Annotated in this window: 50 protein-coding genes, 3 tRNA genes and 6 pseudogenes (2 of these 59 only partly in view); 31 read left to right on the forward strand and 28 right to left on the reverse strand. The window is 52.2% G+C overall.

Annotated features, from left to right (window positions below; translation table 11 throughout):
• Positions 1-781: the 5' portion of a UDP-N-acetylmuramate dehydrogenase gene (gene murB / locus HT085_RS02385; protein ID WP_003690849.1), read on the reverse strand. The gene continues 260 nt to the left of window position 1, outside the view; 781 of the gene's 1,041 nt are visible here — the first part of the coding sequence; its start codon is at positions 779-781; its stop codon lies off the left edge, out of view.
• 43 nt (positions 782-824) lie between these two features.
• A complete protein-coding gene (locus HT085_RS02390) occupies positions 825-2,204 on the reverse strand; it encodes a sodium-coupled multidrug efflux MATE transporter NorM (protein ID WP_003687823.1) in 1,380 nt (459 codons plus the stop codon).
• A gap of 334 nt (positions 2,205-2,538) precedes the next feature.
• On the opposite strand from HT085_RS02390, the gene HT085_RS02395 reads away from it, so the two are divergent.
• Together HT085_RS02395 and HT085_RS02400 are read left to right on the forward strand one after the other, a co-directional pair.
• Complete coding sequence (locus tag HT085_RS02395; protein WP_003690853.1) at positions 2,539-3,690, forward strand: ATP phosphoribosyltransferase regulatory subunit; 1,152 nt, start codon at positions 2,539-2,541, stop codon at positions 3,688-3,690.
• Positions 3,691-3,794: 104 nt separating this feature from the next.
• Entirely contained in the window at positions 3,795-5,093 is a 1,299-nt protein-coding gene (locus HT085_RS02400; RefSeq protein ID WP_010359891.1) for an adenylosuccinate synthase, read from the forward strand.
• Between the two features lie 235 nt (positions 5,094-5,328).
• On the opposite strand, the gene htpX is transcribed toward HT085_RS02400, so the two are convergent.
• Complete coding sequence (gene htpX, locus HT085_RS02405; protein WP_010357358.1) at positions 5,329-6,168, reverse strand: protease HtpX; 840 nt, start codon at positions 6,166-6,168, stop codon at positions 5,329-5,331.
• 214 nt (positions 6,169-6,382) lie between these two features.
• Between htpX and adk the strand changes: the two genes are divergently transcribed.
• The 8 genes and pseudogenes from adk to HT085_RS02450 all read left to right on the forward strand — a co-directional run bounded on the left by adk (position 6,383) and on the right by HT085_RS02450 (position 17,529).
• Positions 6,383-7,030 (forward strand): adenylate kinase, encoded by a 648-nt coding sequence (gene adk / locus HT085_RS02410; RefSeq protein ID WP_003687832.1) that lies wholly within the window; start codon positions 6,383-6,385, stop codon positions 7,028-7,030.
• Between the two features lie 368 nt (positions 7,031-7,398).
• Positions 7,399-8,139, forward strand: coding sequence for an orotidine-5'-phosphate decarboxylase (gene pyrF / locus HT085_RS02415; RefSeq protein WP_003687835.1), 741 nt, complete (start codon positions 7,399-7,401; stop codon positions 8,137-8,139).
• 55 nt (positions 8,140-8,194) lie between these two features.
• Positions 8,195-9,157 carry an ADP-heptose synthase gene (gene hldA / locus HT085_RS02420; protein ID WP_003687836.1) on the forward strand — a complete coding sequence of 321 codons (963 nt, stop codon included), beginning with the start codon at positions 8,195-8,197 and terminating at the stop codon, positions 9,155-9,157.
• A gap of 63 nt (positions 9,158-9,220) precedes the next feature.
• Positions 9,221-10,225 (forward strand): ADP-glyceromanno-heptose 6-epimerase, encoded by a 1,005-nt coding sequence (gene rfaD, locus HT085_RS02425; RefSeq protein ID WP_003687838.1) that lies wholly within the window; start codon positions 9,221-9,223, stop codon positions 10,223-10,225.
• A gap of 74 nt (positions 10,226-10,299) precedes the next feature.
• On the forward strand, positions 10,300-11,844 hold the full coding sequence (locus HT085_RS02430) for a type I restriction-modification system subunit M (RefSeq protein WP_003687840.1): 1,545 nt from the start codon (positions 10,300-10,302) through the stop codon (positions 11,842-11,844).
• Positions 11,845-11,959: 115 nt separating this feature from the next.
• Positions 11,960-12,811, forward strand: a complete 852-nt coding sequence (gene dinD, locus HT085_RS02435; RefSeq protein WP_003687842.1) for a DNA damage-inducible protein D — start codon at positions 11,960-11,962, stop codon at positions 12,809-12,811.
• Positions 12,812-12,977: 166 nt separating this feature from the next.
• Positions 12,978-14,200, forward strand: a pseudogene (locus HT085_RS12245) (restriction endonuclease subunit S).
• Positions 14,201-14,430: 230 nt separating this feature from the next.
• Entirely contained in the window at positions 14,431-17,529 is a 3,099-nt protein-coding gene (locus HT085_RS02450) for a type I restriction endonuclease subunit R (RefSeq protein ID WP_003690860.1), read from the forward strand.
• A gap of 39 nt (positions 17,530-17,568) precedes the next feature.
• On the opposite strand, the gene clpA is transcribed toward HT085_RS02450, so the two are convergent.
• Positions 17,569-19,860: an ATP-dependent Clp protease ATP-binding subunit ClpA gene (clpA, locus tag HT085_RS02455; RefSeq protein WP_003694941.1), complete on the reverse strand. Its 2,292-nt coding sequence runs from the start codon at positions 19,858-19,860 to the stop codon at positions 17,569-17,571.
• A gap of 1 nt (position 19,861) precedes the next feature.
• On the reverse strand, positions 19,862-20,164 hold the full coding sequence (gene clpS, locus HT085_RS02460) for an ATP-dependent Clp protease adapter ClpS (protein WP_010951037.1): 303 nt from the start codon (positions 20,162-20,164) through the stop codon (positions 19,862-19,864).
• A 244-nt stretch (positions 20,165-20,408) separates the two neighbouring features.
• Between clpS and HT085_RS02465 the strand changes: the two genes are divergently transcribed.
• Positions 20,409-20,612 (forward strand): cold-shock protein, encoded by a 204-nt coding sequence (locus HT085_RS02465; RefSeq protein ID WP_002217533.1) that lies wholly within the window; start codon positions 20,409-20,411, stop codon positions 20,610-20,612.
• A gap of 298 nt (positions 20,613-20,910) precedes the next feature.
• Here HT085_RS02465 and pmbA read toward each other — a convergent pair whose 3' ends face one another.
• Positions 20,911-22,242: a metalloprotease PmbA gene (pmbA, locus tag HT085_RS02470; RefSeq protein WP_003690863.1), complete on the reverse strand. Its 1,332-nt coding sequence runs from the start codon at positions 22,240-22,242 to the stop codon at positions 20,911-20,913.
• A gap of 153 nt (positions 22,243-22,395) precedes the next feature.
• On the opposite strand from pmbA, the gene yjgA reads away from it, so the two are divergent.
• The 5 genes from yjgA (at position 22,396) to HT085_RS02495 (ending at position 27,643) form a co-directional block, all read left to right on the forward strand.
• Entirely contained in the window at positions 22,396-22,902 is a 507-nt protein-coding gene (gene yjgA / locus HT085_RS02475; protein WP_025455780.1) for a ribosome biogenesis factor YjgA, read from the forward strand.
• Positions 22,903-22,948: 46 nt separating this feature from the next.
• Complete coding sequence (locus HT085_RS02480; protein ID WP_003706625.1) at positions 22,949-23,662, forward strand: hypothetical protein; 714 nt, start codon at positions 22,949-22,951, stop codon at positions 23,660-23,662.
• Positions 23,663-23,730: 68 nt separating this feature from the next.
• Positions 23,731-25,431 carry a single-stranded-DNA-specific exonuclease RecJ gene (recJ, locus tag HT085_RS02485; RefSeq protein WP_003687851.1) on the forward strand — a complete coding sequence of 567 codons (1,701 nt, stop codon included), beginning with the start codon at positions 23,731-23,733 and terminating at the stop codon, positions 25,429-25,431.
• 357 nt (positions 25,432-25,788) lie between these two features.
• The gene (locus HT085_RS02490; RefSeq protein ID WP_003687853.1) at positions 25,789-27,147 is read left to right on the forward strand and encodes a polynucleotide adenylyltransferase PcnB; all 1,359 of its coding nucleotides are present in this window, start codon (positions 25,789-25,791) and stop codon (positions 27,145-27,147) included.
• Positions 27,148-27,319: 172 nt separating this feature from the next.
• A complete protein-coding gene (locus HT085_RS02495) occupies positions 27,320-27,643 on the forward strand; it encodes a hypothetical protein (protein ID WP_003687855.1) in 324 nt (107 codons plus the stop codon).
• A 104-nt stretch (positions 27,644-27,747) separates the two neighbouring features.
• Here HT085_RS02495 and HT085_RS02500 read toward each other — a convergent pair whose 3' ends face one another.
• Genes HT085_RS02500 through HT085_RS11665 form a run of 4 tightly spaced genes read right to left on the reverse strand, consistent with a single transcriptional unit; the run spans position 27,748 to position 29,933 of the window.
• Positions 27,748-28,701 carry a PhoH family protein gene (locus HT085_RS02500; RefSeq protein WP_003690870.1) on the reverse strand — a complete coding sequence of 318 codons (954 nt, stop codon included), beginning with the start codon at positions 28,699-28,701 and terminating at the stop codon, positions 27,748-27,750.
• 25 nt (positions 28,702-28,726) lie between these two features.
• Positions 28,727-29,284 (reverse strand): glycosyltransferase, encoded by a 558-nt coding sequence (locus HT085_RS02505; RefSeq protein ID WP_012503466.1) that lies wholly within the window; start codon positions 29,282-29,284, stop codon positions 28,727-28,729.
• A gap of 26 nt (positions 29,285-29,310) precedes the next feature.
• On the reverse strand, positions 29,311-29,706 hold the full coding sequence (locus HT085_RS02510; RefSeq protein ID WP_020996794.1) for a glycosyltransferase: 396 nt from the start codon (positions 29,704-29,706) through the stop codon (positions 29,311-29,313).
• Positions 29,631-29,933 carry a hypothetical protein gene (locus tag HT085_RS11665; RefSeq protein ID WP_003694948.1) on the reverse strand — a complete coding sequence of 101 codons (303 nt, stop codon included), beginning with the start codon at positions 29,931-29,933 and terminating at the stop codon, positions 29,631-29,633. The genes HT085_RS02510 and HT085_RS11665 overlap by 76 nt, the downstream gene beginning before the upstream one ends.
• A 131-nt stretch (positions 29,934-30,064) precedes the next feature.
• On the opposite strand from HT085_RS11665, the gene HT085_RS02515 reads away from it, so the two are divergent.
• A complete protein-coding gene (locus HT085_RS02515; RefSeq protein ID WP_003687861.1) occupies positions 30,065-30,769 on the forward strand; it encodes an SIMPL domain-containing protein in 705 nt (234 codons plus the stop codon).
• A gap of 65 nt (positions 30,770-30,834) precedes the next feature.
• On the opposite strand, the gene dcd is transcribed toward HT085_RS02515, so the two are convergent.
• The 12 genes and pseudogenes from dcd to HT085_RS02575 all read right to left on the reverse strand — a co-directional run.
• Positions 30,835-31,401, reverse strand: a complete 567-nt coding sequence (gene dcd, locus HT085_RS02520) for a dCTP deaminase (protein WP_003687863.1) — start codon at positions 31,399-31,401, stop codon at positions 30,835-30,837.
• Positions 31,402-31,467: 66 nt separating this feature from the next.
• Positions 31,468-31,885: pseudogene (locus HT085_RS02525) on the reverse strand (hypothetical protein).
• Positions 31,886-31,936: 51 nt separating this feature from the next.
• Positions 31,937-32,836 (reverse strand): recombination-associated protein RdgC, encoded by a 900-nt coding sequence (locus tag HT085_RS02530; RefSeq protein WP_003687870.1) that lies wholly within the window; start codon positions 32,834-32,836, stop codon positions 31,937-31,939.
• Between the two features lie 30 nt (positions 32,837-32,866).
• The gene (gene der / locus HT085_RS02535; protein ID WP_010357432.1) at positions 32,867-34,324 is read right to left on the reverse strand and encodes a ribosome biogenesis GTPase Der; all 1,458 of its coding nucleotides are present in this window, start codon (positions 34,322-34,324) and stop codon (positions 32,867-32,869) included.
• 149 nt (positions 34,325-34,473) lie between these two features.
• Entirely contained in the window at positions 34,474-35,103 is a 630-nt protein-coding gene (locus tag HT085_RS02540) for a YfgM family protein (RefSeq protein ID WP_003690875.1), read from the reverse strand.
• Positions 35,104-36,399 (reverse strand): histidine--tRNA ligase, encoded by a 1,296-nt coding sequence (gene hisS, locus HT085_RS02545; RefSeq protein ID WP_003690876.1) that lies wholly within the window; start codon positions 36,397-36,399, stop codon positions 35,104-35,106.
• 127 nt (positions 36,400-36,526) lie between these two features.
• Positions 36,527-37,183 (reverse strand): C39 family peptidase, encoded by a 657-nt coding sequence (locus HT085_RS02550; RefSeq protein WP_012503469.1) that lies wholly within the window; start codon positions 37,181-37,183, stop codon positions 36,527-36,529.
• A 55-nt stretch (positions 37,184-37,238) separates the two neighbouring features.
• The gene (locus HT085_RS02555) at positions 37,239-37,463 is read right to left on the reverse strand and encodes a hypothetical protein (RefSeq protein WP_003690877.1); all 225 of its coding nucleotides are present in this window, start codon (positions 37,461-37,463) and stop codon (positions 37,239-37,241) included.
• A gap of 424 nt (positions 37,464-37,887) precedes the next feature.
• Positions 37,888-38,174: pseudogene (locus tag HT085_RS02560) on the reverse strand (hypothetical protein).
• Between the two features lie 235 nt (positions 38,175-38,409).
• Positions 38,410-38,681 (reverse strand): annotated as a pseudogene (locus tag HT085_RS02565) (hypothetical protein).
• Positions 38,682-39,557: 876 nt separating this feature from the next.
• Positions 39,558-39,809, reverse strand: coding sequence for a hypothetical protein (locus tag HT085_RS02570; protein ID WP_003690882.1), 252 nt, complete (start codon positions 39,807-39,809; stop codon positions 39,558-39,560).
• 49 nt (positions 39,810-39,858) lie between these two features.
• Positions 39,859-40,341, reverse strand: a pseudogene (locus HT085_RS02575) (hypothetical protein); the annotation flags it as partial.
• A gap of 165 nt (positions 40,342-40,506) precedes the next feature.
• Here HT085_RS02575 and HT085_RS02580 point away from each other — a divergent pair.
• A complete protein-coding gene (locus HT085_RS02580; RefSeq protein ID WP_003690885.1) occupies positions 40,507-41,430 on the forward strand; it encodes an RluA family pseudouridine synthase in 924 nt (307 codons plus the stop codon).
• Between the two features lie 78 nt (positions 41,431-41,508).
• On the opposite strand, the gene HT085_RS02585 is transcribed toward HT085_RS02580, so the two are convergent.
• Entirely contained in the window at positions 41,509-42,150 is a 642-nt protein-coding gene (locus tag HT085_RS02585; RefSeq protein ID WP_003687891.1) for an alpha/beta hydrolase, read from the reverse strand.
• Between the two features lie 54 nt (positions 42,151-42,204).
• Positions 42,205-42,996, reverse strand: coding sequence for a polyamine aminopropyltransferase (locus HT085_RS02590; protein WP_003687893.1), 792 nt, complete (start codon positions 42,994-42,996; stop codon positions 42,205-42,207).
• 165 nt (positions 42,997-43,161) lie between these two features.
• Here HT085_RS02590 and HT085_RS02595 point away from each other — a divergent pair.
• From HT085_RS02595 to HT085_RS02640, 10 genes are all read left to right on the forward strand, one after another.
• A tRNA-Thr gene (locus tag HT085_RS02595) sits at positions 43,162-43,237 on the forward strand.
• Between the two features lie 141 nt (positions 43,238-43,378).
• Entirely contained in the window at positions 43,379-44,170 is a 792-nt protein-coding gene (panB, locus tag HT085_RS02600) for a 3-methyl-2-oxobutanoate hydroxymethyltransferase (RefSeq protein WP_003687894.1), read from the forward strand.
• Positions 44,171-44,292: 122 nt separating this feature from the next.
• Entirely contained in the window at positions 44,293-45,129 is an 837-nt protein-coding gene (panC, locus tag HT085_RS02605) for a pantoate--beta-alanine ligase (RefSeq protein WP_003690886.1), read from the forward strand.
• A gap of 326 nt (positions 45,130-45,455) precedes the next feature.
• Complete coding sequence (locus HT085_RS02610; RefSeq protein ID WP_025455781.1) at positions 45,456-47,294, forward strand: tetratricopeptide repeat protein; 1,839 nt, start codon at positions 45,456-45,458, stop codon at positions 47,292-47,294.
• A 139-nt stretch (positions 47,295-47,433) separates the two neighbouring features.
• The gene (locus tag HT085_RS02615) at positions 47,434-48,015 is read left to right on the forward strand and encodes an outer membrane lipoprotein LolB (protein ID WP_010357457.1); all 582 of its coding nucleotides are present in this window, start codon (positions 47,434-47,436) and stop codon (positions 48,013-48,015) included.
• Between the two features lie 9 nt (positions 48,016-48,024).
• Positions 48,025-48,870 (forward strand): 4-(cytidine 5'-diphospho)-2-C-methyl-D-erythritol kinase, encoded by an 846-nt coding sequence (gene ispE / locus HT085_RS02620; protein WP_003690888.1) that lies wholly within the window; start codon positions 48,025-48,027, stop codon positions 48,868-48,870.
• 7 nt (positions 48,871-48,877) lie between these two features.
• Positions 48,878-48,953, forward strand: a tRNA-Gln gene (locus HT085_RS02625).
• A 12-nt stretch (positions 48,954-48,965) separates the two neighbouring features.
• Positions 48,966-49,041 (forward strand) — tRNA-Gln (locus tag HT085_RS02630).
• A gap of 167 nt (positions 49,042-49,208) precedes the next feature.
• Positions 49,209-50,192 (forward strand): ribose-phosphate pyrophosphokinase, encoded by a 984-nt coding sequence (locus HT085_RS02635; RefSeq protein WP_003687900.1) that lies wholly within the window; start codon positions 49,209-49,211, stop codon positions 50,190-50,192.
• Between the two features lie 66 nt (positions 50,193-50,258).
• Positions 50,259-50,831, forward strand: coding sequence for a 50S ribosomal protein L25/general stress protein Ctc (locus tag HT085_RS02640; RefSeq protein WP_003687901.1), 573 nt, complete (start codon positions 50,259-50,261; stop codon positions 50,829-50,831).
• A 125-nt stretch (positions 50,832-50,956) separates the two neighbouring features.
• On the opposite strand, the gene HT085_RS02645 is transcribed toward HT085_RS02640, so the two are convergent.
• Positions 50,957-52,126: a D-alanyl-D-alanine carboxypeptidase family protein gene (locus HT085_RS02645; RefSeq protein ID WP_003690889.1), complete on the reverse strand. Its 1,170-nt coding sequence runs from the start codon at positions 52,124-52,126 to the stop codon at positions 50,957-50,959.
• A 148-nt stretch (positions 52,127-52,274) separates the two neighbouring features.
• Here HT085_RS02645 and ilvA point away from each other — a divergent pair, with 148 nt between their 5' ends.
• Positions 52,275-53,801, forward strand: coding sequence for a threonine ammonia-lyase, biosynthetic (ilvA, locus tag HT085_RS02650; protein ID WP_003690890.1), 1,527 nt, complete (start codon positions 52,275-52,277; stop codon positions 53,799-53,801).
• 55 nt (positions 53,802-53,856) lie between these two features.
• Here ilvA and HT085_RS02655 read toward each other — a convergent pair whose 3' ends face one another.
• From HT085_RS02655 to cysT, 3 genes and pseudogenes are all read right to left on the reverse strand, one after another.
• Positions 53,857-54,933, reverse strand: a complete 1,077-nt coding sequence (locus tag HT085_RS02655; protein ID WP_003687905.1) for a sulfate/molybdate ABC transporter ATP-binding protein — start codon at positions 54,931-54,933, stop codon at positions 53,857-53,859.
• Entirely contained in the window at positions 54,930-55,790 is an 861-nt protein-coding gene (gene cysW, locus HT085_RS02660; RefSeq protein WP_003690891.1) for a sulfate ABC transporter permease subunit CysW, read from the reverse strand. Before cysW ends, HT085_RS02655 begins: the two co-directional genes overlap by 4 nt.
• A gap of 188 nt (positions 55,791-55,978) precedes the next feature.
• Positions 55,979-56,808 (reverse strand): annotated as a pseudogene (gene cysT / locus HT085_RS02665) (sulfate ABC transporter permease subunit CysT).
• A gap of 185 nt (positions 56,809-56,993) precedes the next feature.
• Here cysT and HT085_RS02670 point away from each other — a divergent pair.
• Complete coding sequence (locus HT085_RS02670) at positions 56,994-57,326, forward strand: hypothetical protein (RefSeq protein WP_003687908.1); 333 nt, start codon at positions 56,994-56,996, stop codon at positions 57,324-57,326.
• A gap of 329 nt (positions 57,327-57,655) precedes the next feature.
• A protein-coding gene (locus HT085_RS02675) for an isoprenylcysteine carboxyl methyltransferase family protein (protein WP_003687909.1) crosses the window boundary here: on the forward strand, positions 57,656-57,671 show its 5' end (the start). 494 nt of this gene lie beyond the right edge of the window; the window shows 16 of its 510 coding nt (coding positions 1-16); the start codon lies at positions 57,656-57,658; its stop codon lies off the right edge, out of view.

Here is a 57,671-nt window from a genome sequence, read left to right on the forward strand (position 1 = left end):
CGGGATGCCGCTGCAACAGGGTGGCGGCTTTTTCCGCGCTGACGACGGGGTTTTTAAAGAAACTGCCGACATTGCCCAAAACTTTCGGGTCGGGTAATTTGCTGTTGCGGATGGCGGATACCGCATCGGAAACGTCTTTCGCCGTCGCCTCCCTACCTGCACTCAATTCGGCAACCTTCGCCGCCAAATCGCCGTAGCCCAAGTTCGGCACAAAATGCGTTTTTAATGCAAATACGACCGAAACAATCACATAACGCCCTTTGCCTTCCTGCTTGAACAGGCTTTCGCGGTAGGCGAAGCGGCAGTCGGCATTGGAAAGGGTTACAAAGGTTTCCGTATCCAAATCGAAGCAGCGCACGCTGTGAATCACATCTTTCGCCTCCACGCCGTATGCGCCGATGTTCTGCACGGGCGACGCGCCGACCGTACCCGGAATCAGGCTCAGGTTTTCCAAACCGCTCAAACCCAGCGCGACGGTGTGCAACACGAAATCGTGCCAAATTTCGCCCGCCTGCGCTTCAATCAGAACCATGCCGTCTGAGCGCGCAATCTCGCGTATGCCCTTGTTTTCCATATGGACGACCAAGCCGTCGTAATCCTGCATCAAAAGGATGTTGCTGCCGCCGCCCAGCCATAAAACAGTATCGCGGTCGAACTCGGGCAGTCGGACGATGTCGCGCAATTCGTCGGCGTGTTTAAGCGCGATAAAGGCTCGGGCTTGGGCGTGCAGGCCGAAAGTGTTGTAGGGGGTGAGGTCGGTTCGGTATCGGATGGGTTGCATGGTTTGAGCTTTAACTGTATTTGAATTGAAGTGTGCTGCGTTTTCAGACGGCCTTGTGTGATTTGACCAACTCCATACTGTATTTTTCCAAGCACCACACCAAGGCGACGGCTGCGATGGTGAGCGAGGCAATCAATGCCGTCCAGAAGCCGTAAATGCCCATATCGAAACGGTAGGCGAGCAGATAGCCCGGCAGCAGGCCGCAGCCCCAGAAGGCGGCGGCGTGGATGAACATCGGCACCTTGGTGACTTTGTAGCCGCGCAGGGCATAGGACGCGATACATTGGGTGAAGTCTGCCGGTTGGAACAGGCCGGCGAACAGCAGGACGGTGGAGGCGATGCTTAAAACTGCCGGATCATCGTTGTACATGCTTGCCAGCGGCGAACGGAATAATACCAAGGAAAGCACGGTAATCACGGCGAGCACCCAGCCCGACACCAGCGACACTCCTGAAATATAACGCGCCCGCGAAAATTCGCGCCGCCCAAGCGAAAAGCCGATGCGCACCGTCCCTGCCGAGCCGACGCTTTGCGGAATCATATAGAGAATCCCCGACAAACTGATGCCGACCTGCTGCGCCGCCACATAATCCTCGCCGAAAGGCGCAATCAAAAACACGATAAACGAAAACGCGCTGGCTTCCAAAAAATAAGACAGCCCGATGGGCGCGCCGATTTTCCAAATCTGTTTGAACACCGCCCAATCCGGTTTGCCGAATTTCGCTGTCAGTCCGAACGGGCGGAAGAATTTTTCCTTGGCGATATAAATCCACAATGCCAGCGCGCTGAACCAAAACACCGCCATTGTCGCCACGCCGCAACCTGCGCCACCCAAAGCGGGCATACCGAATTTGCCGTAAACGAAAATATAGTTCAGCGGCACGTTCAACACAAACGCCGCAAAGCTGACCAACATAATCAGGCGCGGGCGGTTCAGGCTGGAAGCGTAGGCGTGCAGTGCGCGGTGTACCATTGCCGCCGGCATCGCCAAGCTGGTGAACAGCATATACTGCGCCATTGTGCCTTCCACATAATCGCTCAAAGTCAGCCAGTTGCGGAACGGCGTAATCGCCGCCCACATCAAAATCATGCCGAAAATCCCCAAAATCAGCCCGAACCAAATCCCCTGCCGCCCCGTTTCGCCTGCTTCACCGGTTTTACCCGCGCCGTAAAGCTGGGCAATCATCGGGTTCAGCGCCGCCATAATGCCCATAAAGGTAATATAAACCGTGGCAAACGCGCTGCTGCCCAAAGCCACCGCCGCCAAATCTTCCTTGCCCGCACCGCCCGCCATCACGGTATCGACGAAACCGATGCCCACCTGCGCGACCTGCGCCAACAGCATGGGCAGGGCAAGGGCGGTCAGCAGGCGGATTTCTTTCAGGAAGACGGAAAAGGAAAAGCGGTCGAGGTCGAGCAGCATAAGTGTTCAGTCAATAAAAATGCCGTCTGAAACAAAAAAACGGCAGCGGGAAGTGATGAGAAATAATGGTGCACATTATATAGTAAAAAATACCGTGCCGTCAGACGGCGGATACGGGGTATAAAAGTATATTCAGATTGTGTGTATTTTATGGTAAAGTTTGGTTTTAACGACTTGACGGCATTGAGCCGTCGGACAGGGGCTGTTCGGATTCTGAATCGGAAGGAAGCATCGCCGTTTTGACAGCGGCGTGATGCGTTGCGGCAAAGATGCCGTCTGATTGCGGATCGGGCAGTCTTTTGTGTTTACAGGATAAAACAGAAGGCAGATTCTCATGCAGACATGGCAGCTTCCGGAACATATCGCCGACGTACTGCCCACGAACGCGCGGCAGCTTGAAAGCGCGCGCGAGCAGTTGTTGGCACTGTTCCGCGTACACGGTTATGAACTGGTACAGCCTCCGCTGATGGAGTACGCACATTCCCTGCTGACGCATATCGATGCGGGGCTTTCACTGAAAACCATTTTGGTAACGGACAGGCTCAGCGGCAGGCAGTTGGGCATACGCGCCGACATCACGCCGCAGGTGGCGCGTATCGATGCCCATCTTTTGTCCGCCAACCAAGGGATTAACCGGTTGTGTTATGCCGGTCCGGTGTTGCACGCGCAGCCCGACGGTCTGCCGAATATGCGCGAACCCTTGCAGGCAGGGGCGGAAATGTACGGTTTTGCCGACATCCGTGGCGACATCGAGCTGATAGACCTTATGCTGAAAAGCATGAAAATTGCCGATATGGGCAAAGTGCTGCTTTCGCTGGGGCATATCGGCATATTCCGCGCCTTGTCCGATGCGGCGCATTTGGATGCGGGGCAGTCCGCAACGCTGCTTGCCTTGATGCAGGATAAAGATACCGGGTCGGTCGAAGCGCAGGTCAAGGCTTGGAAGCTGGACGGTATGTGGGCAAAAGCATTCTCGTTGCTGCCGCGCCTGTACGGCGGGCGTGAAGTGTTGTCCGACGCGCGCGGACGGTTGCCGGATTTGTCGGCGGTCGGCGGCGCGTTGGACGAATTGCAGGCGGTGTGCGACGCATTCCCCGATAATGAAATCCATATCGACTTGTCCGAGCTGCGCGTCGACAATTACCACACGGGCTTGCTGTATGCCGCCTATGCCGCCGATTTCCACGACGCGGTCGCGCGCGGCGGGCGTTATGACGGATTGGGCGGATATTTCGGCAGGGCGCGCCCGGCAACGGGATTCAGTTTCGACTTACGCAGCTTTATCGGGCGTTTGCCCGCCGTCGAACGGCAGCCCGCCGTGTTGGTCGATGCGGAAGATGCAGAAGCGGCGCGCGAAGCGGTCGAAGCCTTGCGTGAACAAGGGCAGTGTGTCGTGATTGACTACGGTATCGGACACAATGTTTCGGAAGAGCTTGCAGGCCGTCTGAAAAAGACGGACGGCGTTTGGCAGATCGTGAAACGCTAAATACCCGTTCATAGCGGATGAAAGGCAAACCGGGGCGGGGCGCAAAGCCGCACCGGTTTGGGGATTTTCCGCAATAATTTTTAATATCGATAGGTTATATGGCTATGGCTAAAAATGTTGTAGTAATCGGCGCACAGTGGGGCGACGAGGGTAAAGGTAAAATCGTTGACTGGCTGGCGGAAGAAGCCGGCGGCGTCGTGCGCTTCCAAGGCGGCCACAATGCGGGCCATACCTTGGTCGTCGGCGGCAAAAAAACCATTTTGCGCCTGATTCCGAGCGGTATCCTGCACGAAGGATTGGATTGCTTCATCGGTTCGGGCGTTGTCGTTTCCCCCGAAGCCCTGTTGGGCGAAATTGACGAGTTGAACGCGGCAGGCGTGAAAAACGTCGAAGGCCGTCTGAAAATCGCGCCGACCTGCCCGCTGATCCTGCCTTACCACATCGCGCTCGACCAAGCCCGCGAAGCATCGCGCGGCAAAGGCAAAATCGGCACGACCGGCCGCGGCATCGGCCCTGCCTACGAAGACAAAGTGGCACGCCGCGCCATTCGCGCCGCCGATTTGCTGCATCCTGAAAAACTGCGTGAAAAACTGGATGCCGTCCTTGCCTATTACAACGTCCAACTCCAATACCTGCACAACGCCGGACCGGTTAAAGCGGAAGACGTGATGGCGGTTATCGAAAAAGTCGCGCCGCGCATTGCGCCGATGATTGCCGACGTGTCCCGCGTGTTGAACGAAAAAAACAAAAACGGCGAAAAACTGCTGTTTGAAGGCGCGCAAGGTGCGTTGTTGGACATCGACTACGGCACTTACCCCTTCGTTACCTCGTCCAACTGTCTCGCCGGCGCGGCTTCGGCAGGCGCGGGCGTAGGTCCTCAAATGCTGGATTATGTTTTGGGCATCGTCAAAGCCTATACCACGCGCGTCGGTTCGGGTCCGTTCCCGACCGAATTGTTCGACGAAGTAGGCGCAGGTTTGGCGGAGCGCGGACACGAATTCGGTTCGGTAACCGGCCGCGCGCGCCGCTGCGGCTGGTTTGATGCCGCCGCCCTGAAACGCTCCATCCAAATCAACGGCATTTCCGGTATGTGCATTACCAAACTCGATGTAATGGACGGCGTTGAAACCATCAATATCTGCGTCGGCTACGAATTGCCAGGCGGCGGCAAAACCGACATCCTGCCTTGCGGTTCGGATGCGGTGGAAACCTGCAAACCGATTTACGAAACCATGCCCGGCTGGCGCGAATCGACTGTCGGCGTGAAAAGCTACGACGCATTGCCTGCCAATGCCAAAGCATATTTGAAACGGATTGAAGAAGTCTGCGGCGCGCCGGTCGCCATCGTCTCCACCGGCCCCGACCGCGAAGAAACGATTGTGCTGCATCATCCGTTCGCATAAGGTTTTGCAGTAAAAATGCCGTCTGAAGCCCTAATTGGTTTCAGACGGCATTTTTACCGCTGTTTTATCTGATATTTTCTGTCCGGACACGGTTTGTCGGGGATATATCAATGCGGCGTATCCGGTGCGGAAATGGATACGGTTGGTGCCGGTATGGAAACCTGATGTTTTCAGTCGGCATATACGAAAAAACCGTACTGCTTGTGCGTACGGTTTTTTGTCGTTTCAAATCGGTTTAAAGCGATTTGAGGCGGGCGATTCGGTTGTCCAGCGAAGGGTGGGTGCTGAGCAGGGAGTCGCGCGTATCTCCGGCGATGCCCATTGCGTTCATTTCTTCGGGCAAATCGACCGGGTTGCCTTTAAGCCTTTGCAGGGCGGAAATCATTTTCGGTGCGCCGACCAGTTTTGCCGCGCCCGCGTCGGCGCGGTATTCGCGTTGGCGGCTGAACCACATGACAATCAGGCTGGCAAGGAAGCCGAACAGGATTTGGAATACCATGCTGACTAGGAAATAAGTTCCCTGGGACTGGCTGCCGTCGTTGTTTCGGGCAATCAGGTTGGCAATAATGCGCGACAGGAACACGACAAAGGTATTGACCACGCCTTGAATCAGCGTCAGCGTAACCATGTCGCCGTTGCCGACGTGCGCCATTTCGTGCGCCAACACGGCTTCCACTTCGTCGCGCGTCATATGGTCGAGCAAACCGGTGCTGACGGCGATCAGGGAGCTGTTTCTCGATGCGCCCGTGGCAAAGGCATTGGGTTCGGGGGAGTGGTAGATGGCGACTTCTGGCGTTTTCAGGTTCCATTGCCGCGCTTGGGCTTCGACAGTGTTCAGAAGCCAGGCTTCTTCTTCGGTGCGCGGCGTGTCGATGACTTCCGCACCGACCGATTGTTTGGCGATAAATTTGGACATCAGCAGCGAAATAATCGAACCAGTGAAGCCGACGACGGCGGAATACGCCAACAGGCTGCCCGCGCCGCCCCGGCTGTTGATGCCCAGAACCGCCAAAACAATGTTGATTACGACCAAAACAGCGATATTGGTAGCCAAAAACAGAAAAATGCGTTTCACGGATGTTCCTTTTTGGTAGGGTGTGATGTTTTGAAACTTTGGGGATTGTCCCAAAAAGTTGCCGCCTTGTGAATATCAGGCTCGGCAAAGGTATGCAAAACATTTGCTTGCAAATGGCAGTTTGTGCAGTTGGTTTTTGAACTATTGCGCCAAGCCGTGTAGAATCGTAAACCATCTGTTTGATTCCAATAAACACATTTAAAAGGATCACTTCATGAAAGCATTACTTTTAGGCGCACCGGGCGCGGGCAAAGGCACTCAGGCGCAATTCATCACCGCCGCGTTCGGCATTCCGCAAATCTCTACCGGCGACATGCTCCGTGCCGCGATTAAGGCAGGCACGCCCTTGGGTTTGGAAGCGAAAAAAATCATCGATGAAGGCGGTTTGGTGCGCGACGACATCATTATCGGCATGGTCAAAGAACGCATCGCGCAAGACGACTGCAAAAACGGTTTCCTGTTCGACGGTTTCCCGCGTACATTGGCGCAAGCCGAAGCGATGGTGGAAGCAGGCGTGGGTTTGGACGCGGTCGTTGAAATCGACGTATCCGACAGCGTGATTGTCGACCGCATGAGCGGCCGCCGCGTGCATTTGGCTTCCGGCCGTACTTACCACGTTACCTACAATCCGCCTAAAACCGAAGGCAAAGACGACGTAACCGGCGAAGATTTGATTCAGCGCGACGACGACAAAGAAGAAACCGTGAAAAAACGTCTTGCCGTTTACCACGAGCAAACCGAAGTTTTGGTTGATTTTTACAGCAAGCTGGAAGGCGAACACGCGCCGAAATACATCAAAGTCGACGGTACCCAAGCAGTAGAAGCTGTGAAAGCCGAAGTATTGGGCGCATTGGGCAAATAAATCGAAAAGGTCGTACCCACGGGCAGGCTTCGCACTCTGAAAACAGAAAATCAGGTTTCAGACGACCTGTTTTTGATAAACAGCGTGTTGCAACCGAAAAATAATCATTCGGCGTCATTCCCGCGCAGGCGGGAATCCATTTCTGAATTTGGGCAATCGCTGTTTAAATCTGATGAACTGAGTTTTATCAATGGATTCCCGCCTGCGCGGGAATGACGGCTGATGTACCGGTTCAAATTTATCCGAAACAGTTTGTCGGGGGCTTGAGTCCGCGTAGGTCGGACATCAATGCCCGGCCTACGGTTTGAATTTACGTTGTACTGCGAAAAAGACGATAAAAGTCGTCTGAAAACCGAAACGAAAACACCATGAATCCTTTAATCACCGACTTCCAAACTCCGCAACAACGTACCCCCGTCATCGTTGCCCTTGATTTTGCCAACGAAAAAGACACGCTCGGATTCGTCCGCAACCTTGATCCGGCGTTGTGCCAAATCAAAATCGGCAAAGAGCTGTTTACCGCGACGGGACGCAGTTTGGCGGAAAGCCTGATTCATCAGGGTTTCAAACTCTTTCTTGATTTGAAATACCACGATATTCCCCACACCGTCGCGCAGGCGTGTAAAGTCGCCGCCGATATGGGCGTGTGGATGGTCGATATGCACGCGTCGGGCGGCAGACGTATGATGGAAGCCGCCGCCGAAGCCGTTGCCGGATACGGCACGAAACCGCTCTTAATCGGCGTAACCGTGTTGACCAGCATGGAGCAAAGCGATTTGGCGGAAATCGGTTTGAACACCGCCCCTGAAGAACAAGTCATCCGTTTGGCAAAACTGGCACAAAGTTCGGGCTTGGACGGCGTGGTCTGTTCCGCCCAAGAAGCCGCGCCGCTGCGCCGCGAATTGGGACGGGATTTTGTCTTGGTTACACCGGGTATCCGCTTGGACGTTGCCGGCAACAACGACGACCAACGCCGCATTATGACACCCGCCGAAGCCTTGGCGGCGGGTTCGACTTATCTGGTGATGGGCCGCCCCGTTACCCGAGCCGCCGATCCGGTCGCCGTATTGCGCGAAGTGAACCGCGTGGCAAACCTTGAAGCAAACTGATTTTCAGGCGGTCTTACAGGTTAAGGTTGTCTGAACAAAACACAACGGAGGCAATATGCCCGCCAAGTTCCAACAAGAAACCCTCAAATCCCGTTTCGCACAAGCCAAAGTTCTTGTTGTCGGCGACGTGATGCTCGACCGCTATTGGTTTGGCGACGTGTCCCGAATTTCGCCCGAAGCACCCGTGCCGGTGGCAAAAATCGGACGAATCGACCAACGGGCGGGCGGCGCGGCGAACGTTGCGCGCAACATCGCTTCGTTGGGCGGCAGGGCAGGGCTGTTGTCCGTAACCGGCGACGACGAAGCCGCCGCCGCGCTCGACGCGCTGATGGTGCAGGACGGCGTCGCCTCCTATCTGATGCGCGACAAACAAATCGCCACCACCGTCAAACTGCGCGTCGTCGCCCGCAACCAGCAGCTTATCCGCCTTGATTTTGAAGAACATCCCAACCGCGAAGTGTTGGAACAAATCAAGCGGAAATACCGCGAAATCTTGCCCGAATACGACGCAATCATTTTTTCGGACTACGGCAAAGGCGGTCTGTCGCATATCTCCGATATGATCGATTGGGCGAAACATGTCGGCAAAACCGTCTTAATCGACCCCAAAGGCGACGATTACGAAAAATATGTCGGCGCAACTCTGATTACGCCCAACTGCGCCGAATTGAAAGAAGTGGTTGGCAGTTGGAAAAACGAAGGCGATCTGACCGAAAAAGCGCAAAACCTGCGCCGCCACCTCGACTTGACCGCCGTTTTGCTGACCCGGAGCGAAGAGGGCATGACCCTGTTCAGCGAAGGCGAACCCATTTACCAGCCCACCCGCGCCCAAGAAGTTTACGACGTGTCCGGCGCAGGCGACACCGTCATTGCCGGAATGGGCTTGGGGCTGGCGGCAGGCTGCACCATGCCCGAAGCCATGTACCTTGCCAATACTGCGGCCGGGGTTGTCGTGGCGAAACTCGGTACGGCGGTTTGCTCGTTTGCAGAGTTGGTTGAAGCACTGGACGGGCAATAAATCTTTTCAGACGGCATGACCATCCAATGCCGTCTGAAACCCTCAAAACAAAGGAAACCGAATATGACCATCATCGTAACAGGCGCGGCCGGCTTTATCGGCAGCAACATCGTCAAAGCCCTCAACCAACGCGGCATTACCGACATCGTCGCCGTCGATAATCTGACAAAAGGCGAAAAATTCAAAAACCTTGCCGAGTGCGAAATCGCCCACTACCTCGACAAACACGAATTTATCCGCCAAGTGAGGGAACACATTTTACCTTATCAAAACATCGAAGCCGTTTTCCATCAAGGCGCGTGTTCCGATACGATGAACCACGACGGTTTGTATATGATGGAAAACAACTACCAGTACACGCTGGATTTGTTGGACTGGTGTCAGGACGAACGCATCCCCTTCCTTTATGCCTCCAGTGCGGCGGTTTACGGCAAAGGCGAAATCTTCCGCGAAGAGCGCGAACTCGAAAAACCGCTTAATGTGTACGGCTACTCCAAATTCCTGTTTGACCAAGTATTGCGCCGCCGCATGAAAGAAGGTCTCACCGCCCAAGTCGTCGGCTTCCGCTACTTCAACGTTTACGGACAACACGAACAACACAAAGGCCGCATGGCATCCGTCGCCTTCCACCATTTCCACCAATACCGCGAACACGGTTACGTCAACCTGTTCGGCAGCAACGACGGCTACGGCAACGGCGAACAAACCCGCGACTTCGTCAGCGTCGAAGACGTCGCCAAAATCAACCTCTACTTCTTCGACCATCCCGAACTTTCCGGCATCTACAACCTCGGCACCGGCCGCAGCCAACAGTTCAACGAACTCGCCGCCGCCGCCGTCAACGCCTGCCGCGCCGCCGAAGGCAAATCTGAATTGAGCTTGAAAGAGTTGGTAGAAGAAGAACTTATCCGCTATATCCCCTTTCCCGACGCGCTCAAAGGCAAATACCAGGGCTTCACCCAAGCCGACATCACCAAATTGCGCGAAGCCGGATATAAGGAAGAATTTTTCGATGTCAAAGCAGGTGTCAACCGCTACGTCAAATGGATGCTGGAAAATTTGGCTTAATTTGAATGCCCGTAAAAAAATCGTCTGAAAATATCAGGCGATTTTGATTTGTTTAACTTTATATATGGATTTCGATGATGACCGAAATGCAACAACGCGCCCAACTGCACCGCCAAATTTGGAAAATCGCCGACGAAGTACGCGGCGCGGTGGATGGCTGGGACTTTAAACAATACGTTCTCGGCACACTTTTCTACCGCTTTATCAGCGAAAACTTCACCGACTATATGCAGGCCGGCGACAGCAGCATTGATTACGCCGCTATGCCGGACAGCATCATCACGCCCGAAATCAAAGACGATGCCGTCAAAGTCAAAGGCTATTTCATCTACCCCGGCCAGCTTTTTTGCAATATTGCCGCCGAAGCCCATCAAAACGAAGAGCTCAACACCAAGCTGAAAGAAATCTTTACCGCGATTGAAAGCTCCGCCTCCGGCTACCCGTCCGAACAAGGCATCAAAGGCTTGTTTGACGACTTCGACACCACCAGCAGCCGGCTCGGCAGCACCGTTGCCGACAAAAACAAACGCCTTGCCGCCGTCCTTAAAGGCGTGGCGGAACTCGATTTCGGCAATTTTGAAGACCACCGCATCGACCTTTTCGGTGATGCCTACGAATACCTGATTTCCAACTACGCCGCCAACGCAGGCAAATCCGGCGGCGAATTTTTCACCCCGCAAAGCGTCTCCAAGCTGATTGCGCGGCTGGCGGTGCACGGGCAGGAGAAAGTCAACAAAATCTACGACCCCGCCTGCGGCTCGGGCAGCCTGCTCTTGCAGGCGAAAAAACAGTTTGACGAACACATCATCGAAGAAGGCTTCTTCGGGCAGGAAATCAACCACACCACCTACAACCTCGCCCGCATGAATATGTTTCTGCACAACGTCAATTACAACAAATTCCACATCGAATTGGGCGACACGCTGACCAACCCCAAACTCAAAGACAGCAAACCCTTTGATGCCGTCGTCTCCAATCCGCCCTATTCCATCGACTGGATAGGCAGCGACGACCCCACCTTGATCAACGACGACCGCTTTGCCCCCGCAGGCGTACTCGCACCGAAATCCAAAGCCGATTTTGCCTTCATCCTGCACGCACTGAACTACCTTTCCGGCAGAGGCCGCGCCGCTATCGTCTCATTCCCCGGCATTTTCTATCGCGGCGGCGCAGAGCAGAAAATCCGCCAATATCTGGTGGAGGGCAACTATGTGGAAACCGTGATTGCCCTTGCGCCCAATCTCTTTTACGGCACCTGCATCGCCGTCAATATCCTGGTTTTGTCCAAACACAAAGACAATACCGACATCCAATTCATCGACGCAAGCGGCTTCTTTAAAAAAGAAACCAACAACAACGTCTTAACCGAAGAACACATTGCCGAAATCGTCAAACTCTTCGCCGACAAAGCCGATGTGCCGCATATCGCCCAAAACGCCGCCCAGCAAACCGTCAAAGACAACGGCTACAACCTCGCCGTCAGCAGCTATGTCGAAGCCGAAGACACCCGCGAGGTCATCGACATCAGACAGCTCAACGCCGAAATCAGCGAAACCGTCGCCAAAATCGAACGGCTGCGGCGTGAAATTGACGAAGTGATTGCAGAGATTGAAACCTAGGCAGTTGTTGCATATTTTGCAACAACTGAATGGGAAAGAGGCCGTCTGAAAATACGGGCGGCAACCTGTAAGCAATCCTTACAAGTTCAAATCAAGAAATTTTCGGGGAAAATACATGACAACAGAAAATAACGCTTTTGAAAACGCCAAACACATCGACGAAACAGGCAATGAATATTGGTCGGCGCGCACCTTGCAGCAAATCTTGGAATATTCCGAATGGCGCAATTTCCAACGGGCCATTGATAAAGCCATAACCGCTTGCGAAACATCAGGAAATGACAAAAATCATCATTTTGTTGAAACCAACAAAATGATAGCCCTTGGGAAAGGCGGGCAGCGCGAAGTGGCGGATTACCGCCTTTCCCGCTATGCCTGCTACCTGATTGTGCAAAACGGCGATCCGTCCAAAAGCGTCATTGCCGCAGGGCAAACCTACTTTGCCGTGCAAGCCCGCCGCCAAGAGCTGCAAGACGAGGCAGCATTCAGGAGTTTGGGCGAAGACAAACAACGCCTGCTGCTTCGCAGGCAGCTGCGCGAACACAATACCGACCTTGCCGCCGCAGCCAAGGATGCAGGCGTAGAAAAACCCGTTGAGTACGCCGTCTTCCAAAACCACGGCTATCGGGGGCTATACGGAGGACTGGACAAGCAGGGCATACACAGCCGCAAAGGCTTGAAGAAAAGCCAGAGAATCCTAGACCACATGAACGCCAGCGAACCGGCTGCCAATCTGTTTCGTGCCACGCAAACCGAAGAAAAACTACGCCGCAAAAACATCCAAGGCAAAACACAGGCAAACCGGGTGCATTTCGAAGTCGGACAAAAAGTGCGCCAAACCATTGAAGAACTGGGCGGCATCATGCCTGAAAACCAGCCCGTACCCGAGAAAAGCATCAAACAGCTTGAGAACGAAGAACAGAAAAGGCTTGCCGCAACCGAACAGCATCAAAACGGCAAAAAATAACCGCATTCAGGCTACCTGAAAAAGCAGCCTGCACACGATTTCAGGCAGCCTGAAAGCAGGACGGGCTTCAGCCCGCAGAAATAACGGCAAACGGACATAGCGGGCTGAAACCCGCCCCGCAACCGCCCCATATCCCGCCGCAGCGGGAAGGAAACGGAAAACAACCATGGATATGCAAAGCAAAGCGAAAAAATTGATTGAGATGATTCAGACGGCACCGGTGGAGTGGAAGCCATTGGGGGAGGTTTTAGTTCGTACAAAAGGAACTAAGATAACTGCTGGACAAATGAAAGAAATGCATAAAGATAATGCGCCGTTAAAGATTTTTGCAGGAGGAAAAACTTTTGCATTTAGTTGACTTTGATGATGTTCCTGATAAGGATATCCATAGAGAGCCTTCTATTATCGTTAAATCAAGAGGTATTATTGAATTCGAATATTACGATAAACCATTTTCGCATAAAAATGAAATGTGGTCTTATCATTCAGTTAATAAACATATTTATATAAAATATGTTTATTATTTCTTAAAAACACAAGAAAACTATTTTCGTAATATCGGATCAAAAATGCAAATGCCACAAATAGCAACACCAGATACAGATAACTATAAAATCCCCATCCCATCATTGGAAACCCAACAAAAAATTGTAAAAATACTTGACAAATTCACCGAGCTGGAAGCTACGCTGGAAGCTACGCTGGAAGCGGAATTAGCCCTGCGCAAACGCCAATACCGGTATTACCGCGACTTACTTTTAGATTTTGACAATCAAATCGGGGGGGATAGCTGACGGCTATCAATGCCGTCTGAAAAATGTGGTTTGGAAGACGTTGGGGGAGGTTGCCGAATATTCAAAAAACCGTATTTGTTCGGATAAACTGAACGAACATAATTACGTTGGCGTGGATAATCTCTTACAAAACAGAGAAGGTAAAAAGTTATCCGGTTATGTTCCAAGCGAAGGAAAAATGACAGAATATATTGTCAATGACATTTTGATTGGAAATATCCGTCCGTATTTGAAAAAAATCTGGCAGGCAGACTGCACGGGCGGAACAAACGGTGATGTTTTGGTTATCCGGGTAACAGATGAAAAGGTTAATCCAAAATATCTGTATCAGGTATTGGCCGATGATAAATTTTTTGCTTTTAATATGAAGCACGCCAAAGGTGCAAAAATGCCGCGTGGCAGCAAAGCAGCGATTATGCAATATAAAATCCCCATCCCCCCGCTCCCCGAACAGGAAAAAATCGTCGCCATCCTAGGCAAATTCGATACCCTGACCCACTCCGTCAGCGAAGGCCTGCCGCACGAAATCGCCCTGCGCCGCAAACAATACGAATATTACCGCGAACAGCTGCTTGCCTTCCCCAAGGCTGCTTGAAAAAGCAGCCTGCACTTTTTCAGGCAGCCCAATCCGAACATCAAACCGTTTATAGTGAATTAACAAAAATCAGGACAAGGCGGCGAGCCGCAGACAGTACAAATAGTACGGAACCGATTCACTTGGTGCTTGGGCGCCTTAGGGAATCGTTCTCTTTGAGCTAAGGCGAGCCAACGCAGTACCGGTTTTTGTTAATTCACTATAAAACCCGACACCGCAAAGGACGACCCATGAACCTCGAAACCAAACCCATCGCCGAAACGCCGAATTTCATCGTGCTCGACCAATATGAAAAAATCGAACAGTCGGGCAGCTACCAATCGGAAAACCGGTTGGAAGCGGAGTTAATCGCCGATTTGCAGAATCAGGGGTACGAATACCGCAAGGATTTGAACAGCCAAAGCAGGCTTCTGGAAAACCTGCGCGCGCAGTTGCAGCGGCTGAACGATGTGGCGTTTTCAGACGGCGAATGGGCGCGGTTTTTGACGGAATATCTGGACAGGCCGGCTGAAAACATTACCGATAAAACCCGCAAAATCCACGACGACCATATTTACGATTTCGCTTTTGATGACGGCCGTCTGAAAAACATTTATCTGCTGGACAAGAAAAACCTTGCCCGCAACCATGTGCAGCTTATCAACCAGTTTGAGCAGACGGGCACGCATGCAAACCGTTATGACGTTACCGTGTTGGTAAACGGCCTGCCGCTGGTGCAGATTGAATTGAAAAAGCGCGGCGTGGTGGTGCGCGAGGCATTCAATCAGGTGCACCGTTACAGCAAAGAGAGCTTCAACAGCGAAAATTCGCTGTTCAAATTCCTGCAAATCTTCGTGATTTCCAACGGCACGGACACGCGTTATTTCGCCAACACCACCAAGCGCGACAAAAACAGCTTCGATTTCACGATGAATTGGGCGCGGTCGGACAATCATCCGATTAAGGATTTGAAAGACTTTACCGCCACGTTCCTGCAGAAAAGCGTATTGCTGAGCGTTTTGCTGCATTACAGCGTGTTCGATGCGAATGATACGCTGCTGATTATGCGGCCGTACCAGATTGCCGCCGCCGAACGCATTTTGTGGAAAATCAACAGCTCGGCGCAGGCGAAGAATTGGAGCGGGCCGGAAAGCGGCGGCTATGTTTGGCATACCACGGGCAGCGGCAAAACGCTGACCGGCTTTAAGGCGGCGCGTCTGGCGACGGAATCGGCGTTTATCGACAAGGTTTTCTTCGTGGTGGACAGGAAGGATTTGGACTATCAGACGATGAAGGAATACCAACGTTTTTCGCCCGACAGCGTAAACGGCTCGGAAAGTACGGCGGGCTTGAAACGCAATTTGGAAAAAGACGGCAACAAAATCATCGTTACCACCATCCAAAAGCTGAACAACCTGATGAAAAGTGAAGATAATCTGCCGGTTTATCACCGGCAGGTTGTATTTATTTTCGACGAATGCCACCGCTCGCAATTCGGCGAAGCGCAAAAAAACCTGAAAAAGAAATTTAAAAAATTCTGCCAGTTCGGCTTTACCGGCACGCCGATTTTTCCCGAAAACGCTTTGGGCGCGGAAACCACGGCGGGCGTGTTCGGGCGGGAGCTGCATTCTTATGTGATTACCGATGCCATCCGCGATGAAAAAGTATTGAAATTCAAAGTGGATTACAACGATGTGCGCCCGCAGTTCAAAGCCGTGGAAGCGGAACAGGACGAGAAGGAACTGAGTGCCGCCGAAAACCGCCAAGCCCTGCTGCACCCCGAACGCATCCGCGAAATCACGCAATATATCCTGAGCCGGTTCAGGCAGAAAACGCACCGCTTGAATGCGGGCGGCAAAGGCTTCAACGCCATGTTTGCCGTCAGCAGCGTGGATGCGGCGAAGTGCTATTACGAAGCGTTCAAAACACAACAGGCAGGCAGCCTGCACCCGTTGAAAACAGCCACCATTTTTTCCTTTGCCGCCAACGAAGAGCAAAACGCCGTCGGTGAAATTGTTGACGAGACCTTTGAACCGGAAGCGATGGACAGCAGCGCGAAAGAATTTTTGCAGGCTGCCATCAACGATTACAACGCCTGTTTCAAAACCAATTTCGGCACGGACAGCAAAGCCTTTCAGAACTACTACCGCGATTTGGCAAAACGGGTGAAAAACCGGGAAGTGGACTTGCTGATTGTGGTCGGCATGTTTTTGACGGGTTTTGACGCACCGACGCTGAATACGCTGTTCGTCGATAAAAACCTGCGCTATCACGGCCTGATGCAGGCGTTTTCTCGCACCAACCGCATTTACGATGCTACCAAAACCTTCGGCAACATTGTCTGCTTCCGCGACTTGGAGCAGGCAACCATTGATGCGATCACGCTCTTCGGCGACAAAAACACCAAAAATATAGTGCTGGAAAAAAGCTACGAAGAATACATGAACGGCTATACCGACAGCCAGACCGGCGAAGCACGGCGCGGTTATCTGGATGTAGCAAAAGAATTGCACGAGCGTTTCCCCGATCCCGACAAAATCGAAACGGAAAAAGACAAAAAAGATTTTGCCAAACTCTTCGGCGAATACCTGCGGGCGGAAAACGTATTGCAGAACTACGATGAATTTGCCGCGCTGCGCGAATTGCAGAATGTGGACGCGGCGGACGAAGATGCGATGAAGGCGTTTCAGGAAAAATACTACCTGAGCGACGAAGACGTGCAGGAAATGCGGAAAGTGCCGATGCCGTCTGAAAGGGCGGTGCAGGACTACCGTTCCGCCTATAACGACATCCGAGACTGGCTGCGCCGCCAAAAAGCAGGCGAACAGAAAGAACAGTCAAAAATCGACTGGGACGATGTGGTTTTTGAGGTGGATTTGCTCAAATCGCAGGAAATCAATCTGGATTACATCCTGCAACTGGTTTTCGAGCATCACAAAAAAATCAAAGGCAAAGCGGAGCTGGTGGAAGAAATCCGCCGCATCATCCGCGCCAGCATCGGCCACCGCGCCAAAGAGGGCCTGATTGTGGATTTCATCAACGATACGGATTTGGATAAAGTGCCCGACGTTCCCGCCATACTGGAAACCTTTTACACCTACGCGCAAGAGGTGATGCGGCACGAAGCGGCAGGATTGATTGCCGCCGAAGGTCTGAACGAAACCGCCGCCAAACGCTATTTGACCGGCTCGCTCAAACGCGGCTATGCCAGCGAAAACGGCACGGAACTGACCGAAACCCTGCCGAAAATGAGTCCGCTCAACCCGCAATATCTGACGAAGAAACAAAGCGTCTTCCAAAAAATCGCGGCGTTTGTGGAGAAGTTTGCCGGAATAGGGGCCGATATTTGACAAAATGCCGTCTGAACCTTTCAGACGGCATTTTTGATTTTATGCGGAGGCGGTTTTTATTTTGACCTTGCTTTTCTTAAACTTCAATACGGCTTCTTCTTTCGCCGCATCCCAGTCTATCCGCACAAAGCCGCCGTCGGCGAGTTTGCCGAACAGGAGTTCGTCGGCGAGCGGTTTGCGGATTTTTTCCTGAATCAGGCGGTGCATCGGGCGCGCGCCCATTTGCGGGTCGAAACCTTTTTCTGCCAAGTATTTACGCAATGCCGGTGTGAATTCGGCTTCGACTTTTTTGTCGAGGAGCCGGTGTTCGAGCTGGAGCAGGAATTTGTCCACGACTTTGACGATGATGGGTTCGGACAAAGGTGCAAACGGGATGATCGCGTCCAAGCGGTTGCGGAACTCGGGCGTGAAGAGTTTGTTGATTGCCTGCATTTCGTCGCCGCGCTCGCGTTTGGCGGTAAAGCCTAGGCTGGGTCGGCTGAGGCTTTCTGCGCCTGCGTTGGTGGTCATGATCAGGATGACGTTGCGGAAATCGGCGCTCTTACCGTTGTTATCGGTCAGTTTGCCTGCGTCCATGACTTGCAGGAGGACGTTGAAAATATCTGGATGGGCTTTTTCGATTTCGTCCAAGAGCAACACGCAATGAGGCTGCTTGTTGACGGCTTCGGTCAAAAGGCCGCCTTGTTCAAAGCCGACGTAGCCCGGTGGCGCGCCGATGAGTCGCGATACGGCGTGGCGTTCCATGTATTCGGACATATCAAAGCGTTGCAGCGGTACGCCCATTGAGTAGGCAAGCTGTTTGGCGACTTCGGTTTTGCCGACGCCGGTAGGGCCGGAGAAGAGGAAGCTGCCTATCGGTTTGTCGGGCAGCCCCAAGCCCGAACGCGACATTTTGACGGCGGAAACCAGCGCGTCGATGGCGTCTTCCTGCCCGTAAACCATATTGTTCAAATCGCGGCCGAGGAATTGCAACACTTGTTTGTCGTCGTGCGACACGGTCTTTTCGGGAATCCGCGCGACTTTGGCGATGACGGTTTCGATTTGCGCTTTGCCGATGACTTTTTTCTGTTTGGATTTGGGCAGAATCCGTTGCGCCGCGCCTGCTTCGTCCATTACGTCGATGGCTTTGTCGGGCAGGAAGCGCTCGTTGATGTAGCGGGCGGAGAGTTCGGCGGCGGCTTCGAGTGCGCCTTGCGTGTAGCGGACTTGGTGGAAGGCTTCGAACATCGGTTTCAAGCCGCGCAGGATTTGAACGGTTTCGGCAACGGTGGGTTCGACCACGTCGATTTTCTGGAAGCGGCGGCTTAGGGCGTGGTCTTTGTCAAAAATAGTACGGTATTCGTCGTAAGTGGTTGCGCCGATACAGCGCAATGAACCTTTCGCCAATGCGGGTTTGAGCAGGTTGGACGCGTCCATCGTGCCGCCGCCGGTGCTGCCCGCGCCGATGATGGTGTGGATTTCGTCGATGAATAAAATGGCGTGCGGGATTTTTTCGAGCTGTTTCAAGACGGATTTGACCCGCGCTTCAAAGTCGCCGCGGTATTTTGTGCCCGCCAAAAGCGAACCCATATCCAGCGCGTACACTTCGGCCTCTTTGAGCGCGTCGGGAATGTCGTCGTTGACGATTTGATGTGCCAAACCGTCCGCCAGCGCGGTTTTGCCCACGCCTGCTTCGCCGACCAAAAGCGGATTGTTTTTGCGGCGGCGGCACAGGATTTGCACCAGCCGTTCCATTTCGTGTTTGCGACCAATCAAAGGATCGATACGGCCGGCTTTGACTTCGGCGTTGAGGTTGACGGTGTACGCCGATAAAGGGTTTTTGCCCGGTTTGGTGCGGTTCTCATTATCGTCGTCCATGCCGTCTGAAAAATAGTTGCCATCGTCTTCATCTTCATCGGGAGAGCCGTGGGCAATACAGCGCAAAACTTCAAAACGCGTAACCGATTGCAGCTTGAGGAAATAGACGGCGTGGCTGTCGGTTTCGCTCATCAGCGCGACCAAAACGTCCAAAGGCTCGGCCAAGCCTTTGCCTGCCGATTGGGTATGCACCATCGCCCGCTGGATGACGCGTTGGAAGCCGAGCGTGGGCCGGGTTTCGACCGTGTCTAAAAGGTGGTCGGGAATCAGGGGGGTGTTTTCGGCAACGCTGGCGGCGAGTTGTTCGGACACCGCTTTTAAATCCGCACCGCAGAGTTTTAAGACGTTCGGCACGGCGGCATCTTCTTCGATGAGTACCAAAAGCAGATGCTCGAGGCTGATAAATTCATAATGAGCCTTACGCGCCTCGCGGTAAAGCTGCTGCAAAATCTGTTCCAATTCAGGGGCAAGCATATTAAATCTCCTCGACAATACATTGCAGCGGATGTCCTTCGGCTTTTGCCCGCTGCATGACTTGTTGCTGTTTGGTTTGGGCGATATCGCGCGTGTAAGTGCCGCACAGGCCTTTGCCTTCGTGATGAACCGAGAGCATTACCGCTACCGCCTGTTCCTGCCCGAGCATAAAGATTTCGGTCAGGATTTCAACGACAAATTCCATCGTGGTGTAATCGTCGTTCAATAAAAATACGCCGTAACGTTTCGGCGGCAGGGTGTTCAGGCGGTGCAAAAGCGTGTCGGATTGGTGTTGCGCGGTCATAGCGTGTCCCATTTGAAAGCCGCGTTCAGACGGCATTTTTGTTGTATTTTCGGTACTTTCGCCTATTTTCCCACTTTTTTGAAAACATAGCTTGACGTTTTGTCTTAACAAATGTAAAAAGACGGTTAAGCAAAAGTCGGCACTCGACCAAGTATATAAAGCTGGGTGGAAACGCTGAACGTTTAAGTTTGCTGTATGCCTTATTTTGCTGATTTTGTTAATTTTTAAGTATAGGAAGTTTCTAATGGCAACCGGTATCGTAAAATGGTTTAACGACGCTAAAGGTTTTGGTTTCATCACTCCTGACGAAGGCGGCGAAGATTTGTTCGCACACTTCTCAGCGATCAATATGGAAGGTTTCAAAACCCTGAAAGAAGGCCAACGCGTCTCTTTCGACGTAACCACCGGCCCTAAAGGCAAACAGGCCGCCAACATTCAGGCAGCTTAATTCCTGATGTACGGTCAAATGTATATTTGAAAACGGCGGGACAGGCAATGTCCCGCCGTTTTTGTCTGCCGTTTTGCCGATGGCGGAAAAGTCCCCAATCCCCGCCCGCCTTATCCTGAACTTGTGTGTACCCTGTTGTGGGCAAGTGGCTTAGTATTTTGACGGATAAGGGAAAATCAGTGCTGATGAAAAAAATGTGCAATGTCGCCGGTAAAAGGCGGTGCGGCATAAAACGGCAAACGGGCAGGCACGGGGCAAAACGCGCCGCCTTCGTCTTCAGACGGCATCGGCAGGGCGTTCAGCTTCCGGCAACCGTCATCCCCGCAATCAGAATCGAACCGATTTTGTTGGACGAACGCCGCAAAGCGTCATCCGCCACGCCGACGATGTCGCGGTACATATCCTGCAAGCGTCCGGCAACGGTAATCTCGTGGACGGGGTAGGCAATCACGCCGTTTTCCACCCAAAAACCCGCCACGCCGCGCGAATAGTCGCCGGTGATGGTGTTCGCACCCTGTCCCATCAATTCGGTTACCAGCAATCCCGTGCCCATTTCTTTCAGCAGGTCGGATTGCGTTTCGTGCGTATGGTTCAAATACAGGTTGTGCGCGCCGCCGGCGTTGCCCGTGGTCTGCATTCCGAGTTTGCGCGCGCTGTAACTGCCGAGGAAATAGCCTTCGACAATGCCGTTTTGAATCACGAAGCGCGGCGCGGTGGCAACACCTTCCGCATCAAAATAGCTGCTGCGGAAAGAGCGGGGGATGTGCGGTTCTTCGCGCAGGTTGAGGAAATCGGGCAGGACTTTTTTGCCGATGCTGTCGATCAGGAAACTGCTTTGGCGGTAGAGCGCGCCGCCGGAGAGTGTGCCGACGAGGTGTCCGATCAGCCCGCCCGAAACGGTGGTATCGAAGAGGACGGGGTAGCTGCCTGTCGGGATGCTGCGGCTGCCGAGTCGGCGCAAAGTGCGGCGGGCGGCGGTTTGACCGATGGTTTCGGGGCTGTCCATATCCGGATGGCGGCAGGCGGAATCGTACCAGTAGTCGCGCTGCATTCCGTTTTCGTCGGCGGCAACGACGCTGCAGGAAATGCTGTGGTGCGTGCTTTGCCGGTGTGCGGCAAAACCGTGGGTGTTGCCGTAAACGTATTGGTAGTGTCCGGTTTGCACCGCCGCGCCTTCGGAGTTTTCGATGCGGCTGTCCGTGTCCAACGCTGCCTGTTCGCATTGTTTTGCCAAGCCGACGGCGGCTTCCGTATCCAAATCCCATTCGTGGTAAAGGTCGGGGTCGCCGATGTGTTGCGCCATCAACTCGGGGTCGGCAAGTCCGGCGCAACCGTCTTCGGCGGTGTGGCGGGCGATGTCGGCGGCGGCGCGGACGGTGTCGCGCAGGGCTTGTTCGGAGAAGTCGGCGGTGCCGGCGCGGCCTTTGCGTTTGCCGACGTAAACGGTAATGTCCAGCGATTTGTCCTGCTGGAACTCGATTTGTTCGATTTCGCCCAAGCGCACGCTGACGCTTTGTCCGAGCGATTCGCTGAAGTCGGCTTCGGCGGCGGTCGCGCCCGCTGCTTTTGCCAAGTCGAGCGTGCGGCGGCAGAGGTCGAGGAGTTCGGAAGCGGTGTGGTTGAACAGCATAACAATCTTTCTTGGTGGAGCGTTGCGGCATTTTAACCGTTTCGGGCGGCAGGGGCAAAAGCGTGCCGCTTGCAGGGCGTGCGGTGCAAAAAGCCGTCTGAACGCGGCGGCATTCTGTTAAAATACGCTATTGGAAAAAATTCGAGAATCAAGATGTTTGAACAAGAAGACGAGTGGATCAGCAAAACCCAAATGAAAAAGCAGATGAACGGTTTGCAGGATTTGGGTATGGAACTGACCAGGCTCTCAAACGACACGCTGAAAAAAATCGGTTTGGATGAAGATTTGTACGAGGCCGTCGTTACCTATAAAAAAATTACGTCCAACGGCGCGCTCAAACGTCAGGCGCAATTTATCGGACGTCTGATGCGCGATACCGATCCCGCGCCCATCGAGGCGTTCCTTGCCAAGCTGCGCGGCGACGATGCGGCGCACAACGCCTTTTTGCAACGCGTGGAACAGGCGCGTGTACGGTTGTTGGCAGACGAGGGCGCGCTGACGCAGTTTATGTCCGATTTTCCAAACGCCGACGCGGGCAGGCTGAGGACGCTCGTCCGCAACACCAAAAAAGAACAGGAACAGGACAAACCGCCGAAAAACTTCCGCGCCCTGTTTCAAGAATTGAAAACCGTGATGGAAAACGGGGGCGCGGAAATTTAGGCATATTTTCAGACGGCATCCGCCGTTATTTAGATTGGAAGATAAAATGTTGTTCCGTAAAACGACCGCCGCCGTTTTGGCGGCAACCTTGATACTGAACGGCTGTACGATGATGTTGCGGGGGATGAACAACCCGGTCAGCCAAACAATTACCCGCAAACACGTTGACAAAGACCAAATCCGCGCCTTCGGTGTGGTTGCCGAAGACAATGCCCAATTGGAAAAGGGCAGCCTGGTGATGATGGGCGGGAAATACTGGTTCGCCGTCAATCCCGAAGATTCGGCGAAGCTGACGGGCCTTTTGAAGGCCGGGTTGGACAAGCCCTTCCAAATAGTTGAGGATACCCCGAGCTATGCCCGCCACCAAGCCCTGCCGGTCAAATTCGAAGCGCCCGGCAGCCAGAATTTCAGTACCGGAGGTCTTTGCCTGCGCTATGATACCGGCAGACCTGACGACATCGCCAAGCTGAAACAGCTTGAGTTTAAAGCGGTCAAACTCGACAATCGGACCATTTACACGCGCTGCGTATCCGCCAAAGGCAAATACTACGCCACGCCGCAAAAACTGAACGCCGATTATCATTTTGAGCAAAGTGTGCCCGCCGATATTTATTATACGGTTACTGAAAAACATACCGACAAATCCAAGCTGTTTGGAAATATCTTATATACGCCCCCCTTGTTGATATTGGATGCGGCGGCCGCGGTGCTGGTCTTGCCTATGGCTCTGATTGCAGCCGCGAATTCCTCAGACAAATGAACGGCAATGCCGTCTGAAAAGCCTTCAGACGGCATTTCAAGCACACCCGCACTGTAAAACCCCGCGCTATGTCAGTCAAAATCCAAACCCGCCCCGTCAATACCGACGTTTTCAATCATTTGCTCGCCGCCGGCGCCGATCCTTTAATCGCCCGGCTTTGTGCCTCGCGCGGTGTGCAAAGTCCTGCCGAGTTGGACGACAAACTCGCTTCCCTCCTGCCTTATCAATCGCTGACGAATTGCGAAGCCGCCGCCGGCCGTTTGGCGGATGCGGTTGAACGCAAGGAAAAAATCCTGATTGTCGCCGACTATGATGCCGACGGCGCGACCGCGTGTGCCGTCGGTTTGGACGGTTTGGCGGCGATGGGCGCGAAAGTGGATTTCCTCGTGCCCAACCGCTTTGAGCACGGCTACGGCTTAACGCCCGAACTCGCCGAAATCGCCGCCGCGCAAGGCGTGGATTTGCTGATTACGGTGGATAACGGCATTGCCAGTATTGCAGGCGTGGCGCGCGCGCAGGCTCTGGGTTTGGATGTCATCGTTACCGACCACCATTTGCCAGCCGATACCGTACCCGACTGCATCATCGTCAATCCGAACCAAAAAGGCTGCGGTTTTCCAAGCAAAAGCTTGGCGGGCGTGGGCGTGATTTTTTATGTGTTGACGGCGTTGCGTGCCGAACTGCGCCGCCGCAATTATTTTTCAGACGGCATCAAAGAGCCGAATCTGGGCGGCCTTTTGGATTTGGTCGCACTCGGTACCGTCGCCGATGTCGTCCCCCTCGACCACAACAACCGCATCCTCGTGTCGCAAGGTTTGAAACGGATGCGTTCGGGCAAAATGCGCCCCGGCATCCGCGCCTTGTTTGAAGTGGCGCGGCGCGATTGGCGCAAGGCTCAGCCGTTTGATATGGGCTTTGCGTTGGGCCCGCGCATCAACGCCGCCGGACGGCTGGACGATATGTCGGTCGGCATCGCCTGCCTGTTGGCGCGAGATGATTCCGAAGCGCAGGAACTGGCGGCTCGGTTAAACAACCTCAATATCGAACGCCGCGAAATCGAGCAGTCTATGCTGCGAGACGCGTTGAACGCCTTTCCCGAAACCCTGCCTTCAGGTCAGACGACTTTGGTGGCGTATCGCGACGACTTCCATCAAGGCGTGGTCGGCATTGTTGCCAGCCGCCTCAAAGACCGTTTTTACCGTCCGACCATCGTGTTTGCGCCGGCGGACAACGGCGAAGTGCGCGGTTCGGGACGCTCCATTCCCAATCTGCACTTGCGCGATGCTTTGGACTTGGTGTCCAAACGCCATCCCGATTTGATTTTGAAATTCGGCGGACACGCGATGGCGGCGGGTTTAAGCATACTTGAACACAATATTCCCGCGTTTCAGACGGCCTTTGAAGAAGCCGTGCGTGAGATGGTGTGCGAAGACGATTTGTCGCAAACCTATATTACTGACGGCAGCCTGCCCGCCTGCGACATCACGTTGGAACAGGCGCAAAACCTCGCCTGCCACGTTTGGGGGCAGGGCTTTGCGCCGCCGAGCTTTACCGACGAGTTCCACGTCGTTCGCCAGCAGCCTTTGGGCGCGGAAGGCAAACACAAAAAAGCGTGGTTGCAAAAAGACGGCTGCGAATTTGAAGCGATGTTCTGGCGTTGCAGCGAAGACATTCCCGAATACATCCGCACGGTGTACCGCCCCGTTGCCAACGAATGGCGCGACAACCTCGAATTGCAGCTTTATATCGACTACTGGGAAGCGGCGTAGAGGCGGCGGAACGCCGTTTGAATGTGATTTCTGTTCCTTCATTTGCTTGTTTGTACGACGGGAATGTTCCCAATCGGAAAAGAAAGTAAAGGGTGTTAATTTTTGTTAATCATCCCTTCTTAGGGACGCAATATATAAGGTGCATCAAATTTCAGACTCCGCCACAAAAGCAGGGTCTGATTTTTTAAGGGGCAATCTGTTATAATGACGCGTTGCCGCCGCGAGGGCGGCGTGATTCGGACGGCGTAGTTTCTACGCCTTTTGCTTATGGTTTTCGGCATCTTGTGGAATCGTACCGCCTGATGCAGTCTGAACACGGTTGCCCGTGGAGATGCCGCTCTTCGGGTCAGAATATTTATGCTGAAAAAATGGTTGAATAAGATGCTGCCTTCCGGTCGGAGCAGTAAAAAAGCGGAAAGTAAAACGGTCATTCCTGCCGAAAGACACAACATCCGTGCCGAAATGTTGAGCTTTGCCGCCGAAAACGTCATACGCCGCCTGAAAGGGGCGGGGTTTCAGGCTTATGTGGTCGGCGGTGCGGTCAGAGACCTGCTGCTCGGCATCGAACCCAAAGATTTCGATGTCGCAACTGATGCCACGCCCGAACAGGTGCACAAACTCTTCCGCCGCAGCCGCATCATCGGCAGGCGTTTTCAGATTGTCCATGTGATGAACGGTGCGGAGATTATCGAAGTAACGACGTTTCGCGGCGGTGCGAAGGTTCATCAGAACGCGCACGGCAGAATCATGAAGGACAACACCTACGGCAGCATCGAAGAAGATGCGATGCGGCGCGATTTTACCTGCAATGCCTTGTATTACGATCCTGAAAAAGAAGAGATTTTGGATTTCCACAACGGGATTGCCGATGTTGCCGCCCGCAGGCTGGTTATGATTGGTAATGCCGCCGAACGCTATCAGGAAGACCCTGTCAGGATTTTGCGCGCCATCCGCCTGTCGGGCAAATTGGGCTTTGAGCTGTCGGAAGAAACCGCCGCACCGATTGCCGAATCGATATGCCGTCTGAAGCACGAACCTGTGGCAAGGCTGTTCGACGAAATCATGAAACTGCTGTTTTCAGGGCACGCGCGCGAGTGTCTGAAACGTTTGAACGGATTTGACATACCGGACATCCATCCGCTGCTCAATGCTTTGCGCGTTTCAGACGGCATCGCCGGAAAAATGACGGCGCTTGCCCTGAAAAATACCGATGAGCGGCTGCGTGCCGACAAATCGGTTTCGGTCGGTTTCGTACTGGCGGCCCTGATGTGGCCAGAGTTGGACCGCCATTGGAAAAGCAATCTGCAACAGGGTTTGAAACCTACGCCCGCCCTGTCCGATGCAATCAATACGATGCGCGAAACCGTCGAACGCGGTTGGGGCGTGCCGCAACGCTTTTCCGCCACGATGCGTGAAATTTGGATGTTCCAGCCGCAGTTTGAAAACCGCAAAGGCGCACGTCCGCACAAACTGTTTGCACAGGCGCGTTTCCGTGCCGCCTATGATTTCCTGCTCTTGCGCGCCGAAACCGGCAATGCGGACCGCGCACTTGCCGAGTGGTGGACGGCGTTTCAGACGGCATCGGCGGAACAGCGGACGGAAATGACCAAAAACGAGGCCGCCGCCCGGCACGAAAAAAACGAAGGACAGGCGAAAAAACGCCGCCGTCGCAGGCGCAAACCCAAGCCGAAGGTTGTGGGAACGGATTGGGAATAACGGTCAACAGACAAGGAGCAATGAAGTTTCAACACATAGGATGAAGCATAAAGTGCCGATTCATGTATTATTCTGATTTGTAAGGGGCTTCATCCCTGCAAATAAAGTCTGACCCTGCCGCCCGGAAAAAGGATGTCCGGGTGGGCAGGGTTCAAGCAACAAGGAAAAATTGATGAAAAAATGTATTTTGGGCATTTTGACCGCGTGTGCCGCCATGCCTGCATTTGCCGACAGAATCAGCGATTTGGAAGCACGTCTGGCGCAGTTGGAACACCGTGTCGCCGTATTGGAAAGCGGCGGCAATACCGTCAAAATCGACCTTTTCGGTTCAAATTCCACCATGTATGTATGCAGCGTTACGCCTTTTCAGAAGACGTTTGAGGCAAGCGATCGGAATGAAGGCGTGGCGCGGCAGAAAGTGCGTCAGGCGTGCAACCGCGAAACTTCGGCAATGTTTTGCGGAGATGAGGCAATCCGATGCAGAAAATTCGATTGATGTATCGGTTGGACGGATAAAGAAACGGATACGGAGCTTGGCTTCCGTCTCTGTTTTTCTCTGCCCGATTTTCCATGCATCGGGTTTCAGACGGCATTGGAGTGTCAGTCGTGTTCTGCCGATTCGTAGGCTTCGACGATTTTTTGCACCAGAGGATGCCGGACAACGTCTTCGCCGGTGAAGGTATGGAAATACAGTCCTGCCACGCCGTGCAGTTTCTCACGTGCGTCTTTCAATCCCGATTTGATGTTTTTGGGCAGGTCGATTTGGCTGGTGTCGCCGGTAATGACGGCTTTCGCGCCGAAGCCGATGCGGGTCAGGAACATTTTCATTTGTTCGGGCGTGGTGTTTTGCGCTTCGTCGAGGATGATGTATGCGCCGTTGAGCGTCCTGCCGCGCATATAGGCGAGCGGGGTGATTTCAATCAGGCCTTTTTCAATCAGCTTGGTTACACGGTCAAAGCCCATCAGGTCATAGAGGGCATCATAAAGCGGACGGAGGTAGGGATCGACTTTTTGGGTCAGGTCTCCGGGCAGGAAGCCCAGTTTCTCACCGGCTTCGACGGCAGGCCGCACTAAAATGATGCGTTCGACTTGGTGTTTTTCCATCGCATCGACGGCGGCGGCGACGGCAAGATAGGTTTTGCCCGTACCTGCCGGCCCGAGGCCGAATACGATGTCGTGGTCGAGCAGGGCGCGGATATAGCCGTTCTGCCGTGGCGTTCTGCCGCCTATGCTGCCGCGCTTGGTTCGGAAATAATAGGCGTGTTCGTGATTTTTTTCCTGATGCCCGGCATCTTCGGTTTGGGTTTCGACGGCGGCAAGGCGGATGATGCTGTCGTTTAGGTCGCGCGTCTGCGCCGTTTCCAAGAGTTTGAGCAGTGCGCGTTTGCCGGCGTGTGCAAATGCACCGTTGAAGGTAAAATGCTCGAAACGGCGGCTGATATGGATGTCGAGTGCTTTGGCGAGCGAATCGAGGTTGCTGTCGAAAGAACCGCACAGGCGTTGCAGCGTCGGGTTGTCGGTTTCTTCCAAGTGCAGGTGGACGGTATGGGTCATATTTGAATCCGAAGGTTGTTTTGCGTCATTTTAATCTATTTTTCGGGCGTTTTCGCGCCGTGTTCCGCGCCGCCTGACGGAATACGGCAATCAGTCTGCCGATAACGGCATCTTCGCCGAATGTTGCGAGGCAGTCGGTTCTGAGCTGTTCGGCGGAAAAATCGGCATGGTGTTCATATATTTTGAGAAAGGCTAGGACATCGGCATCGTCAACGGAAACGAGGTATCCGTTGCCGTCTGAAACGATGGATTCCGCGCCGCCGCAATGTATGGCGATGACGGGCAACCCTTGCGAGAGGGCTTCGATATAGACCACGCCGAAGGTTTCGGTGCGGCTGGCGAGGATGAAGGCGTCGCTGTTCCTCATCAAATCCAAGATTGCTTCGGGTTGCAGTGCGCCTAAAAATGTAACGGCATGGGCGATGCCCAAGTCTGCCGCCTGCTGTTTCAGCCGCTGTTCTTCCTGTCCGCTGCCGCCGATGTTCAGGCGCAGTTGCGGGCATTGTGCCAACGCCCGGGCAAAAGCAGTGAGCAAGACATCGTGTCCTTTGAGGCGGCGAAGGTGCGAGACGGTGCAGAACACGAAATGCGGTTTGTTATTTTTTCTTTTTATTCAAATGTTTGCTTGAATATTCCACCCGGTATGTTGGGGAGGTACTGCCATTCGCAGCCGTATTTGTGTTGCAGGACGTGTGCGAAATGGCGGCTGACGGCGAGACGTGCGGAGGCGGGCGCCGCTGCTTTTTCCATCGGCTGCCATTGGTGGTGACGGATCAGACCGCGCGTGATGGTGCTGCTGTGTTCGGTTAAAACGTAGGGAATGCCGTATTTTTCGGAAATTTTTTGGGCAAGTATGCCTGCATAGTTCATGCAGTGGGCGTGAATCAGGTCGGGCAGTCCGTTTTCGCGGATGTAGTGTTTGAAGGCTTTCAAACCGGCGCGCACCCAGCGGATGCGGTCGATGTCGATAAACGGAAAGCGGGGAAGAAATACATGCTGCGCCATGCGTAGATGTCCAAACCGCTTTGCCGGTATCGGGCAAAACCGTAAGGACCGGTCAGGATGCTTGCTGTTTCTTTCCGCAGATAACGGAACATGGGGGCGAGGATGGCGGTTTTGATGCCTTTGCGTTGGAGGGCCTGTGCTTGATTTTGGAAAAATATTCCGTCCACATCCTGTTCGGATCGTGGATACCATAAGGGGATGACGAGGACGTGCAACGGTTCGGACATAATATGATTCAGTATCGGAAAGACGGTTATTATAAGGCAGACCGATCGAATATTTAAATTGTTGTCTTATGCTAACGCAATTTAGCGTACCTATATGTTAGATTGGCGGTTTTTCAAGTAAGGATACGGATATGCTGCGTTCTGTTTTGGCGGCTTCCCTGCTGGCGGTATCTTTTCCGGCGGCGGCTGAGGCATTGAATTACAATATTGTCGAATTTTCCGAATCGGCGGGTATCGAGGTGGCTCAGGATACAATGTCCGCGCGTTTCCAGGTGGCGGCGGAAGGACGGGACAAAAATGCCGTCAATGCCGAGTTTGTTAAAAAATTCAACAATTTTACCAGAAAATCGAAAAATGGTAGCTTTAAAACCGAATTGGTATCGCGCAGTGCGATGCCGCGCTATCAATATACCAACGGCAGACGCATTCAAACAGGCTGGGAGGAGCGTGCGGAATTTAAGGCGGAGGGCAGGGATTTTGATGCTTTAAACCGTTTTATTGCTGATGTTCAGACGGATGCTTCGCTTGAAGATACCGATTTCAGCGTGTCGCGCGAACGCCGAAACGAGGTCATCGATCAGGTCAGCAAGGATGCCGTTTTGCGTTTCAAGGCGCGTGCCGAAAAACTGGCGGGCGTTCTGGGTGCGTCCGGTTATAAAATCGTCAAATTGAATTTTGGGCAAATCGGCAGCCATATTGCGGGCGATGGGGCTGTTCGGGCAAAAATGCTGCGCGCGATGCCGATGGCGGCAAGCGTCAATATGAAGGGTACGGATTCAGCCGCACCGGGTGTGGAGGAAATCAGCATCAGCATCAATGGGACGGTTCAGTTCTAACCACGGATAAATAGGTAGATGCCGTCTGAAACCCGACGATAAGGGTTCAGACGGCATTTTGTATTTCAGGCTTTGGGCAGGGTTACGCCGGTTTGTCCCATGTATTTGCCGTTGCGGTCTTTGTATGAAGTTTCACACACTTCGTCGCTCTCGAAGAAGAGGACTTGCGCCACGCCTTCGCCTGCGTAGATTTTGGCGGGCAGGGGGGTGGTGTTGGAAAACTCGAGGGTAACGTAGCCTTCCCATTCCGGCTCGAACGGGGTAACGTTGACGATGATGCCGCAGCGGGCGTAGGTGGATTTGCCCAAACAGACGGTCAGGACGTTGCGCGGAATGCGGAAATATTCGACCGTGCGCGCCAGTGCGAAGGAATTGGGCGGGATGATGCAGCAGTCGTCTTCGACGGTAACGAAATTTTTCGGGTCGAAGTTTTTGGGATCGACGATGGTGCTGTTGATGTTGGTAAAAATTTTAAATTCATTGGCGCAGCGGATATCGTAGCCGTAGCTGGACGTACCGTAGGAGATGATGCGCTGTCCGTCGGCTTCTTTGATTTGGTTCGGCTCGAAGGGATCAATCATGCCGAATTCTTCGCTCATTCGGCGTATCCATTTGTCGGACTTGATGCTCATGGGGTTTCCTTGTTTTTTGCGGTGTTCGGATAAAGCATTGGGGGATGCTGTTTGAAAAACGGGGGGTTATTTGTTTTTGGGCAGTTTCACTTCTTTAATCATGCCGTGTTCGCATTTCATAATAAAAGAGGGTTTCGCCGTTTTGCGAGGCGGCGAACCTGCCGTGTGCCAAGCCTTGTTTGAACGTGCCCGACAATGCCATATTGCGGAATTTGGTACTGTCGGAATTGAACGGCTCGAGAAATACTTCGCGGCCGGCGGCAACGGTATAAACGCCTTGCCCGTCGAATTTGCCGTTTTTGAATGAACCGGTATAACCGCGCCCATCCCGGCAACGCCATATGCCTTTGCCTGAAGGAAGCCCGTCTTTTCCGATCCCGCCTTCGTAGGTGCAGCCGGTTTCCTGATAGGGGCTTAGGACGGCGGTCTGGGCGGGGAGGGCGAACATCATGGCGGGCAGTAGGAATGCGAGATGTTTAAGCATAAGGGTTATTCCATTGGATTTTGGCTGACGGTATAAAAGCCGTCTGAAAAATCAATCTTGCCAGCCGCCCAAATAGGAAACCAGCTCTTCCAACATGGTGCTGACGGATTCCGCCATCAGGATTTGCGAGGCGAAGGCAAGGCCGGCGGCATCGTCGCCGTTGCTTTCGGCTTCTTCCTGCAATACGTCGAGGTATTGGATGCGCTTGAGTGTGAAGTCTTGAGTGAGGATAAAGGCGATTTGTTCGCGCCAAACCAAACCGAGCCGGGTAACGGTTTTACCGTTTTTGACGTGTTGAACCACTTCGTCGGCGGTTAAGTCTTGTTTGGATACTTTGACGACGGGAACAATATCGCCCGTACCTTTGAGTTCGCAATCGCTGTCTAATTCAAAACCGCCTTCGCAATGCCCTTGCAACAGCCAGCCGGTCATCAGGGAAGAGGGCGATTGTTTGGTATTCGGCAGCGAGGCTTCCAAACCTCCCAAAGCTTCGCGCAGCTTGGTCAGGATGTTTTCCGCTTTGGCGGAAGCCGCGTTATTGACGAGCAGGTAGCCGTGGCGGGTGTTAAACACCGCTTCTGTACGGCTGCTGCGGGTAAACGCTCGGGGCAGCAGGTCGTCTGTAATTTGCTCTTTAAGCTCTTGTTTTTCTTTGCGACCGACATTGCGGGCTTCATTGTTTTGGATTTCCGCTACCTTCTCTTCCAAAATATCGCGGATGACGCCGGCAGGCAGGACTTTTTCCTCTTTTTTCAGGGCGACGCGCAAGGTAAAGTCGGCAGGGAAAACGAGTTCGGGCGAAAAAGAAACCGGTGCGGTAAAGCCTTCGCTGAACCAGTCCAAACCTTGGCAATGGGTAAATTCAGCTTCAGCAAGTTTATCGGCAAGTACGTCCGCCTCAGGCAGCTTTTCTTTGTTGAGCGGATAAAAACTAATCTGCTTGAACCACATAATGTTTCCTATTGTTTGAAATGTCGGGAATTATTTGCTGAATTGTTTTTTCACACTGACTTTGGTTTTCTTCTTGAAGCGGTTTTTCTCTTCCTTTCGGCCTTCGCGTTTCTCAATACGGTTGCTCAGGCTGACGCGGCGCAGCGGTTTTTTCTTCGGTTTGTCTTCCGCATTTTCATACGGGTTTTCCGAAACATTGTATTGAATCCGCAACGGCGTGCCTTGCAGGTTGAAGGCTTTGCGGAAGGTCTGGGTCAGATAGCGCGTATAGCTGTCGGAAATCGCGTGCAGCGAATTGCCGTGTACCACAATCACCGGCGGATTCATGCCGCCTTGGTGGGCATAACGCATTTTCGGACGCACCAAGCCGGCACGCGGCGGCTGTTGGCGTCCGACGGCGGTTTGCAATACGCGCGTGATTTTCGGCGTCGGCATCTTAATCATCGCCGCGTTGTAGGCAGCTTGAATGCTTTCAAACAAACCGTCTATACCGCGCTCTTTCAACGCGGAAATAAAGTGGAACTTGGCAAAATCGAGGAAATACAGTTTGCGGGAAATGTCGCGTTTCACTTGTTCGCGCCGCTCTTCGCTGATGCCGTCCCATTTGTTGACGGCAACTACCAGCGCGCGTCCCGCTTCCAAAGCAAAACCGGCAATCGTCGCATCTTGGTCGGCAATGTCCTGTTGCGCGTCCAATACCAAAACAGCAACGTTTGCCGCTTCAACCGCCTGCATAGCTTTGATAACGGAGAACTTTTCCACCGCTTCATCCACTTTGCCGCGACGGCGCACGCCTGCGGTATCGATGATGGTAAACGGTTTGCCTTCGCGCTCGAAATCGATGTGGATGCTGTCGCGCGTTGTGCCTGCCATATCGAAGGCGATGACGCGTTTTTCGCCGAGAATGGCGTTAACCAGCGTAGATTTGCCGACGTTCGGACGACCGATAACGGCAAAAACGGGATGTTTTGCATCGGCTTCTTCGGCTTCAGGCTCGGGGAAGTTTTCTAAAATTTCTTCAATCAGGTAATACACGCCGTCGCCGTGCGCGCCGGAAATAACGTGCGGCTCGCCCAATGCCAGCTCGTAAAACTCGGCGGCAAGTACGGCCCTGTCGCCGCCCTCGCCTTTATTCACGGCCAAATAAACGGGACGCGGACTTTGGCGCAAACGGTCGGCAATAATCTTGTCTTGCGGTGTTAAACCGGTACGGCCGTCCACCAAAAACACAACCGCATCGGCTTCATCGACAGCCTGCAAGGTTTGTTTTGCCATTTCGTGCAAAATGCCGCTGTCCACAACCGGCTCGAAACCGCCGGTATCGATGACAAAATAAGGTTTGCTGCCGACTTTGCCGTGTCCGTAATGGCGGTCGCGGGTCAGACCCGGCAGGTCATGCACGAGCGCGTCTTTGGTGCGCGTCAAACGGTTGAACAAGGTAGATTTGCCGACGTTGGGGCGGCCGATAAGCGCGATGGTTGGTTTCATGATTGGGTCTTTCTGTGTCAAGTGCCGTTCGGTAGAACTGAACACGAGCAGGTGTCCGTTGGGACACGGCGGATGGTTTTACGGGAATTGCCGTAGGATGGGGTTGTCTGAAATGCCGTCTGAAGAGAGAGCGGCATTTCAGACGGTATTTATTTCAGCGAATCGAGTTTCATTTGAAGCAATTCGCGACCGACAGAATCTTGAGGCATTTTTTCCAAAGCCTGTCCGTAGTTTTTTAAGGCTTCCTGGCTTTTTTCCTGTGCGGCATAAACATCGCCTTTAGTTTCCATCAGCAGGGGGGCGAAGTCCGCCTCAACCGGCGTGTCGAGTGCGGCAAGCGCGGCATCGTATTTTTTTTGTTGCAACAACACAACGCCCAGACGCTGCGCCGCCAACGCCTGAATCAGGCTGTCTTTTTGGTTGGACAACACCCATTTCAAATGACCTTCGGCAACATCGTAACGCTGCGCGTCAAATTCGGTTGCCGCCGCCATCAGCGTGGCTTGGGCGGCGGAAATGGAATGGGGGTAGCTTTGTTGGAGCTTGGACAGTTCGGCATTGATTTCGCTTTGCGGGGCTTTGTTTTGCGCCTTTTCCACGATGTTTGCCAGCACCGCCGCCGCTTCCTGATTTTGGGAAGCCGCACGGTTTTGGTAAACCGTGTATCCCAAGTAGCCGAGTGCCGCCAAAATCAGCAGGGCAAACAGCCATTTGCCCGTGGTTTTCCAAAAATATTTAAAGTTGTCTAACTCTTGTTGTTCTTCGAGATGGGCTGCCATTTATGCGTTCTTCCATTGTTGTAAAGTATCTGTCAAATCGGTGGCGGAAACGGTTTGCTGACCGTGTGCGCCGTTCATGTCTTTGAGCGTAACGGTACCGTCCGCCAGTTCGTCTTGCGCGACAATCAGGGCAAAGCGCGCGCCGCTGTTGTCGGCTTTTTTCATTTGCGCCTTCAGGCTTTGATAGCCGGAATGCTGCATTACATTGAAACCTTGCGCGCGCAAGGCTTGTGCGTATTTCATCACCTGCAAGTCCGCCCCTTCGCCTTGGTGCATTGCATAGACATCAGGCGCGGCGTTCACTTCCAGCGAACCGTATTCGCTCACCAAAAGCAGCAGCCGTTCGATGCCCATCGCAAAGCCGATGGACGGCGCAGGCTTGCCGCCGAGTTCTTCAATCAAACCGTTGTAACGTCCGCCGCCGCACACAGTCGCCTGTGCGCCGAGTTTGTCGGTCGTCCACTCAAAAACCGTCTGATTGTAATAATCCAAACCGCGAACCAAGCGCGAATTTTCAATATATTGAATACCCAAACCGTCCAACATCGCCTTGAAGCGTGCATAGTGGTTTTGCGAAGCCTCGCCCAAGTAATCTACCAAACGCGGCGCGGCATTGCAGATTTCCTGCAAATCAGGGTTTTTCGTATCCAAAACGCGCAAAGGATTGGTTTTCAGACGGCGTTTGCTGTCTTCGTCCAGTTGCGCTTCATAGCGGGTCAGATATTCAACCAATGCCGCACGGTGTGCCGCGCGTTCCTCACGGTTGCCCAAGCTGTTGATTTCCAAAGTCAGGTATTCGCGAATACCCAATTTTTCCCACAAGTCGGCAGACATTGCGATGATTTCCGCATCAATATCCGGCCCTTCAAAACCCAAAGCCTCGATACCGACCTGATGAAATTGGCGGTAGCGTCCTTTTTGCGGACGCTCGCGGCGGAACATCGGCCCCATATACCACAGCTTTTGCGGGCTGTTGTACAGAAGGTTGTGTTCGACCACCGCACGCAGACAAGAGGCCGTACCTTCGGGACGCAGGCTCAAACTCAAAGAATCGTTTGAATCGGAGAAGGTGTACATTTCCTTGCCGACTACATCGGTTTCCTCGCCGATGGAGCGGACAAACAAACCGGTTTGCTCGACAATCGGCGTACGGATTTGCTGATAACCGTAAGCTCGCGTCCAACGGTTTACCGTATCCTCAAACGCCTGCCAAAACACAGCCGTGAGTTTGAAATCTTTTTGCCCGACAGGCAGAAGGTCGTTCATGCCTTTGACGGATTGGATTTTTTGTGCCATTTCAAAAAGGGGGTGCTGAAATCAAATTGCGGGCGATTATAGCGGATTTTTAAGGGCTTGTGAGGATGGAGATGGTTTGCGGACGGGTAAAAATGCCGTCTGAAACAGTTTTCAGACGGCATTTGACTTACTCTGCGCGCCCTTGCCTGATTTGTCCGACTGCAAACTCCGTCTGCCGCTTGGGATGATGTGTGAAAAACAATTTATTTGAAATCGCCTCCGCTTTTTTCGGCACGACCGCCAAAATCTTGCCTGCCAAATTTCCCTCACGGGTTTGCCAAGCCTCCAAAAACTGCGCCCTGCTCATCGAAACATGACCCGGCGACGGGTCGGCAAGCAAAACCGTATTGCCATCCACTCCGCGCAATACCGAAAAATGGTCGTCTTTGCGGTATTTCAGATACACGATGACGGGGATTTTCAACTGCGCGAGCTGCTCGAAAGACAGGGCATAGCCCTTCGCCTCAAAACCCAAATCGGGCATAATGCGCCGCATATCCTCAAACGACGCGCGCATCTGTTCCTTACCCAGTTTTTCCAACACTTCTTCTTCCGTCAGCTTTTGCCCGTAAAAATTGTTCAAAAGTGTCGCCACCGAAGCCGCCCCGCAGGAAAAATCCAAATCCTGCTTTACAATATTGAAATCCCGCCGCGCTTTCCAGCTTTGTATTTTGACTTTGCCGTAGGCTATGGGGTTTTCTTCCGCAAAGGGAAAAGAATGTGCACAAAGCGGCAGGGCGGCGGCGAGGAGCAGGGAAGCGGCAAACCGCCTTTTTTGTTCCATCAAAATCCTCCTGAAAGGCTGCCTGAAATTTCCAAGCAGCCTTTTTGTTTGCTTATTAATCGGATAGTGCGACAAATATAAAGTGGGCGGCAATCATTGCCGTAGCGGCAGCCATAACTGTTTTATTTTCTTCAAACCAAAGCGAGTTGAGAAACATAAACATCAAGAAATATGATGGTTCTTCAGTTTTGCCGCTGCTTTCTTGAGTCAGAAGATAAAATATGGATATGGCGGTTATGCCGATTGCTGCTTTTATTAAAATATATTTGTTCTTCATCATCTTGTATGGTTTTTAATGCAAGTTTCAACAATAAAATTCGGAATAAGATAGAGAGATGTTGATATATCGGATAAATATATAGTGGATTAAATTTAAACCGGTACGGCATTACCTCGCCTTAGCTCAAAGAGAACGATTCTCTAAGGTGCTGAAGCACCGAGTGAATCGGTTCCGTACTATTTGTACTGTCTGCGGCTTCGTCGCCTTGTCCTGATTTAAATTTACTCCACTATACAAAACAATCAAGAAACGATTGGCGGTATGTATAATCTTGAATTTTGTTTTTTGATGAAATTAAAATAATGAAATATATGGTAAACGTTACAACGGAAGCCTTAGCCTCCCGATTGCAGTATTTCAATTCCAAGATGGATGCCGCATAGAAGATAAAATACTCAAATGGTTTTTTAGCGGCTTAAATATCTTATTTAATCTTATTGATTGTTTTTCCAATGGTTTCTGCAATCAATAATAAGAAATAGAATAATAAACAAACAGAACATGAAAATAAAAATAAATCTTTCATTATCCCAGTAATAAAATTCCAAAGATTTTCCTTATTTCCATCAACAATAAAAATTATCAGTTCATGAATAAAGAATACTGCAAAGAAAATGCTTCCTGCCGTTAGGGATATTTCTAACCTGCTTATTTTCCCTTCACTGTATTTACCTGATAAATAGCCTAAAAAGCTGCAATCAAATCATCTATTTTAAAAATTTCTGTAAAAACAGGTAATGCCTTTAATTCATTACCTGTTTTGCCATTATTTATCTATGATATAAGCGTCTCTTACCCTTCAGCCTCTTTGGGAAATCAAAGCCTGCTTAGAACGTATGTTGCACACCCAATTTCAATAGGTAAATCAGATTGCAAATCCAGCAATTTGAATATTGTCATTGTTCCGTGCAAAAGGAATCTTTATTGATGTGTTGTGTACTGGGTTTCAGCTTGGCTTTTTAGATAATCTTTTCACAAGAGCATACATCAATACTGTCCAAAAAAAAGATTTGATAAATATATTGCAACATATTTTATTCCACCTCCATCCGAAACAGAAACCAATATATTTTTAATTAATACATAGCTGATTATTACATTTATTATTCCTATAATATATAAGGATCTTGCCAAAATTTTTTTTGATTTTATTTTAGGAATATCTCTTATCCATGCTAAAATACAGCCCAATGTCGAAAAGAAAATAACAGCAAACACTACCTTACCTCCTCTCACTTCCAACCAAACCGATAGCAGGTTTGGTTGGAAGTTGGTTTATTTATTATTTAACGGCGAATGTCAGTGTTCTTACCCGTAGAACCTGCATAACCAGTTATGCCACCAGCAACAGCCCCCACTGCTACACCTCGCATACCATTAATCAGAATTCTTCCTATTTTTTCGAATCCACTATTTCTTCCAAAGATGCAGCAAACGCAGGTTGAGCCTAGACCCAATCTACGTTTGCTGCCGCATCTGATCCCTATTGTTTCTTATCCTTACATCTTCCTGCCTTGTCAATCAAATAAAGACAGAAGACTATACAAAAACTGACCGACATACTGAAAATACCTATCCCCTTCCATGCAATCTCCGCACCATTGACCCAATAGATCAGACTGAGAAACAACAAAGCCACAGTATAAATCAACGTAAAAAATATAGCGTAAAGCGCAATAAAGGGAACTTTTATCTCACGGTTGTTTTTTATAATATATTCAGCAACTTGATTTCCGAATATACCTGATAAAAAATATAGTATTAGATCATCCATTTCGTTTATCTTCTATGTTTTCCCATTGCGGCGCTAGAAGACTGATTTAATGCATGCACCATGCAATATAGTGGATTAACAAAAACCGGTACGGCGTTGCCCCGCCCCGGCTCAAAGAGAACGATTCCCTAAGGTGCTGAAGCACCAAGTGAATCGGTTCCGTACTATTTGTACTGTCTGCGGCTTCGTTGCCTTGTCCTGATTTTTGTTAATCCACTATAGTTTAAACAACTTTATTTTTGATTTTATCCCAAGTATAAACCTGACAATCGTATTTAAAAGCCGGATCTACGCCTAGCTTGTCCACTGGTATGTATGATTTAGACTAAAAAGAAATCAATCATTTGCTCAATTTTAAGCGTCTCCCCGACAGGTTCCCCTGTCTCAGGATCAAACTCAAGAAAACCTGATAAAAAATCATTAATAATCAATAATTTTTCATCACTGGAAACAGTATTGTTTATAATTTTTTCCCTTAGTACGGATAAAGCAAAATTTTCTAAAGAACTATATTGCCCCCCCCCATCAATTTTTTTAGAAATTAAAGCAACTATTTCATTTTTAATATTCATAATTTATCCTTAAGTTATAAAAGGGGCAAAGCCCCCTTTTTTTGATTAACGAGGCTTTGTTGCGCGATTTTTCGTAAACCGTGCTTTCAAGAAAGCTGATTAGGGCGGGGTTTTTGCCGTCTTTAAGGAAGGTGTGGCTGATGCCGGCGGATATGTCGGACATCCGTTTGTTGCGGGTTTTGCCGTTGCCGTCGAGTTTGCGTTCTTCGTGCCACAGATAGCTGCCGCTGCCGTAAATGTCGGTATTGCCGGTCAGTCCGTAGCGCAAACCGAGCGTGCCGGCGAGCATATCGGTATTGCTGCCGTTTTCTTGAATTTCGGTCGGAATGGGGATAAACGAGGTTGCGCCGGTTTGAATGTAAACCGGTGCGGCAAGTGCGGCGCGGCTGTTTTCGCTATTCAGATAGGTAAGGGAAGTTTCCAGTTTCCATTTTCCCTTGTCGGTCATTATGTCTTCAATCGTCAAGGGCAGGTCGGCATAAGCGGATAAAGGCAGGATGGCGGGCAAGGCGGGCAAAAAGATACGTTTCATATTTCCTCTTATTGATATTAATTCTTATTTAATAATAGTAATGAATATCCGATAATTCTGTCTAAACAAATTTTTAAATCAAAAAAAAACGATATATTTGTTTTTATCAATTATGTTTTGATATGCCGTCTGAAAAGTTTGTGAAAAACGGTTACAATCCGCCGTATGAAAAAACGCAATAATCCTCTTCCGCTGTTGAACGGTGTCAAACCCAGTTATTTGGTGCTGCCGCATGAAAAGCAGTTTTACGGGCTGCCGCTGCTGCATTTTCTGTGCATCCGCTTTCCTTTTTTGGGAGCGGACAATTGGCGCAGGCGGTTGAACAGCGGTTTTGTGGTCGGTTCGGATGGTGCGGCGTTGGACGAACATTCTTTGTTCGAGCCGGGTAAGACGATGTTTTATTATCGGGAAACCAGCAGTGAGGATGAGCCGCGTATTCCGTTTGAAGAAAAAATTTTGCATATTGATGAGCATTTGATTGTGGTGGACAAGCCGCATTTTCTGCCCGTCATCCCCGGCGGGCGTTTTTTGCGGGAAACGCTGCTCACACGTCTGCGCCTGCACCCTGAATTGCAGCATTTGAATGTTGAAGACATTACGCCGATTCACCGCTTGGACAAGGATACGGCAGGCGTGATGCTGCTGTCGCACAATCCTGCCACACGCGGGGCTTATCAGACGATGTTTCAAAACAAAACGGTATGGAAAACGTATGAGGCGCTTGCGCCGACAAAGACGGATTTGCCGTATCCGCTCGATGTGGTTTCGCGTTTGGTAAGGGGTGAGAAATTTTTTACGACGCAAGAGGCCGAAGGCGTGCCGAATGCGCACACGACGGTCGAATTGATTGAAAACAGGGGGGAATTCAGCCTTTACCGCCTTACGCCGCATACCGGCAAGAAACACCAGTTACGCGTGCATATGATGGGTTTGGGTATGCCGCTGTTGAATGACGCGCTCTATCCCGTGCCGTCTGAAGCGGGTAGCGAGGATTATCGGAAACCTTTGAAGCTTTTGGCAAAAAAGATTGCGTTTGCAGATCCTTTGTCGGGTCGGGAAAGGGTGTTTTGCAGCGGGTTTTGCCTGTAATGAGAGGGAACGCAAACCCGTATCGGCAGATGCCGCCGGATACGGGTTTGATATTATCGATGCTGTCTGAAAGGGGCTTTATCCGTTCAGGCATACGGGTGCGAAGCGGAGGATGGTGTCGCGCAGGACGATGAGTTTGCCGTGAAAGAAGTGCGTCGAACCGGCGATGGTAATGACGGGCAAATCTTGCGGTTCGGCCCATTTCAGTGCTTTTTCGATTTCGACGACCTCATCTTCCGCGCCGTGTATCATCAGCGTTTTGGCAACGTTGGGAACGGCGGACGGCTCGGGGCGGTCGGTATAGTGGCAGACTGCCGCACCGATGAGCAGCAATAAATCGGGTATGCGCACTTGTGCGGCAAATGTGGCGACATAGCCGCCGAAGGAAAAGCCGGATAAGGCAAATTCCGGGGCTTCGGGATGTTGGGCGCGGGCATAGTCGATGACGGCGAGGCAGTCTTGCGTTTCGCCGCGTCCGTAATCATGTGTGCCTTCGCTGCCGCCTACGCCGCGAAGGTTGGGAAGGTAGCAGTGGAAGCCGAGCTTGCTCAATGCTTTGGCGGCGGTTTGGATGACTTTGTTGGTGTTCGTCCCGCCTTGGAGGGGGTTGGGGTGGTTGATGACGGCAACACCGCGTGCCGGTACTTGTTCGGACGGGATATGGATGGTTTCTAAAATGCCGGCAGGGCCGGGTATGTGTATGGTTTCGGGTTTCAGCATAATGGTTTCCTCTTGATTTTCCGCATATTCCGATGCAGCCGCGAAGATGGCGGCTTAAAGGTGGAAATGCTTGCCGTTGTTGGGGTTGGACGCTTTCAGGCCGGCGAGCATGCGGTGGAAGTCCAATCCGTATGCGTTGCTCAGTTTGTCGGCACGTTTTTTGAGTTTGTCTATGTTTTGCTCTTTGGGGCTGCTTTGGAAGGCCATTACCGCGACATTGCCGTGGCTTTCGGCAGGAAGTTCCAATACGCGCCCTTCAAAAACGCTCAACAACCGTTCGATGAAGCGTTGATAGCGTTTGTCGCCGCTCCACCAGTTGGTAACGAATATGCCGTCTGAAGAGAGTGCGTTGCGGCAGTCTCTGAAAAACGGTTCTTCAACCAGCGTATCGATGATTTGTTCGCCGTCGAATCCGTCCACCAAGATGATATCGGTGTTGTGGCGGAAGACTTTGATGTATTCCGCACCGTCTGCTTCGATAATTTCAAATTTTCCGCCCTCGAAAGGCAACTCAAACAGGTTGCGGGCAATGGCGATGACCTGAGGATTGATGTCCACGGCGGTTTGGCGCGTGTCGGGCAGGTAGGTGTCTGTCCAGCGTGCAAACGAACCGCCGCCCAAGCCGATTTGGGTGATATGTTGCGGCAGGCGTTCCGCAAACAGCAGCCAGCCCATCATCGCGCGGCTGTAAGAGAGCACCAGCTCGGACGGGCGGTCGAGGTTCATCGAGCTTTGAACGGTGTCGCTGCCCAAGTGAAGCGAACGGATATTGCCTTCTTCGGAAATACCGACTTCGGGAAAGCCGGATTTTGCAGGACGCAGGCGGCGGTAGGGATGTCTTGCCATCGGTGTGAACGGTCGGTTTGAAAGGCGGATATTTTATCAGAATGCCGATGCTTGTTCTGTTTCAAATTAATTTTGTTTTAAATAAGATACTTAGTGTATTTTTATGAGGGGGTCGAACAAATTTCTTGCCAAAGTGTGAAGTTGCCTGCATAATTCGCCTCCTTTGCCGGTATAGCTCAGTTGGTAGAGCACCTGACTTGTAATCAGGGGGTCCCGAGTTCGACTCTTGGTGCCGGCACCAGATTTGACAGCCCGATTGTGTAAAACAGTCGGGCTGTTTTGCATTTGCGGCACGGTCGGTGGCAGGGCTGCGGGCATTTCACTATAATAGCCCGTTTCAAACTGAAAAGGCCGTCTGAAAAGGGCGGGGTAACAATATCTGATGATTACTGTGAACACACTGCAAAAAATGAAGGCGGCCGGCGAGAAAATCGTTATGCTGACCGCTTACGAATCCAGTTTTGCCGCGCTGATGGACGATGCCGGCGTGGATGTGCTGTTGGTCGGGGATTCTTTGGGAATGGCGGTTCAGGGGCGACAGTCGACGCTGCCGGTCAGCCTGCGCGATATGTGCTATCACACCGAATGTGTAGCACGCGGTGCAAAAAATGCGATGATTGTCAGCGATTTGCCGTTTGGTGCATATCAGCAGAGTAAGGAGCAGGCGTTTGCCGCCGCCGCCGAACTGATGGCTGCCGGCGCGCATATGGTCAAACTCGAAGGCGGCGTGTGGATGGCGGAAACGACTGAATTTCTGCAAATGCGCGGAATTCCGGTCTGTGCCCACATCGGTCTGACCCCGCAATCCGTGTTTGCCTTCGGCGGATATAAAGTTCAGGGGCGCGGCGGCAAGGCGCAGGCGTTGCTTAACGATGCCAAGGCGCATGATGAAGCCGGAGCTGCCGTCGTACTGATGGAATGCGTGCCGGCGGAACTGGCAAAAAAGGTAACTGAAACTGTTTCCTGTCCGACCATCGGCATCGGGGCGGGCGCGGATTGCGACGGTCAGGTTTTGGTGATGCACGATATGCTCGGTATTTTCCCGGGCAAAACGGCGAAATTCGTCAAAAACTTTATGCGCGGGCAAAGCAGCATCCAGGCTGCGGTTCGGGCGTATGTTGCCGAAGTCAAAGCCAAAACCTTCCCTGCTGCGGAACATATTTTTGCAGATTGAACAAGGTCTGCTGCCGATGCCGTCTGAAAGCCGTTTCAGACGGCATTTTGTTTTGCCGTGCGCGGCGCGTATAATCGGCGCGTTTTGTCGGGCAGGAAGCCCGAAGGATAAGGATTACCGTAATGCAAATCATACATACCATTCGAGAACTGCGCACGTGGCGTGAAAATATAGGAAAGGTGGCATTTGTGCCGACCATGGGCAATCTGCATGAAGGGCATCTTGCCCTTGTTCGCGAAGCCAGAAAACGCGCCGACAACGTTGTTGTCAGCATATTCGTCAACCGCTTGCAATTCGGTCAGGGCGAGGATTTCGACAAATATCCGCGTACTTTGCAACAGGATGCGGACAAACTTGCCGCCGAAGGCGTTGCCGTTGTTTTCGCGCCCGATGAGAAAGAACTCTATCCGAACGTGGAACAGCGTTACAACGTCGAACCGCCCCATTTGCAAAACGAATTGTGCGGCAAATTCCGCCCCGGCCATTTTCGCGGCGTGGCGACGGTGGTGTCCAAGCTGTTCAATATCGTTTTGCCGGATGTTGCCTGTTTCGGCAAAAAAGATTACCAGCAGCTTGCCGTGATTAAAGGTTTGACCGAGGATTTGAATTTCGATATCGAAATTGTCCCCGTCGATACGGGGCGGGCGGCGGACGGTTTGGCACTCTCCAGCCGCAACCGGTACTTGAGCGTTGGGGAACGCGCCGAAGCACCGCGCCTGTACCGCGAGCTGCAGGCTGTTGCCGAATCGCTGAAGCAGGGCGGTTTGGATTATGCGGGTTTGGAGCGGCAGGCTGCCGACCATTTGACCGCTGCGGGCTGGCTGGTCGATTATGTGGAAATCCGCCGCGCCGATACGCTCGAAATGGCGCGGGCGGGAGATAAGAAACTGGTGGTCTTGGCCGCCGCCCGTCTGGGGACGACGCGTCTGATTGACAATGTGGAAGTCGGCCTGCCTTAGCCCGCCGGAGCCGGGAATGCCGCCTGAAGCGGATTTGCGTTTCAGACGGCATTTTGCCGTCGGCTGTGCTTCGGAATAATGTCGGAAAATAGACGGAATGAAATAAATTTCTTTTTGTTCAACAAATTAAACTGTCAAACCAAATAATAAGGCAAGGATTGTCCGGCATCGCATACAGGCAAACCGACGCAATCTCAAAACACAGCCCTGCCTTCGGGCGGGTTTTGCAAATCTACAAACCGTTTGGCTTGTGATAAAGTGACGCCTTGTCTAGATACTCAATATGCCGTCTGAAGGTTCGGACGGATGTCGGATAAAGGATGATTATGTTACCCGCCCGTTTCACTATTTTATCTGTCCTCGCAGCAGCCCTGCTTGCCGGACAGGCGTATGCTGCCGGCGCGGCGGATGTGGAGCTGCCGAAGGAAGTCGGAAAGGTTTTAAGGAAACATCGGCGTTACAGCGAGGAAGAAATCAAAAACGAACGCGCACGGCTTGCGGCAGTGGGCGAACGGGTCAACAGGGTGTTTACGCTGTTGGGCGGTGAAACGGCTTTGCAGAAAGGGCAGGCGGGAACGGCTCTGGCAACCTATATGCTGATGTTGGAACGCACAAAATCCCCCGAAGTCGCCGAACGCGCCTTGGAAATGGCCGTGTCGCTGAACGCGTTTGAACAGGCGGAAATGATTTATCAGAAATGGCGGCAGATCGAGCCTATACCGGGTGAGGCGCAAAAACGGGCGGGGTGGCTGCGGAACGTATTGAGGGAAGGGGGAAATCAGCATCTGGACGGGTTGGAAGAGGTGCTGGCGCAATCGGACGATGTGCAAAAACGCAGGATATTTTTGCTGCTGGTGCAAGCCGCCGTGCAGCAGGGTGGGGTGGCTCAAAAAGCATCGAAAGCGGTTCGCCGTGCGGCGTTGAAATATGAACATCTGCCCGAAGCGGCGGTTGCCGATGCGGTGTTCGGCGTACAGGGACGCGAAAAGGAAAAGGCAATCGAAGCTTTGCAGCGTTTGGCGAAGCTCGATACGGAAATATTGCCCCCCACTTTAATGACGTTGCGTCTGACTGCACGCAAATATCCCGAAATACTCGACGGCTTTTTCGAGCAGACAGACACCCAAAACCTTTCGGCCGTCTGGCAGGAAATGGAAATTATGAATCTGGTTTCCCTGCGTAAGCCGGATGATGCCTATGCGCGTTTGAACGTGCTGTTGGAACACAACCCGAATGCAAACCTGTATATTCAGGCGGCGATATTGGCGGCAAACCGAAAAGAAGGTGCGTCCGTTATCGACGGCTACGCCGAAAAGGCATACGGCAGGGGGACGGGGGAACAGCGGGGCAGGGCGGCAATGACGGCGGCGATGATATATGCCGACCGCAGGGATTACGCCAAAGTCAGGCAGTGGTTGAAAAAAGTGTCCGCGCCGGAATACCTGTTCGACAAAGGCGTGCTGGCGGCTGCGGCGGCTGCCGAATTGGACGGAGGCCGGGCGGCTTTGCGGCAGATCGGCAGGGTGCGGAAACTTCCCGAACAGCAGGGGCGGTATTTTACGGCAGACAATTTGTCCAAAATACAGATGCTCGCCCTGTCGAAGCTGCCCGACAAACGGGAAGCCCTGATCGGGCTGAACAACATCATCGCCAAACTTTCGGCGGCGGGAAGCACGGAACCTTTGGCGGAAGCATTGGCACAGCGTTCCATTATTTACGAACAGTTCGGCAAACGGGGAAAAATGATTGCCGACCTTGAAACCGCGCTCAAACTTACGCCCGATAATGCACAAATTATGAATAATCTGGGCTACAGCCTGCTTTCCGATTCCAAACGTTTGGACGAGGGTTTCGCCCTGCTTCAGACGGCATACCAAATCAACCCGGACGATACCGCCGTTAACGACAGCATAGGCTGGGCGTATTACCTGAAAGGCGACGCGGAAAGCGCGCTGCCGTATCTGCGGTATTCGTTTGAAAACGACCCCGAGCCCGAAGTTGCCGCCCATTTGGGCGAAGTGTTGTGGGCATTGGGCGAACGCGATCAGGCGGTTGACGTATGGACGCAGGCGGCACACCTTACGGGAGACAAGAAAATATGGCGGGAGACGCTCAAACGCTACGGAATCGCCTTGCCCGAGCCTTCCCGAAACCCCCGGAAATAATGCAGGCCCATCCTTTCAGACGGCATAAGGTTTGCCGGGAAGCCGGGGCATTCGGGCAAACGGCACGCAGTTCGCACGCGTTTTGCACGGCACGCCGCACCCGTCGGCCGGCAGGATGACACCCGTTAAGGAAACTCTGATGAAACACACCGTATCCGCATCGGTCATCCTGCTTTTGACCGCTTGCGCGCAATTACCTCAAAATAACGAAAACCTGTGGCAGCCGTCCGAACACATCAGCAGTTTTGCAGCGGAAGGGCGGTTGGCAGTCAAAGCGGAAGGGAAAGGTTCGTATGCAAATTTCGATTGGACATACCAACCGCCCGTGGAAACCATCAATATCAACACCCCTTTGGGCAGTACGCTCGGACAGTTGTGTCAAGACAGGGACGGCGCATTGGCAGTGGACGGCAAAGGAAATGTCTATCAGGCAGAGGGTACGGAAGACTTGAGCAGGCAGCTGGTCGGTTTCAAACTGCCAATCCAATATCTGCATATCTGGGCGGAAGGCAGGCGTGTGGCGGGCGCGCCTTACCGCATCCGTTCAGACGGCATATTGGAACAATACGGTTGGACAATCGGCAGAACCGCCGACAGTGGGGGGCAAGTCCGAACGTTGCAACTGAATAACGGAAATTTGAACATCAGGCTGGTTTTCACCGAAATTGGAATGCCGTCTGAAACCGAAACCCCGGAACGCTGTGCGGCGCGCACGAGATAAGGCGGACAGATGAATATTGCGGACGGACGGCAGGCGTTTCCCGCACCTGCAAAACTGAATCTCGATTTGAGGATTACCGGCAGGCGGGAAGACGGTTATCACAATATCGAAAGCATATTCTGCCTGATAGATTTGCAGGATACCGTATATTTGAAACCGAGGGACGACGGCAAAATCATCCTGCACAATCCTGTCGGCGGAATACCGCAGGAAGCCGATTTGAGCTACCGTGCCGCATCGTTGCTGCAAAAATATGCGCGCAACCTTGCCGGCGTGGAAATATGGCTGGACAAAAAAATCCCGACCGGCGCCGGCTTGGGAGGGGGGAGTTCCGATGCCGCAACGGCTTTGCTGGTGTTGAACCGTTGGTGGCAGTGTGGTTTGACGCAGTGGCAGCTCATTGATTTGGGTGCGGCTTTGGGTGCGGACGTACCGTTTTTTATTTTCGGAAAAAATGCTTTTGCAAGCGGGATAGGTGAAAAACTGATAGGAATGGATATTCCGAAACAGTGGTATGTTATTGTCAAACCTCCCGTCCACGTTTCCACCGCAAAAATTTTCACATACGAAGGCTTGACACGGGATTCTGCCTCAAGCATAATGCCGACTTTCCAAAACCTGCAACCGTTCAGAAACGATATGCAGGCAGTGGTATTTAAAGAATACCCTGAAGTTTGGAAAGCTTATTCCGAGTTGTCGAAATACGGTTCTGCAATGATGACCGGCTCAGGAGCCTGTATATTTGCAGCATTTCAAGCTAGGAATAGCGCATACAATATATACCGACAAGTTTCAGGTTTGTACGAGGCATATTTGGCAGAGGGTCTTTCAAAACATCCTTTGTTGTCCGTATAAACATTGTTGGGGAGTCGTCAAGCGGTTAAGACACTGGATTTTGATTCCAGCATGCGAAGGTTCGAATCCTTCCTCCCCAGCCAAGCCAAACAAGTTGGGGAGTCGTCAAGCGGTTAAGACACTGGATTTTGATTCCAGCATGCGAAGGTTCGAATCCTTCCTCCCCAGCCAGACAAAAGCGTGTAAGCCTGCTTACACGCTTTTTATTTCATAGAAATAAAAATATTGAAACGCCTTTGTTTGTGTCGGATGTTGCAGGTATAATGCCGGGCTTGGTACAAGCGGAGGGAAGCATTGTGTTTTCTGAGCGGAAGTTAAACATAAAATCAGGTGAGAATATGGCTGCGTACGACAGTTTGATGGTATTTACAGGCAATGCCAATCCCGAATTGGCACAACGTGTTGTCAGGCATTTGGACATTTCTTTGGGCAATGCTTCCGTATCCAAGTTTTCAGACGGCGAAGTTGCCGTCGAACTGTTGGAAAACGTACGCGGGCGCGACGTTTTCATCCTTCAGCCGACCTGTGCGCCGACCAATGACAACCTGATGGAAATCCTGACGATGGCGGATGCACTGAAGCGTGCTTCGGCAGGTCGTATTACCACAGCCATTCCGTATTTCGGCTATGCGCGCCAAGACCGCCGTCCGCGTTCCGTCCGCGTTCCGATTTCTGCCAAACTGGTGGCAAATATGCTGTATTCGGCAGGGATCGACCGTGTTTTGACTGTCGATTTGCATGCCGACCAGATTCAAGGTTTCTTCGATATTCCGGTGGACAATATTTATGCCACTCCGATTTTGTTGAACGACATCAAGCAGCAGCGGATTGAAAATCTGACCGTCGTCAGCCCGGACATCGGCGGTGTCGTCCGCGCCCGCGCCGTTGCAAAATCCCTGAATGCCGACTTGGCAATCATCGACAAACGCCGCCCGAAAGCCAATGTGGCGGAAGTCATGAACATCATCGGCGATATTCAAGGCAAAACCTGTCTGATTGTGGACGATATGATTGACACTGCAAATACGCTGTGCAAAGCCGCCGTCGCCTTGAAAGAGCGCGGTGCAGAACGTGTCTTGGCTTATGCCAGCCACGCCGTATTCTCCGGAGAGGCGGTCAGCCGTATTGCCTCATCCGAAATCGACCAGGTGGTCGTAACCGATACCATTCCTTTGTCTGAAGCGGCTAAAAACTGCGACCGTATCCGTCAGGTAACGATTGCAGGTTTGTTGGCCGAAACCGTCCGCCGCATTAGCAATGAAGAATCCGTCTCATATCTTTTCAATGAAGAAGTGATGACAGGCAGCATGTTGCTGCCGTAACCCCGATGCCGTCTTAAGCTGGTCGCGGCCGATGACGGCGATTTTACCTAACTTGGAGTATTTAACATGACTTATGAAATTCAAGCCTCTGTTCGTGAAGCACAAGGCACTGGTGCGAGCCGCCGCCTGCGTCGCGAAGGCCAAATCCCCGGTATTCTGTACGGTGAAGGTCAAGAGCCTGTTGCCATTGCCGTAGATCACAAAACCGTATTTTACGCATTGGAAAAAGAATCTTTCCATACTGCGTTGATTAAATTGTCTCTGAACGGCGAAACCAAAGACGTTATCGTCCGCGATTTCCAAATGCACCCGTTCCGCCGCGAAGTCCAACACATCGACTTCCAAGCTGTGAAAGCCGATCAACTTGTACGCATCCGCGTTCCCCTGCACATTGTTAACGCTGAAAATTCTCAAGCCGTTAAATTGCAAGGCGGTCGCGTATCTCTGCTGAACACGGCTGTTGAAGTGCTTGCGTTGCCTGCCAATATCCCTGCTTTCTTGGATTTGGATTGTGCCGAAGTGGTTGCCGGCGACATTTTGCACTTGTCAGACATCAAACTGCCTGAAGGTGTAGAAAGCGTTTCCCTGAAACGTAACGAAAATCTGGCTGTTGCTACCGTTACCGGTAAAAAGCGCTAACTTACTTCCATCAGCAGGGCGGCGCGTATGCAATACGTACCGCCCTGTTGTTTTATGCCGTCTGAACCGTGTTTCAGACGGCATTTCTTTATTTGTTGGAAAAGCGGGATATTTGAAACGGCAGATTACTGCCCTGTCAGACGCGTCCAAAGCCTTTGCCACCGGCTTCTTTTTTCTACATTTTCCAGTGCGACGATTTCTTTTTCGGCAATGGTATGTCCGTTTTGCCTGATTTTGATTTTTCCTAAAATCTGCCCTTTTTTTACCGGGGCGGGAATCGGCTGTATGGTTTCCAAAATCTGTTCTGCCATTTTCGCTTCTTTATGTGGCAGAGTGATGTAGGCTTCTTTGAGGAAGCCTGCGCGGACGGTTTTTTTGCTGCCTCCGGAAATTTGGATTTGGGCAACGGTTTTGCCTTTCGGATATATTTTGGGCGTATCGAAGGCCTGCAATGCCCGGTTCAGCAGCTTGCTGTTGTCCGATGCGCGGGTTTCCGCCGATTCCGAACCTAGTGTGATGACAAGGATGTGCCTGCCGTTGCCGGAGTATGACACGGCAAGGTTGTAGCCGCCGCTTTCTGTGTGCCCGGCTTTCAGGCCGTTTACATTGTTGTCCCTATATAAAAGGATATTGCGGTTGTTTTGTTCTATGTTTTCAAACTTGAACGATTTGATGGAAAACAGCGGGTAATATTCCGGAAAGTCGCGCATCAATGCTTCAGACAGCAGGGCGAGGTCTTTGGCGGTGGAAACCTGTCCTTCTCTACCCAAGCCTGTCGGGTTTTTGAATACGGTGTTCTTCATGCCCAAGCGTCGGGCTTCTTTGTTCATTTGTTGCACAAAATTTTCAATCGAGCCGTTGCCCAGCCGGTCGGCAAGGGTTAGGGCGGCATCGTTTGCGCATAGGGCAATCATGCCTTTTAAGAGTTTGTCGGTACTGACCGTATCGCCGGGACGTACAAACATTCTGCTTCCTTCTGAAGCCCATGCGGATTCGGGTATTTTTAAGTTTTCTTCAGATTGGATATTTCCCGATTTCATGTTTTTGAAAACCAAATATGCGGTCATCAGTTGGGTTAGTGCCGCCGGTTCGACAGGGGTATTGGTGTTTTTGGCGGATAAAGTCTGCCTGCTTTGAAGGTCGATAACGATGTGTGCCGCCGTGAGGGTTTCGGGTGTTTGGAGCGTGGGGGCGGCGTGTACCGTCGGTCTGTTGGGCGCGGGCGATGCAGCCGTTGCGTGAGAAACGCCTAAGATGATGGGAAGAAGGACGGGCAGGATTTTATGTGCTGTCATGAAATATTCTAAATTGTGTGAGTGTTTCAGCCTGCCGATTATACGCTTAGGGTGTCTGATCGGGCGGATTTTTCTTGCTTTCGCGCCGTCTTGGGCGTATGGTTTTGGGTTTTGCGATTTTAATAAACCGATTATCCCGCATTGAATTATGAACACGCCCCTTCCTTATTCCGATTACCTCATCCGCATCCTGACGGCATCTGTCTATGATGTAGCGGTCGAAACGCCTTTGGAACCGGCACGCAGCCTTTCTGTACGTTTGAAAAACAACATCCTTTTGAAACGCGAAGATTTGCAGCCGGTTTTTTCGTTCAAAATACGCGGCGCGTACAACAAAATGTCCAAGTTGCCGAAAGATGCGCTCGCTTGCGGCGTGATTGCGGCAAGCGCGGGCAATCACGCACAAGGCGTGGCGTTGTCCGCACAGCGTTTGGGCTGCCGTGCCGTTATCGTCATGCCGGAGACTACGCCGAAAATTAAAGTGGATGCGGTTAAAAGCCGTGGCGGCGAGGTGGTTTTGCGGGGTGTTTCATACAACGATGCCTACGATTATGCGATGGAGCTGGCGGAACAGGAAGGGCTGACCTATATCGCGCCGTTTGACGATCCCGATGTGATTGCGGGACAGGGGACGGTGGGGATGGAAATTGTCAGCCAGCATCCCGATCCAATCCGCGCCGTATTCGTACCGATAGGGGGCGGCGGTTTGGCGGCGGGCGTGGCGGCATTTATCAAACAGGTTCGTCCCGAAATTAAAGTTATCGGCGTACAGACCAACGATTCCTGCTGTATGAAGCAGTCGGTCGAAGCGGGCGAAATCGTCCATTTGAAAGATGTCGGGCTGTTTTCAGACGGTACGGCGGTCAAAGTCGTCGGAAACGGAACCTTCCGCCTCTGCAAAGAACTTTTGGATGAAATCATTACAGTCGATACCGATGCGGTTTGCGGCGCGGTCAAGGATATTTTCGATGACACGCGCAGCATTACCGAGCCGGCCGGGGCGTTGGCGTTGGCGGGTCTGAAAGCCTATATTGCCCGAGAAGGTGCGGAAAACCAAACCCTGATTGCCGTTACCAGCGGTGCGAATATGAATTTTCACCGTTTGCGCCACGTTTCGGAACGGAGCGAATTGGGCGAGGGCAACGAAGGTATTTTTGCCGTTACCATCCCCGAAGAACGCGGCAGCTTCCTTAAGTTTGTCAATATATTGGGAAATAGGAATATTACCGAGTTCAACTACCGCTACGGCGACGATGAAAAAGCGCATATCTTTGTCGGACTTCAAGCGGCAGGCCCGCAGGATTTGGCGGTTATCGGCAGCCGGTTGGATGAGGCGGGATTGCCCAATGTCGATTTGACCAATAATGAGATTGCCAAAATCCATATCCGCTATATGGTCGGAGGGCGGACGGACAAAGTAGGGCACGAGCGTCTGGTCAGTTTTGAGTTTCCGGAGCGTCCGGGCGCGTTGGCGCGCTTTTTGAACCATATGCAGGGCGGTTGGAACATTACGCTCTTCCATTACCGCAACCACGGTGCGGATTACGGGCGGATTTTGGTCGGTATCGACGTGCCGCCGCACGATGCCGCCGCATTTGACGGTTTCTTGGAAAGTCTGGGATACAGCTATCACGAGGAAACGCAAAATGCCGCGTACAAGCTGTTTCTTGCCTGACGTTTGACACGCAATGCCGTCTGAAAGCCTTTCAGACGGCATTGCGCTTTCAGGGTTAAATCGAATATTCAATCAACTCGTTTTGAGAAAAAACATAAACCTGTTTCGGAATTAAGTTTAATTTTTTGCCTTCGGCGATTGGGTAGCGCGCGGCATCGCTGCCAGCCAGTGTGATATGCACGTCTTGTTTGCCGTGTTTCACCAAAACGTGCGTCAATGCGCCGACGGCGTGGATTTTTTCGATTTCGGCACGGATCATCGGGGTTTCGTGTTCGGCGGCGATCTGCCATTCGTGCGGGCGGATATAGCCGGTGGCGGTTTGCTCCTGCCATTTGTATTGCGCGTCCAATTTCCACGCGAAGCCGTTGTAATGCCAGATCCCTTTTTCGATGCGTCCTTCAAATGCGTCGGCTTCGCCGAGGAACTCGGTAACGAAGGCGTTTTCGGGTTTGCGGTAAATGGCTTCGGCACTGCCGGTTTGTTCGATTTTGCCATGGTTCATCACGACGATTTCGTCGGAAACTTCGAGGGCTTCTTCTTGGTCGTGAGTCACCAGAATGCTGGTTACGCCGAGGTTGTGATGAATGTCGCGCAGCCAGGTGCGTAATTCTTTGCGCACTTTGGCATCCAGCGCGCCGAAGGGTTCGTCCAAAAGCAGGAGTTTCGGTTCGACCGCAAGCGCGCGGGCGAGGGCGATGCGCTGGCGTTGCCCGCCGGAGAGTTGGTGCGGATAGGATTTGGCGAGGTGGGAGAGTTGTACGAGTTTGAGCAATTCTTCGACTTTGGCGCGGATTTGTCCTTTGGACGGGCGTTCGGGCTTGGGCAATACGGTCAAACCGAAAGCGACGTTGTCAAACACATTCATGTGGCGGAAGAGGGCGTAGTGTTGGAACACGAAACCGACTTTGCGCTCGCGCACATGCTTGGCGGTTACGTCTTGGCCGTCAAAGAGAATTTGGCCGCCGTCGGCGTTTTCCAGTCCGGCGATAATGCGTAAAAGTGTGGTTTTGCCGCAGCCGGAGGGACCGAGCAGGGAAACGAGTTTGCCGGCGGGGACGTTGAGGTTGATGTTTTTCAGCGCGTGAAAATTGCCGAAGCGTTTTTTGTTTAAGTTTTGAATGGTAATACTCATACTGCGTTCCTTTCGGCGGCGGCGAGTTTTTTGTCTTGTAATTTGGTGATGATGTTCTGCACCGCCAGCGTCGCCAGTGCTAAAAGTGCCAATACGCCGGAGAGGGAGAATGCGCCGGTGAAGTTGTATTCGTTGTAGAAGATTTCGACCAAAAGCGGGATAGTGTTGGTTTCGCCGCGTATGTGTCCCGATACCACGCTGACCGCGCCGAACTCGCCCATCGCACGGGCGTTGGTGAGGATGATGCCGTAGAGCAGCGTCCATTTGATGTTGGGCAGGGTAACGCGCCAAAACATCTGCCAACCGCTTGCGCCGAGTACCAATGCCGCCTGTTCTTCGCTGTCGCCCTGTGTCTGCATTAAAGGGATGATTTCGCGTGCGGCAAAGGGAAAGGTAACGAACAGCGCCGTCAAAACAATGCCGGGAATGGCGAAGATAATCTGTATGCCTTGCGCTTCCAGCCGGCTGCCCAACGCCGTGTGCGCGCCGAACAATAAGACGAACATCAAACCGGCAACCACGGGCGATACGGAAAACGGCAAATCGAGCAGGGTGGTCAGCAACTGCTTGCCGAGAAAGTCAAAACGGGTCAACAGCCACGCCATCGCCACGCCCAAGACGGCATTGACGGGAACGGCAATCAGCGCGGTAATCAGCGTCAATTTGACGGCAGACCACGCTTCGGGATCGCTTAAGGATTTCAGGTACAAATCCCAACCGCCTTTTAAGGCTTCGTAGAATACGGCGACGAGCGGCACGACCAGCATCAGCAGCAGAAAGCCCAGCGCGGCGGCAATCAGCAACATGCGCAGCCGGCGCGGTTCGGTCAGGTTGGGATTGGCGGAATAGGGTTTCATGGCGGTGGTGTTCTCTGGTTTGTTGTTTAAGGTGTTCGGATGCCGTCTGAAAGGGATTGAGGGGTTTCAGCTTTCGTCGGTCGGATTCTTGAATCCGACAAGGTTGCTGAATCGCAAATGTTTGTCGGATACAAGTATCCGACCTACGAATTCTGTGTTTTGGGGAGCGGATTCGTTTTCAGACGACCTCAACCCTTCGCACCCGAACGCCTGCCCAACGCCCACTGCAGCACGTTCAGCGCAAACAGAATCACAAACGAAACCAGCAGCATAAACAACGCCACCGCCGACGCGCCCTGCGCGTCGAATTGTTCCAGCTTGCCCGTAATAATCAGCGGCAGGATTTCGGAAATCATCGGAATGCTGCCCGCGATAAAAATCACCGAACCGTATTCCCCCGTTGCCCGCGCGAACATCATGCCCGCGCCGGTCAAGAGTGCCGGCGTGATTTCCGGCAGCAGCACGCGGCGGAACGTTGTGAAACGGTTTGCGCCCAAAGTCGCCGCCGCTTCCTCATATTCGCCCGACAATTCCTTCAATACCGGCTGCACGGCGCGGACGATAAAGGGCAGGCTGACGACAACCAGCGCAATCCAAATGCCGACGGGCGTAAACGCGATTTTGATGCCCAAAGGTTCGAAAAAACGGCCTATCCAACCGTTGGGCGCATACAGGGCCGCCAACGCGATACCCGTAACCGCCGTCGGCAGCGCAAACGGCAAATCAACCAGCGCGTTCGCCAGGCCCTTGCCCGGAAATTCATAGCGCACCAACACCCAAGCCACCAGTGTGCCGAACACGACACATTGGTCAGCATCGCATAAAACGACATCCGCAAACTCAGCCGCACCGCCGCCAGCACGTTCGGCTCGGCAATCGTGTTCCGAAAGCCGCCCCAGCCGATTTCCGCCGCCATCATCGCAAACGGCAAAACCACCAGAAGCGACAGGCACAATACGGTCAGACCGAGGCTGAGTTTGAAGCCGGGCAGTACGCCGGGTGTTTTGAGCGGTAACATAAAACAATGCTGAAAATAAGGAAAAGGAAGGACTACTTTAACAATGCCGCCTGAAAAACGGAAAAAATGGAAAGTTTGGTGCAAAGACGAATTTGTTATAAAGCGGTTGGCAGTTTTTCAAGCGGGCGCGATGTTCTAAAATAACGCTTTGTTTTGACGGAAAACCATCATATAAAGGAACACTTATGCAGATTTTATCTTTTCAGGCGGACATTGCGGAACGTATGCTGGAAGGTACGGAAGGCGAGTCGGTCAACGAAAACGCACAATTTGTCCGTACGGACAACGGCTATTGGATTGCGTGGCATGAAGGCGTGGCGGCACTGCTTGCGCCCGATACGCCGCCGGGCATTCCCTGTTTTTGGGTGGAAGGGGCGGAAAGCCTTGAAGAGTTGTGCGCGATGGTGGAACGCGGCGAGTTTGACGAAGTGGAAGAGTTTGACGGCGATGACGACGCGTGGCTCGAAGCGGCTAAAGATTGCGGACACCACGGCGACGCTTGCGCCTGCGGACATTAAAGGCATGGCAGGCTTGCCGCAAGGGGTGCAAGGCTTTGCCGTTTTTTAAATAATCGGCGGATTGCATCTGTTTGCAATGGGCGGAACGCTTCCCTTTGTATTTTATTGAATAAAAATTATCTTGGTATTATAATAAGGCAGCATCAATTATTTTGGGACTGCAACAAACGCAAAGCATTGATTTGCGTTTGTTGCAAACTTATTATTATAGCAGGTTGCGGCGCGGACTTGATGGGAATTGTTTATAGAGCATGATAGTCTGAAACATATTAATTAAAAATACCATTAATCCGATTTATATTTATTTCAATTTCAATGGAAAAACATCAATGACAATGATTTTAA

This window comes from Neisseria gonorrhoeae, assembly GCF_013030075.1.
In the GTDB taxonomy this organism is placed as follows: domain Bacteria; phylum Pseudomonadota; class Gammaproteobacteria; order Burkholderiales; family Neisseriaceae; genus Neisseria; species Neisseria gonorrhoeae.

Bases quoted from the DNA above. Each gene is read 5' to 3' on its own strand.
- HT085_RS02450 (WP_003690860.1), top strand. From the start codon at position 14,431: ATGAACCTCGAAACCAAACCCATCGCCGAAACGCCGAATTTCATCGTG.
- dinD (WP_003687842.1), top strand. From the start codon at position 11,960: ATGACAACAGAAAATAACGCTTTTGAAAACGCCAAACACATCGACGAA.
- HT085_RS02555 (WP_003690877.1), bottom strand. From the start codon at position 37,463: ATGATGAAGAACAAATATATTTTAATAAAAGCAGCAATCGGCATAACC.
- yjgA (WP_025455780.1), top strand. From the start codon at position 22,396: ATGTTTGAACAAGAAGACGAGTGGATCAGCAAAACCCAAATGAAAAAG.
- HT085_RS02515 (WP_003687861.1), top strand. From the start codon at position 30,065: ATGCTGCGTTCTGTTTTGGCGGCTTCCCTGCTGGCGGTATCTTTTCCG.
- panC (WP_003690886.1), top strand. From the start codon at position 44,293: ATGCAAATCATACATACCATTCGAGAACTGCGCACGTGGCGTGAAAAT.
- HT085_RS02510 (WP_020996794.1), bottom strand. From the start codon at position 29,706: ATGGCGCAGCATGTATTTCTTCCCCGCTTTCCGTTTATCGACATCGAC.
- ilvA (WP_003690890.1), top strand. From the start codon at position 52,275: ATGAACACGCCCCTTCCTTATTCCGATTACCTCATCCGCATCCTGACG.
- dcd (WP_003687863.1), bottom strand. From the start codon at position 31,401: ATGAGCATCAAGTCCGACAAATGGATACGCCGAATGAGCGAAGAATTC.
- hisS (WP_003690876.1), bottom strand. From the start codon at position 36,399: ATGGCACAAAAAATCCAATCCGTCAAAGGCATGAACGACCTTCTGCCT.
- HT085_RS02465 (WP_002217533.1), top strand. From the start codon at position 20,409: ATGGCAACCGGTATCGTAAAATGGTTTAACGACGCTAAAGGTTTTGGT.
- HT085_RS02550 (WP_012503469.1), bottom strand. From the start codon at position 37,183: ATGGAACAAAAAAGGCGGTTTGCCGCTTCCCTGCTCCTCGCCGCCGCC.
- HT085_RS02430 (WP_003687840.1), top strand. From the start codon at position 10,300: ATGATGACCGAAATGCAACAACGCGCCCAACTGCACCGCCAAATTTGG.
- HT085_RS02490 (WP_003687853.1), top strand. From the start codon at position 25,789: ATGCTGAAAAAATGGTTGAATAAGATGCTGCCTTCCGGTCGGAGCAGT.
- pyrF (WP_003687835.1), top strand. From the start codon at position 7,399: ATGAATCCTTTAATCACCGACTTCCAAACTCCGCAACAACGTACCCCC.
- rfaD (WP_003687838.1), top strand. From the start codon at position 9,221: ATGACCATCATCGTAACAGGCGCGGCCGGCTTTATCGGCAGCAACATC.
- ispE (WP_003690888.1), top strand. From the start codon at position 48,025: ATGAATATTGCGGACGGACGGCAGGCGTTTCCCGCACCTGCAAAACTG.
- HT085_RS02615 (WP_010357457.1), top strand. From the start codon at position 47,434: ATGAAACACACCGTATCCGCATCGGTCATCCTGCTTTTGACCGCTTGC.
- HT085_RS02500 (WP_003690870.1), bottom strand. From the start codon at position 28,701: ATGACCCATACCGTCCACCTGCACTTGGAAGAAACCGACAACCCGACG.
- panB (WP_003687894.1), top strand. From the start codon at position 43,379: ATGATTACTGTGAACACACTGCAAAAAATGAAGGCGGCCGGCGAGAAA.
- der (WP_010357432.1), bottom strand. From the start codon at position 34,324: ATGAAACCAACCATCGCGCTTATCGGCCGCCCCAACGTCGGCAAATCT.
- HT085_RS02635 (WP_003687900.1), top strand. From the start codon at position 49,209: ATGGCTGCGTACGACAGTTTGATGGTATTTACAGGCAATGCCAATCCC.
- HT085_RS02540 (WP_003690875.1), bottom strand. From the start codon at position 35,103: ATGGCAGCCCATCTCGAAGAACAACAAGAGTTAGACAACTTTAAATAT.
- HT085_RS02670 (WP_003687908.1), top strand. From the start codon at position 56,994: ATGCAGATTTTATCTTTTCAGGCGGACATTGCGGAACGTATGCTGGAA.
- recJ (WP_003687851.1), top strand. From the start codon at position 23,731: ATGTCAGTCAAAATCCAAACCCGCCCCGTCAATACCGACGTTTTCAAT.
- HT085_RS02655 (WP_003687905.1), bottom strand. From the start codon at position 54,933: ATGAGTATTACCATTCAAAACTTAAACAAAAAACGCTTCGGCAATTTT.
- HT085_RS02530 (WP_003687870.1), bottom strand. From the start codon at position 32,836: ATGTGGTTCAAGCAGATTAGTTTTTATCCGCTCAACAAAGAAAAGCTG.
- HT085_RS02480 (WP_003706625.1), top strand. From the start codon at position 22,949: ATGTTGTTCCGTAAAACGACCGCCGCCGTTTTGGCGGCAACCTTGATA.
- clpS (WP_010951037.1), bottom strand. From the start codon at position 20,164: ATGACCGCGCAACACCAATCCGACACGCTTTTGCACCGCCTGAACACC.
- HT085_RS02400 (WP_010359891.1), top strand. From the start codon at position 3,795: ATGGCTAAAAATGTTGTAGTAATCGGCGCACAGTGGGGCGACGAGGGT.
- HT085_RS02395 (WP_003690853.1), top strand. From the start codon at position 2,539: ATGCAGACATGGCAGCTTCCGGAACATATCGCCGACGTACTGCCCACG.
- HT085_RS02570 (WP_003690882.1), bottom strand. From the start codon at position 39,809: ATGAATATTAAAAATGAAATAGTTGCTTTAATTTCTAAAAAAATTGAT.
- hldA (WP_003687836.1), top strand. From the start codon at position 8,195: ATGCCCGCCAAGTTCCAACAAGAAACCCTCAAATCCCGTTTCGCACAA.
- HT085_RS02590 (WP_003687893.1), bottom strand. From the start codon at position 42,996: ATGGCAAGACATCCCTACCGCCGCCTGCGTCCTGCAAAATCCGGCTTT.
- HT085_RS02495 (WP_003687855.1), top strand. From the start codon at position 27,320: ATGAAAAAATGTATTTTGGGCATTTTGACCGCGTGTGCCGCCATGCCT.
- adk (WP_003687832.1), top strand. From the start codon at position 6,383: ATGAAAGCATTACTTTTAGGCGCACCGGGCGCGGGCAAAGGCACTCAG.
- HT085_RS02580 (WP_003690885.1), top strand. From the start codon at position 40,507: ATGAAAAAACGCAATAATCCTCTTCCGCTGTTGAACGGTGTCAAACCC.
- HT085_RS02610 (WP_025455781.1), top strand. From the start codon at position 45,456: ATGTTACCCGCCCGTTTCACTATTTTATCTGTCCTCGCAGCAGCCCTG.
- HT085_RS02585 (WP_003687891.1), bottom strand. From the start codon at position 42,150: ATGCTGAAACCCGAAACCATACACATACCCGGCCCTGCCGGCATTTTA.
- clpA (WP_003694941.1), bottom strand. From the start codon at position 19,860: ATGCTTGCCCCTGAATTGGAACAGATTTTGCAGCAGCTTTACCGCGAG.
- cysW (WP_003690891.1), bottom strand. From the start codon at position 55,790: ATGAAACCCTATTCCGCCAATCCCAACCTGACCGAACCGCGCCGGCTG.
- HT085_RS11665 (WP_003694948.1), bottom strand. From the start codon at position 29,933: ATGTCCGAACCGTTGCACGTCCTCGTCATCCCCTTATGGTATCCACGA.
- pmbA (WP_003690863.1), bottom strand. From the start codon at position 22,242: ATGCTGTTCAACCACACCGCTTCCGAACTCCTCGACCTCTGCCGCCGC.
- HT085_RS02640 (WP_003687901.1), top strand. From the start codon at position 50,259: ATGACTTATGAAATTCAAGCCTCTGTTCGTGAAGCACAAGGCACTGGT.
- HT085_RS02390 (WP_003687823.1), bottom strand. From the start codon at position 2,204: ATGCTGCTCGACCTCGACCGCTTTTCCTTTTCCGTCTTCCTGAAAGAA.
- HT085_RS02645 (WP_003690889.1), bottom strand. From the start codon at position 52,126: ATGACAGCACATAAAATCCTGCCCGTCCTTCTTCCCATCATCTTAGGC.